Here is a 57,671-nt window from a genome sequence, read left to right on the forward strand (position 1 = left end):
GCTTCCGGCGTCACACTTGCCTTCACCGCTGCGGAACTAGCACTTGCAGGTATTAAAAGCGCAATTCCTGTTGACGAAACCATCGAGTCTCTCAAGCGGGTTGGCGACGGACTTCCGGCAGCGCTACGTGAAACTGCCCAAGGAGGTTTAGCAATAACACCGACTGGCCAGGCCTTTGAACGGCAGGTATTTGGTACGCGGTCACCACTTACCGGCAATCCGTGCAGTACTTGTGGCTCATGTGGATCATGCGGCAGTTAATACGGATGGCCTTATATTACCTTCAAAAAGCTCAATACAAAGACAATCCCGAAAATGGTAATACACGACACTATCGTCGAGAAAATAACGACTTGAGCGGCAAGTTCATGATCACAGCCGAGTTGTTCAGCCATAACTGCTGAAATAACGGCTGTAGGAGAACCGTAAAGAGCAATGAGCGCCACAATCTCATTGGTTCGAAATCCAAGATAAATGGCTAGCGTAATAAAGATCAATGGCATACCGATGAGTTTGCCCGCAACAGTGATTGACAGATTTTTAAAATTTGCTGAAACTTTTGAAAAGTCCAGCATTGCGCCTAGTACAATAATTGGAAATACACCCCCCATTTTTCCGATATCCGTCAATGACTTATCTAAAAAATGCGGAATAGGAGGATGCACCAAAGACATAATAATCCCTAAACCAGATGCAATGACCATGTGATTCCTCAATACATCCGATACTAATTTCTTTTTATTGATAGTGCATCCACCATAGATTGAAAATATAACAACAGCAGCAGCATTAAAAATGGGAACAATAACCATAACAAGCATCGATGCCAACGCTGCACTATTTTCCCCTGCAATATAGGAAGAAAGAGGAATACCGAGCATCACAAAATTACTTCTAAATATTCCCTGTATAATAACGCCTTGTTTCTTTTTATCTTTTTCGAAAAGAGGGACGATAACAACGAGTAGGAAAATAGCAGCTAAAATACTTCCTGCGGCATACAGAACGAACCGCAAATCGAAAACTTCGTTTAAATTTATCTTCCTGATATTATTAAACGTTACGATTGGTAAGAGTAAGTCAAAGCATAACTTATTTAACGGAGTAATCGTTGCCTTGCTGAAATAACCTTGTCGTTTAAGGAAATAACCGAAACCGACTAAGAGGACGACCGGTATGACTGCATTAAATGCTATAAAGAAACTCCCCATGTATGCTCCTCTTACGATACCGATTTTGAATTATCAAAGTGCCTGTTTACCTAAATTAGGCACTTTGATGGGCTGCCTCCTTATACCCTGAACTTTCCGATTTCTCCGGTAACGCTTGCCACATTTTTTTGATTATTCATTGCGATAGTATTTACTTCTTTCATGGCGTTGTTAACTTCTGCGATCCCCGTCGCCATTTCTGCCATACTTTGTGTAATAATCTCTGAAAGATTGGCAAGCTTTTGGATACCGGTGGAAATATCGGCGGCTTCGGTTAGAATCTCCTCTGAATCTGCTTTTACCTTTGAGGTTATGGTATTCATTCCATTCATCACATTCAAGACTTCTTCACCGTCATGCATTTGTTCCTTCATTGTACGGATCATGCCATCTTCCTGTCGATAGATAAAGTCCATCATAGCACTGATTTTTTCGAACTGCTCTGCTACCAGAGGTCCGGCACCGTTAAGGCTCTCGATTTTATGTTTAAGCTCCTCCAAAACTTTCGTAATACTCGTACCTTGGGCGCCCGATTCCTCTGCCAACTTCCGTATCTCATCGGCGACGACCGCAAAGCCCTTCCCCGCTTCTCCCGCATGAGCTGCCTCAATCGCCGCATTCATCGCAAGGAGGTTTGTTTGACTTGCCGTATTTTGAATAACTGTAATGGCATCAAGAAGGCCTTCAGATTGCTCCGTCACTACTTTTGTTACCTCAACAACCATAGCAACGGTTTCTTTACCTGTATGGGTTGTTTTTTCAAGGGTTTTAATCGATTGTAGGTTTTTTTCAGCCCTTTCCTGTACAGCCTGGATATTTTTGACGATTTCTCCAATTGACAGTGATGAACCGGAAATACTTTGGGCTTGAGCCCCGATGTGAGAATCAAGGCTTGAAATAGTTTCAGTAATAGCATCTATCTTCGCTGCTGTTTCATTAACTTCCGTATGCTGCACCATTACTCTATCTTTTACACTTTCAATATTTCCTGTTATCTGATTAAGTGCCTCGGTAGAATCTATCATACGTGTAGACAATGTCTGGCTGACAGCTTTCATGCTATTTGCCGTTTCCGCGATAACCAAAAAAGAAGTACGGATTTTTTCTATTGCATTATTCATCGATAGTGCAATAGATCCGAGTTCGTCGGAATGTACTACAGCCTGGACGGTAAAATCTCCTTCTGCAACTTTATTAAAAATAGTATGGAGTTTAATAAATCGGCCGAATAAGTAGCGGAGCATAAACTGATTAACCGCGATCATAAGTATTAAAAGAACTGCTGTCCATAAAACAGAATACCCTAAAATCGGAAGAATAGGCGGTATAAAATCTTTTATAGGAACTGCCATGATAGTAGAATAAGGTAAATCTGCGAGCTGTTTTTTGACAACGACGACCCTACCGAGCGAAGCATCTTCATAGTATTGAAGCCCGTCATATCCTATTAAATCGGAAAGAGTTCCTACAACGGTATTGATTTTCTTATTAGTGAAATCAGCATTTGAACATAACGATATTGTATCGGTATTGTCAATGATACCAATCCATGATTGCGGACTAGGTAATGAGTTATTTATTTTAGCTGCGGCTTGTTGTAAATTAACTGCCATGCCGGCGAAACCGATCGCTTCTCCGGCTGTATTAAAAATTTTAACATTAAACCAAAAATTGGTTTTATGGAGTGTCCTATTATAATCAACATTATAAAATAACGTCTGTGGCCTTTTCATCATAGAAAAAAACCAATCATCAACAGCTTCGGTGAGTACATCTTTTTTTATCTGTTTATTATTATCGACAACATAATAACTGCCGGTTAATTTTGAAGCAGCAAAGCAGGTGGAAAATTGTTCATCTTCGCTAAGCTTAATAAGTTTTTCGGTAACTTTAACACGGTTTTCATTATCTTTTTCATAATTCTCAAACCAATCTATCAAATAAGGCTCTTCCGCTAAATCTTGTGAAATCGCTAACCCAACAGCAAGATTCGTCTGTAATTCGGAAGACGAAGCATCCAACATAAACGGTACGGTCTTATAAAAATTACTTTCAATATATGTCCTCGCTTGTATAACGCTAAAAGCCAAGGCACCACAGACAGCAATAATAAGAGTTGTTACCAGAAATAAGTTAACTGATGTCCGTATTTTCATAGGGTCTCTCCAGCATAGTAAAGAAAATTTAGATGTCTGATAAGTGTACCGTATTTTCATTTTTATAGCTAGATAGCGCATTGCACACAAGGTAAACGCATCAATGTATGTACCCTTTACTCGATTTGTTGTTTTACTCCATATTTTTTGATACAATGCCTCACCATCTATGAGTACCATCTATACCCCCGAGCAGGCGGTGCAAGAATGCCTGAATACTTCCATTATACAGCTTTCGTTTTCCCGCCCGCGCAAGGGAATCGACGAGGCAAAGGCACGGCTTCGGCATATCACGATAAAAGGGAAGGCCGCGTATCAGCTGGAAACCGTCAAAAACAAGCAAGCATTTCAGAAAACGATTGAACCGGAGGCATTATCCGGCACAATAGCGGAATATTTTACCCGTTTTAAAGCTGCGGAATGCCGCGGTCAAAAAGAACAGCTCTTTTTTTTACAGAACAACAAGGGAACCATCGCCCTGACCAAGCGGATATCCTGCTCCGCTCCGCTCACGGAAAACAACTGCGGTGGACACAACAAGATAAAGAACTATCTTATTCCCGAAGGGACACCGCTCGCGTTCTTGATCGAACAGGGGGTGATGAATGCGGAGGGCGCCGTCTTAAAGCAAAAATACCATAAGTTTCGGCAGATTAATAAATTCCTCGAATTTATCGCCGGGATCGAACCGTTTATACGGGATACGGTTGCCCGTTCCGGCAAGCCTTTTTCCATTACCGATTTCGGCTGCGGTAAGGCCTATTTGAGTTTTGCGCTCTACTATTATCTGCATGAACGGCAGCAGATTCCGGTGCGGATTCACGGGCTGGATTTAAAAACCGAGGTTATCGAACACTGCTCCGCGCTGGCAAAACGGTGCGGCTACACGAATTTGGACTTTGCCGAAGGGAACATCGGCGACCATCCGCTGCCGGACGGTACCGGAATGATGGTATGCCTCCACGCTTGCAATACGGCAACCGATTTGGCGCTTGCTCAAGCTGTCCGCGCGCAGGTACCGATTATCTTTGCCGTTCCGTGCTGCCAGCATGAACTCTATGGCCAGCTTAAAAACCGAAAAGAAACGTTCCGCACGGAAGATCACTTGATGCAGCCCTTTATGGAGCACGGCATTATCACCGAGCGGTTTGCATCGCTTTTAACCGACACTGTGCGGGCGCTCCTTTTACAAGCCTGCGGCTATACCGTGCAGATTATGGAATTTATCGAAACGGAACATACCCCTAAAAATATTCTGATCCATGCAGTAAAAAAAACACAAAGCGCCGGCCAAGCGGAACGGTTGAAAGAAACCGCGATCCGGCAATACCACTGCCTTAAAGAAAGCTTTCGCATCGAACCGACTCTGGAACAGCTATTGAAGGATATGATTCCGGCAAAACAACAGGAGAACTTATGATACAACCCAACAATACCGGCAAAAACGAACAAGACTCAGCCGTTCATCCCCATACTGCGGCGATAACGGCGCAGCCGGAAACAGCAGCCGCTGCAGAAGCATTCGCTGCACTCTTTACCACGATTAAACGGCTGCGGGCACCGGGCGGCTGTCCGTGGGACATCGAGCAAACCCCAATGACGCTGCGGGCAACGCTCCTTGAAGAAACGTATGAAACAATTGAGGCACTGGAAGAAGCCTCCGCGGACAGCGCGAAAGCCGTCCATGCGGCGGAAGAACTCGGCGATGTGCTTTTAAACATCATTATGATTGCGTATATGTTTGAGCAGGAGGGAGCCTTTTCCGTCGCGAAGATGATCGGCGAGCTCAACGAAAAACTGATCAGGCGGCACCCCCACGTATTCGGACAAACGGCAGGCTTTCCTGACCCCGACGATGCAAAAAAGCCGGTTACAGCGGAAAAAGTGCTCGCACAGTGGGATACTATCAAAGATACCGTAGAAGGCCGTGCAAGCGCCTCCGCACTGGATTCCATCCCGAAAACCTTTCCACCGCTCACCCGCGCATACAAACTGCAAAAGCGGGCAGCAAAGAAAGGTTTTGACTGGGATACGGCAGATGGGCCGCAGAAAAAAATAGAAGAAGAACTTGCGGAATTTACGGAAGCGCTTGCACACGGTACGAGCGAAGAAACGGAAGCGGAATTCGGAGACTTACTGTTCAGCTTGGTGAACACCGCGCGGCATTTACATATCGACCCCGCAATTGCGCTCGGCCGTACCAATGCAAAGTTTGAACGCCGCTTCCGCTTTGTCGAAAAACGCATGGCAGAATCCGGTATCCCGTGCTCCCACGAAACCTTAACCCAGATGGACGGCTTTTGGGAAGAAGCCAAGCGCATGGAAGCGCAAACTTTCGCCGCCCCATGCAGTAACGATAATGCCGCATTATAATTGCGCCGTAGTATTAGGCGCTACGGCGACGGGCAAAACGGCGCTTGCCGTCAAACTTGCGCACGCAAAGCACGGCGAAATCATCTCCGCGGATTCCCGGCAAGTATACCGCGGGCTCGACTTAGGCACGGGAAAGGATTTGCAGGAATACGGCAACATTCCCTACCACCTCATCGATGTCTGCGATTTAAGCCGCGAGTTTACGGTCTTTCATTTTCAGCAGGAGGTGTACCGCATCTTTCCGCAGCTCGTTGAAAAAGGTACCTTGCCGATTATCGCAGGGGGGACGGGGCTGTATCTCGACGCCATCCTTCGCGGCTATGAGCTCATCCCCGTGCCCGAAGATCTCGCATTGCGTGAAGCGCTGGCTACAAAAACACTGCCGGAGCTGCAAGATATGCTCATAGCGCTCAAGCCGGATATTCACAATAAAACCGACTTGGAACAGCCCAACCGCCTTGTCCGCGCTATCGAAATTGCCCGTTACCGGCAGGAGCATCCCGAATCCGCCGCCGCGCATCTGCATGCGGTGCCGCCTATCAAGCCGAAAATCTACGGTATTTCGTTTGAGCGCAGTGCCTTACGCGAACGTATCCGCCGTCGCCTCATTGCCCGCATCGACGCCGGTATGATAGAAGAAACCGAACAAATCCATGCACAGGGCTATTCATGGGAGCGGCTCGAAAGCCTCGGTTTGGAATACCGCTTTACGGCGCAGTATCTACAGGGAAAAATCGAAAGCAAAGAGGTCTATATCGAGCAACTCTATCGGGCAATCGGACAATTTGCAAAACGGCAGGAAACATGGTTCCGGCGCATGGAACGAAACGGCATCGAAATAGAATGGATTGACGGCAACAAGGCGGCTCAGCTGACAGCAGAAGGTATTTCAAAGATTGAGCCGGTAAATTGAACCACACATTTTGCTAAATGCCCAACAGTAACCCGGTGATTGACATTTCGCGGTCAAGTTGGTACAGTTATCCACTATAAATCTAAAAAGTAAGAATATTAAAAATTAAATAGAGAAAATCTATAATTAAGGAAACAAAACTATGGCAGGCTTCAAAAAAAATACTTTAGCAATCGGAAGTATTATTATTCTGGTATTTTCAGTAATCGCGTTTGTTTTTGTTCCGGCCGCAGGTGGGCAATCGAACGACGGTTCAAAAACAATGATCGGTAAATGGAAAAATAAACAGCTTGACTACACGGCTGACGGACTTTTTTTCAGGGAATACCAACAGCTTCATCGATCTGCCGAACTACGCGGATATCTAAGAAATGACAATAATAACAAAGCTCAGCAGGAATTTATAGAACGGCAGATTATGCGAACCGCATTTAATTCTTCCATGATTCAGCTTGCTGCGCGAGAAGAAGCCCTGAATGCAGGTTTTTATCTGCCGAATAAAAATATCAATAAAGCGCTTATTTCCTTTTATACTGACTCAACAGGCGCTTATTCTGAAAAATTATACAATCGGACATCGGAACAGCAGCGTCTTGCCAATAGGCGGCAAGTAATCGATTATCTTACCGCACAACGATATATCGAAGATAACTTCGGCACCTATGATAATATATTCGGGCTAAAAACGAGCTCTGCGGAAACAGCTTTTGTGCAGAAGATGGCAGAAAAAGAGCGCATTTTTAAATATGTCGTATTTGAAGAAAGTCAATTTCCTCAAGATAAAATTCGTGCGTATGGCGAAGAACACGCGGAGATGTTTGCAGAGCATAACTTACTAATGTTGACCTTTGCCTCTCAAGAGGATGCAAATAAAACCGCTCAAGCACTCCAAAAAGGAGAGATCACGTTTGAAGATGCGGTGGTAACAAATTCTACCAAAATGGGTACCGATGCTAACGGAAAACTGTTATCCCCATACCGAACAACGGTAAACCGGACATTCCCCGAATCAAAGGATCTTGATACCGTACTTAAACTCGGAGTCGATGAAATGAGTCCTGTGGTTAAAACTTCATCAGGATATGCGATCGTAAAATGCATCGCTCCGGCTAAAGCTGCCGATTTTACGCTACCTGAAACGCAAGATCGTGTACTTTCCTATATGAAATCGAATGAACGAGGTATTATCGAAGATTACCTTGAGCAAAAGGCAAAAACCTTTATCGAAGCAGCAAAAATCGGCGGATTTGCGCATGAAGCTTCCATAAACGACTTGGTTGTGCAGACAAGCAACCCGATAACACTGAACTACGGTAATGCCGCTATCTTACCGCAAATTTCTTATCAGTCGGATAGTTTCTTTACGGCCGGTGTACGGAATGAAACCTTCTTTAAAAAAGCCTTTGCACTTAAGCAGGGGGAAATTTCGGATCCGATTTTGCTGGGGGCAAACGTACTGGTATTGCAGCTCGATGAAGAAAAAAACAGCTCGGAAGAGACACAAAATAATATTGCGAACTCATATCGACAGTTCGCATCGGTTTGGTATTACGAATACCCACTCGCCATGCTTGCCTATCAACAACTTTCATGGGGACAGCAGACTTTTATTGATTTTGTCTTAAACAGCAAAAACTTTACCGACAATTTTAATGCGGTATTCAACCAAAAAGATTGATTAGCGACAACAAAGATGAAAAGCCTCTGCTGATACAAACAAGCAGGGGCTTTTCCGTTTTATATCGAAATAAATATCTCTATTCAAAATACAATCCTCAAGCAGCCATTATAGCGCAGATTGCATCGTTGCAGATACCCAATTCTACATTAATACTCTGCCTTTCGCCGGTACTGGGCTACGGACTTAAAGAATTGACGGAAAAGCTACCGGCTTCTTCCTATATTCTCGCGCTGGAATGCGATCAAATGCTGATGCGGTTCTCGCTCGATCATTGTGATTTCTCTCCGTTTGCACAGCAGCGATTTTCTTATATCCGGACGGATTCGGTTGCAGAGGTGCTGAAAAAGATAGAATCCTTGCCGTTGTTTCCCTTTAAAAAGTGTCTTGTGCTTTCCTGTTCAGGCGGGGTACAGCTCAACCAAGTCTTTTATGATGAAGTGCGTTTGTATGCCGATGAGGTTATTTCACGGTTTTGGAAAAACCGGATAACGCTGATGCATCTCGGCAGGAATTACGCACATAATACGTTCCGCAACCTCCTCTCGCTTGCGAGATCGCTTGCAAAATCACCGGCGAGACAAATGACGGGATCGCTGACGAGATCACTCGTAAGATCGCCGGAGAGTTCCCCAGCGGAATTATCTGCGTGGGAGGCACCATCGAGTAAGAGGAATTTCCAGTTGCTCACCGGCGATGAGCGTATCCGCAAGCCTCTTTTGGTTGCAGGCGCCGGTCCTTCGCTGGATACTGCACGGGATTTTATTATCAAGAATAGAAATTCCTTTTTTTTGCTTGCAGTGGATGCCGCAGCCGCAGCTCTTTTACCTGATATTCAACCTGACGCAATCGTATTGGTGGAATCGCAGTACTGGATTGATTCGGCGTTCATCGGCTTGCGCAAATACGGCATACCGGTCTTTGCCGATCTGACAGCTTCCCCCCGTGCGCTGCAAGCATGCGGCGGAAGTGTACACTTTTTTTGCACCGAGTACGCACGACTGAAATATTTGGAACGTCTTTATCAAACGCTGCAGCCGATTATTCTTCCGCCGATGGGATCGGTAGGGCTGACTACACTACAGCTTGCTTTAGCGCTGACCGACCCTCACCTGCCCGTACTGCATACCGGCTTGGATTTTGCATGGCAAAACGGTCTTACCCATGCCGCCGGAAGCAGCCCTATAAAAAAACTCTTTGCGGAAATAAACCGTACCGAATCGCCGTATAAGCTCAGTCTCTCTACCGGTATGCAGCGTATTTCCGGGAAGCAGAGACTTTCCTATTGGACAACTCCGGTACTATCCGGCTATGCGGAACTGTACCGCCATGCCTTCGCCGGAAATGAGCGGGTTATCGACATTGGAACGGAAGGCTGCTTTTTGAACGGCCGGCAGGCTGATATAACTGAAGCGGAGCGGATACTTACCGATGCCTGTGCCTCGGATGCGGACAGTACAGCTATCGGAACCGGTTGCTCACAGACAAATGCAGCCGATACTTTTTTTGATTCCGTTTGTGAATCAGACACTGCAAACGAACGATATGAAGCGCTCTCCGGCTATCTTGCCGGTGAAGCCGAAGCGTTGACTATGCTGAATGACCATTTACAGGGCAAGCGCTCGATATCGGAACACATGATGGAACAACTCTTTTCAGAGCGCGACTATCTGTACAGCCACTTCCCCGATGCAGCACGGGGCTATTCGCTTGACCTCGGTTTTCTAAAGCGGGCAGGTATCGAGCTGCGGTATCTGCTGAAGATTCTCAGCTAACAGCGGCGAAACTTCTTCTTTCAGAAATTTGAGAAATTTTTAGAATTTTTTGTTGCATTTCCTTGAAAGGTGGTGTAAGCTTATATTATGATATGTAATATATTACATATCATAATATAAGCTAAGTAAAGGAGAAATCAGTATGTTAATTGCAACATGGATCATTACGTTTTTAATTGTTGTCGGTATCGGTATTTATGCCGGAACAACCATTAAGTCGTCCGCACAGTGGTCGGGAGGTGATAAGTCCCTGAGCGCCGTTTCACTCGGTGCTATTTTTGCCGCATGGCAAATCGGCGGCATGGCAATTGTCGGAGCAGCTCAAAACGGATATAACCTCGGCATCGCCGGGTCGTGGTATTCAATAGCCGGATCGTTTTACTTTATTGCATTAGCTGTTTTTGCAAAAATAATCCGAAATAATATGCCCGGTGAATCGGTTCCTGTATACTTACAATCCAGATTCGACACTAAAACGGCAAAACTGTACTCATACGCATGGATTGTCTACGGTTTTCTCTATATTCCCATTCAGTTAAAAACGGTTTCGTCCATCATTCAAATTGTATTACCCAATATAAACTTCATGGCGGCAATGATAATCGGTGTAACGGTTGCCGTCGTTTACACCGGCTTTTCGGGTATGAAAGGAGCATCAGCGGTAGGAAGAATCGTCTGTATCGGTATTTATATCTTACTCATTATTTTTGTTGTAACGACACTGCCTAAATTTGAAGGCTTTAGCGGATTGCTGGCAAAATTACCGCAAGGATATGACAGTATGAAAAATATGCCGCTGCACAGAATCATCGCGTGGATATTCGGAGGGTGTATCAGTACGGCTGTTATGCAATCGGTACTTCAGCCGTTATTGGCGGCAAAAACCCCGCAAGCTGCCCGCACCGGTTCCATCCTCGGATATCTTATTGCAGCACCGATTTGTTTCTTTACGGCAACCTGCGGAATGCTTGCAAAAGCTTCGGGAGCTGATTTAGGTGATGGAACAAGCGCATTTGCCTATGCTATTAAAACCTTTACCTCACCGTTCTTCGGCGGTATTATCTTTGCATTCGTTACAATGATTATCGCTGCAACGATGGCAACAATGATGCTGGCCACCGGTACGATTATCACCAACGTATATAAAACGGATATCAATCCAAATGCCGATGATAAAAAGGTTCTCAGCATTTCCAAAAAGATTACATTTATTTTTGCATATCTTACGCTGATACCTGCACTTTTTATTCCAAGCCGTTCGCTTACGAATCTCTTTTTAACGCTCCAGCATGTCGCCGCTGCCCCTATCAGTTTTTCCATCTTAGTCGGTTTAACATGGAAAAAGGTTACCAAGCAAGGTGCTTTCTGGAGTATCCTCTGCGGTATGCTCGTTGGGATAGCTTGGATGGTACTGCGCTTGAGCGATAAGCTTGAAGCAATTTATCCGGTTGTCATTGTTACATACGGCGTTGGAATAATCGTTTCGTTACTGACATATAAAGAAGGCGGTAAATAATCGTATGCAGGAAAAGAAAATGTATATGTGGCCGTCTGCATGGAATCGGCCGTCTATCAACGGAACATACGGGGCAATCAGCAGTAATAATGCGTATGCCACTCAAGCAGGACTGAATGTTTTGAGAAACGGCGGAAATGCTTTTGACGCTGCCGTTGCGGTTTCGTTGGTATTATCCGTTGTCGAACCGCATCATTCGGGAATCGGCGGGGGCTGCTTTACACTGGCGTACTCAAAACAGGAAAATGCAGTCTATGCATTGGACGGGAGAGGAATAGCTCCGCGGAATGCGACAAAAGATTTATTTTTAAAAGACGGAAAGGTGTGCGACGAATGGAAGGATATAGGCGGAAGATCGGTTGCCGTTCCGGGATTATTGAAAAGCTTAGATGTCTTGCTAAAAAAATTCGGTACAATGACAATGCAAGCGGTTACACAAGATGCAATCAAGTTGTCGCTCAACGGTTTTAGGACAAGCTTTACCGGTTCGATAACCGGTACGGATGACTCGGTTATCAGAAAACGGAATACCTATCCCGCCTTTAAAAAGAATTTTATGAACGGAGATAAGGGATATGAATTCGGCGCTATGCAAAAAAATGAAAAACTGGGACGGCTTTTAGAAAAAATCGCAACAGTCGGAGTTGATTATTTTTATAGCGGAGAAGCAGCAAAGACAATCATCAACACAATAAATGAGCATGACGGTTGTTTTTCCTATGAAGATATGTCCGAGTATCAACCTAAATTCCGTGAACCCGTAAGTATCAATTATCGAAATGCCGCCGTATATTCCTTTCCTCCCCCCGGAGGAGGCTGTACCGTACTCGAAATGCTGAATATCCTTGAAAATGCGGATATAAAAAAAGCAGGACATAATTCGGCACAGTACATACATCTATTGGCGGAAGCGATGAAGATTGCTTTTGCAGACAGAAGTATCGGATTAGGTGATCCCGATTTTATCAAAATCGACACGCATAAAATTCTCAGCAAAGATTATGCAAAATTACAATATGAGCATATCACTAAAACGGCACAAGAGTATAAACCGGGTATCGATACTGCATTCGACGAGCATAAAGGGAACACCTCTCATTTTTCCATTATGGATCGATATGGGAATACGGTATCGCAAACGCAGACCATCAGAGACTGGTTCGGAAGCGGTATTGTTGTAGATGCCTACGGTTTTGTATTGAATAATGCAATGTCGGATTTTTCCGCAACGGAGGGGGCACTTACCAGTCAAGGATTATCGTACGGCAGCTCTAATGCGATAGCCGGCGGAAAAACACCGATTTCCAGTATGTCGCCGACCATTGTTTTTAAAGAAGGAGCACCGTTCATGGCCATCGGTTCTGCCGGAGGTCCGAGAATTATTACCGGCGTGCTGCAAGGGATAGTCAATGCAATCGATTTTGATATGGAACCTGAACAGCTGGTAGATATGCCGTATATCAACTGTCTCAGTAAACAACAAGGCATAGAAACCGAATTCGGTATTTCACCCGATACTGTTGCTCAGCTTCAAGTAGCACTGCATACCATACATCAGGTTCCCGTACATCAGGCAATGAGTACAATGGTAAATTGCGTGATGAAAAAACAGGATAGGTTTTATGCAGGGCGGACAAAGCGAGTCGATGGCTGCGCAGGAGTTCTTTTTTCCTCCGGCGCAAGCTTTGACGGCATAGGATTTGCGGAAATATAGTAGAGCATCTCTAAAAGCTAACCGAGTTTTTAGAGATGCCCGGTATTCGGCTTTAACATACGGGGATGTCTCAAAAGTTGGTTACTTTTTTGCGAGCCCCATTCAGCAGCAGGGCTTAGTTTAAACGCTTTTCCCGTGCTCATGTCAATCGAGGGAAAGCGGCTGCTGTCCGCTTGCGCTGAACATACGCCAGAACCACACAGCACACCCCAACCGCAAACGCCGCTGCCGAAAATAGCACACGCTGCATTCCGCTTTCCGGCGCAATAACCGGAAAGCGTGCAAAAAAATCCGCTGACGCAAAAATTATCCGGTATGCGGCGTTCAATCCGTATCCCAGCAGCGGACTCGTGAAAGGGAAAATAACTGCAAGCGGAATGCAGATAAGCCCCGCGATGAGGAAAACCGAAACGAGCGGACTAACCACACATGAAGCAATTACCCCCGCCGCCGCGATATTCCCGATTGCAGAGATAACAATCGGGGCGGTGAAAAGCTGTGCGCCGACAGATGCGGAAATACTGCTTGCAAAAGCCGGCGGCATTTTTCCAGCCATGAGACGAGCGCACGCATCGCCGAAGATGATGATACCTGCACAGGCCCCATACGAAAGCATAAACCCAAGCGTTATTGCTTCAGCGCCGGCGATTGCGATATGCACAGTCAGCATGGCGCACAGCACGGACAAGGGCGGCGGCTTTAACCCGAGCGTTCTCCCTGCGGCGGCAATACATACCATTCCCAATGCGCGGTTTAACGAAGGAGCAGAGCCTGCAAACCAGACAAACAGGAAAACCGCCGCAAGCGAAAACCATACTGCCCTGCTCTTATGCCCGAATATTCTGCCGCCTTGCATCGCCGCCGTCCCAATTAGCGAAAGATGCATCCCCGACAAGGCAAGGATATGAGCAAGTCCGGCGTTGCGGAAGGCCGCGATGCATTCCGCCGGTAAGAACGCTTTATCGGCAGCAAGCAGCGCAAGCAAAAGTCCGCCCGCCTCGCCCCAACCGTATAGCATCCGCATAAAGGCAAAGCGGAAAAACGCACGAAGGCGGTTGAGCGGAGAATTCCAGCCGAGAAATACCGGCTGCACCTGCCGCGCATAAAACACCGTTCCCGTCTTACCGAACTTTCCTTGAACTGCAAGCTTCATTCCACAGACATAAAACCGACATTCTTGCTGATTTTGCAAAGCCTCTGCAAATGCAGCCGTACTGGACAGTAGCGGCGCTGCCGCTTCGGATTGTTCCGCTTCGCCGATGCGGGTAATACCTCCTGAATATGTTCCGCGGACAAGCGCTGCCGGAACAAAAAGCTGCACGGAACCCGATGCGGAAAACTGCTCATTGCGGCCGGCGCCGCACGCAATCAGTTTAACCGGTATGCGATAATAATCGGATCCAGCCGGAACAGGCTCACCGGTTAATTCCGCAATAAGTGTCCGCACCGTAGGCAGCGAAGCCAGCGTTTGCGGAGGTCGCTGTTCTCTTTGCAGAGTACGCGCAGCATACGAGCCGATCGCAGCTCCCGCAATCACACAAAGCGCAAACCGTACCATGGCTCGCACTCGTTTCTGACGACAGTGCTGCGGTTGGAATTTTCGGTGCGTCAACTGAGCGGCTATCGGTACTGCCGCTAAGAACAGCAAGAAAGCACACAGTAGTAAAAATGCCGTTATAAAAACAAAAGATATAATTTTACTGTCAGTTTGAGCAAATACATACAACCCGTAAAAAAACGCCGCCACCGCAACGGCTATGATCGTAACAGGCGGAACAACATGTCTATCCATACTTACCTCTTACGATTTCTTATACGACACAAGGCGCAAAATGGCTACAAATCAGCGGCAGCGGCAAAGGAAATCTGAGAAAAACATAACTGCCCAAAAGTTACGTTTTCAAGGATTCCTTTAATTTGGTATTTTTATATGATAAAGCGTATGATTTTCAGGATTTCCCTTAAATCGTATTTGCTGTTTCTGTACGGTATCGGTAACAGAAAGGATGGTACGTTTAATGGAACGGTTATTAAAAAGAATCTGAGAGATAACGATCTCATTCGAAAGCGCAGTGTTTTTTATATCGGCGGCAGTATTAACAGTCAGTCCAACATAATTAAGCCGGTTATTCAAGGTTACCACCAATACCGAACCGCTATGCAAACCCATTTTAATTTCCAACCGTTCGCTTATCGGCTTATTTTGACTATACTTTGTCAATTGTCGCAGTGCTTTCACAGCAGCATTAAAGGCCTTACAAGGATCGATAAAAGCCCCCATAACAACATTGCCGTTTTTCATAATCGGTACGCCGCTGTACTTTTCAATCGTACTCAAAAGAAGCTTTACATATCCTTTTATCAATAAAAATGCTTTTTTATTACCTAATGATGCGTAAAGCCTTGTCGAATTTGTAATATCTGCAAAGAGAATTGTCATATTTGTCAGTGGAAGTGATTGGTCACCAATCAGAATTTCAGAACTCATCAATTCGCGGTACAAATTATTTTGAATAATCTCCACACCTCGTACTGCATCAGGTGTGTCCCACGTCCGATACTTTCCGCTCCGAATATTTTTGCCTATATCAGCAATATAATTCATTTTAAACGTAGGATCGAGCATCTTGAGCCGCGGGTGAATCGAAAAGCAAACCTCAATATTGGTGTCAAGCGTATTATTAAAGACCTTATTACAAACCGTACAAAAATTTTGTGACGAAGCTTGATGAAGAGACGGAGCTTCATAGGCAATATGTCCGCAAGTAGGGCAATGATAAATCCATTCTAATATAAATACTCCGTCATAAACTCCTTGAATAAAAATATCCAATATTTTTTCACGCGATATACCGAAAGCTTTACCGATTTCATAGAGAGGAATATGAAAAAGTAACCGATCCGACACATTTGTTAAAAAGGCTGCAATTTTATCAGCCTCTTTCTGATTTACTTTAGAGCGTAATTTCACACTCATAACTCTCTCCTTCTATAATCAACAACTCCGACGCAGAGCATCGGGGTACAGTGCCCAACGTTTCACACAGTATAGGATATCCGGCACGGATGCAGGTGATTCCAAACAGGAACGAGTTTTTTGCAAGGCAAAAAACTCGCAGTCAAAAATGTACAAGGATGTACATTTTTGACGAGATGGTTGCAGTCAGCTTTAATACCCTTTGTTACGACGTAGAGCGTTGCCGAGAACGGCGGGTATTAAACCGCACGAAAAAACCTTCATGATGAAAGAAAAGCAAGGGGAGCGCAAAAATCATGGCAGGTGGTACAAAATATTTTTTAACGCACTATGCTAAACAGTCGGCTTTTAAAATGGTTATAAAAATTTTGATGAATATTTGACAAACCATTTTTTTTCATGTTATAGTAAATAAAGATTGGTGGTATTACCACATACCGCTATTCTAAATATGAGATTATATGAAAAAGAAAAAACGAACAACGGCTAAAAGCAATAAAGAACGTTTTATCGAGCAGATGGAGACACTGCTGTTGATGCACCTTATCCTGCCGGGAGAGCTGTTACCGCCCGAACGGGAATTGGCACAGCAGATGGGTGTCTCTCGGCCGGTCATCCACGAGGGGCTTTTGGAACTTGGTGCGAGAGGGCTTATTTCCATTCGGCCGCGGCATGGCTGGATTGTCAATAACTTCACAGAAGAAGGTGCGCTGCCCCTGCTTTCAAGCCTTTATCGTTTTTCGGCACCTCAGTCTGCCGCCCGTATCGATGCCGATTTGGAAGAAGTCCGCCGGATGATTTTGACAAAATCATTGATGCAGTATTTTGCTGCCGATACGGTGCAGAAACAAACAAATTCACCGCTCATTGAGAAATTACATAAGATACACAGAGAAGAACATAAAAATATCGAGGCCCATTTACGACCTGCTGAAATACGGCGGCTGACCGAATTGGATTTTCTCTTTTACCGTGCAATTATCGAGGCGGGTGGCAATACGATATTTCTCCTTCTCTTTAACTCGGCACGAGAATTGTACCATCAAAAACTGGAGCAGTTTTTTACGGAAAATACCGAGAGCATTCGGACAGCAGCCGCCTTAAAATCACGGTTGATTGCCTATATCACGGAGAATAAACGGAATGAAGCGTTCGCCTTACTGGAAAAAATGATCTCAACGAATGCATACATTCATACGGAAGCTGACGGACGGGAAAGTCCGCCGATTATGAGGGAACAGCATTATGAAGAACTATCTTCAAAAGCTTGAGCGGAAGATAAAGGAACGGTACCCGCAGCTGAAACTTTCGGCAGAATGGGACGGCCGGTCGGTAATATTGACCGGAGATGCTCCTACCGTTGAAGAACGGTACACCGTCGGCGCCTTTTTTGCAAGAAAATGTAAAAAGCTCCCGGGATATAAGGGTTTGGTTAATGATATAACCGTTGCTGGAAAGGCTGAGCCGCCGATGCGGATGCCGGAAGTGCGGGATAATCTTTTAGCAGGTAAAACATTCGATATCGTGATTATCGGCGCGGGTGTTGTCGGATGTGCAATCGCACGGGAACTATCCCGCTATGATTTAACAATCGCCGTGCTCGAAAAAGAGTGCGATTGCGCAATGCAGGCGTCCTCCCGCAACGACGGCATGATTCATCCCGGCTTTGCAGATAGTCCTTCAAAGATAAAAGGCAGACTGAACACTCGCGGTAACCGCCTGTACCGCAAGCTCGACAAAGAACTCGGCTTTCAAACCGAATGGCCGGGCAGCTTTATGCTATTTGATTCCCCGCTCCTAAAACCGCTTGTGCCCTTTATGCACCGACGGGCGGCAAAAAACGGCGTTGAAGGTCGCGTCGGTTATATGAATAAAAAAACGATACAAAACATGGAACCGAACCTGAGTACGGAATACTACGGCGGTTTTTGGATGCCCTACTCCGGCATTGCCTCTCCTTTTAAGGTAACGATTGCCTTTGCGGAAAACGCTGCGGCAAACGGCGTATCTTTTTTCTTTGAAACCGCCGTAACCGGTTTTGACAAAACGAACGACTTGATTTCGGCAGTGTACACAAACCGCGGTACGCTGAACGCCCGCCTGATTATCAACGCAGCGGGCGTATGGTCTGATAAAATTGCGGAATTTGCCGGAGACCGTTTTTTTTCCATTCATCCTCGAAAGGGCATGGATATCATCCTCGATAAAAAGAAAAAGGGAGCGCAGCATACCATTATCGGAAAACCTAATCTTCTAAACTCTTCAAAACAGCACTCAAAAGGCGGCGGCATTATCCCCTGTATAGAAGGGAATATCCTTGTCGGGCCGACTGCGCATGAGGTATATGACCGTGAAGACTACGGTACCGACTCCGAAGATGAACGAGCCTTGCTTGAGCAAATGTCTATGAATAAAACGCTTTCGAGGGGTGATATCATCGCGTATTATAGCGGTATCCGCGCCGCGACGTGGGAGGAAGACTTTATCGTTGAAATGTCCGAAAAGGTACCCAACTTGATTCATGCAGCGGGCATTCAATCGCCGGGTTTTGCTTCCGCTCCGGCAATTGCGGAAGATATTGCAGCGCTTGCGCTCCGGCGCTTTCCCGCCGGCCTCAAAGAAAAACCGAACTTTATATCTCGCCGCGCCGCACCCCGCGAAACAGCCTCGATGCACGATGCCGAGCGGCATACGCTTATCAAACGAGATCCGCTCTATGGTAAAATCGTCTGCCGCTGCGAGCAAATCTCCGAGGGAGAAATACGGGATGCGATACGCAGCTGCCGTGCACTCGGTATACAGCATATCAGCCTTGATGCGGTAAAACGCCGGTGCCGCGCAGGAATGGGGCGGTGCCACGGCGGTTTTTGTACGCCGCGGGTAATGGAAATCATCAGCAGGGAAGCCGGCATTCCGCTTGAACGCATTACTAAAAAAGGCGGCTCCTCGTACATACTGAACAACCCACTGTCGGCAGATGAGGGGAAGGCGGCATTATGAAACGCTTTTATGATATCATTGTGATTGGAGCGGGACCCGCCGGTATGGCTGCTGCTCTTGCCGCCGCCGAAAAAGCTCCGCAGTGCAGCATCGCACTGATAGAGCGGGAAGAGCATATCGGCGGTATTTTAAAGCAGTGCATTCACGACGGCTTCGGACTTATTCGGTTTAAAGAGCGGCTGACCGGTCCCGAATATGCATGGCGGTACCGCGATATGCTCGCTCAGCATTCCAACATCGACATATTCGTATCCACCTTTGTTATCCGTATCGTGCAGCAGAACGGCGGCGGCTTTGAATTGACCTTTACCAATCCGAAAAACGGCATTTTTACCCTTTCCTGCACGGCGCTCATTTCCGCGACAGGCTGCAGAGAACGTACCGACCGGCAGGTGTTTATCCACGGCGACCGGCCTTCGGGGGTATTCACTGCGGGGCAGGCACAAGCCTTTATCAACCTAAAGGGATACCTCCCCGGCAAGCGGTTTGTCATTTTGGGCAGCGGAGACATCGGACTCATTATGGCGCGGCGGCTCACCCTCGAAACCGCAAGCGTCGGCGGCAGCGTAGAGGGCGTCTACGAGGTAAAGAGTGAACCGTCGGGACTTACCCGCAATATTGTGCAATGCCTTGAAGACTACGGTATTCCGCTCCACCTTTCTACGACGGTGAGCGCCTTGCACGGGGCAGGACGCTTGGAGGGCGTAACCGTTACGCAGGTTGACGGACGGATGCAGCCGGTCGCCGATACGGAGCGGTATATCCCCTGCGACACCCTCATTTTGAGCGTCGGGCTTATCCCCGAAAACGACATCCTCGACAGTCTCGCGCCGAAAATGGATACGCGGACAAAGGGACCGCAGGTTAATCAATATATGGAAACAACCGTACCGGGACTTTTCTCCTGCGGAAACGCACTCCATGTCAACGACCTCGTAGACTATGTTTCCGAGTCGGGCAGTATTGCCGGGGAACAGGCTGCCTTACTTTGCAGCGGAACAGCATTTGAAGGCAATACCGCCTCAGAAAGAGCTGCGGCAACGGAAATACAGCCGGCGGCGCAGGCTGAGCTATGTAAAAATCCTGCTGAAATTCCCATCTATGCTGATAAAACGCTGCTATACCAAACACCCGCCCGCATCGCACCGGACGGGAAGCAGGCGGTTCTGTACTTCCGGTCTGCGGCACAGCGGGAGCAAGCGGTATTGACAATTAGAGCGGAAACAAAAACAGGCTCAAAGACTCTTTTCAAAAAAACATTCCGGTTGTTAAAACCGCCGGAGATGGAACGGATTATCGTGGATACCGCATCAATACCGGCGTATACGAAGCAGCTATCCGTTTCGCTGACAGACGCAGAACCGGCGCATCAGGCAAAGGAGGCTGAATGATCAAAGAGCTGACTTGTATTGCATGCCCGCGCGGCTGTGCATTAACCGTGACAATCGACGATGCAACGAATATAATAGTAGTAAGCGGAAATAGCTGTCCTAAAGGAATCAGCTACGGCAAACAGGAAGTGCTGTGCCCTATGAGAACGCTCACCACCACCGTTGCCTGCAAGCCGGCTCGGCATAATGGAGAAACGACAGGATTCGGTGAGCCTGAGTTTATTCGCCTGCCGGTAAAAACCGGATGTGAAATTCCGCTTGAGGAGATGAAATCTATGATAGAAAAAATACGCACTATTATCGCCTCCGCGCCGGTGCGATACGGAGACTGTCTTGCCCAGCTTACTGCTGAAAACGGAACTAAAATACCGATTCTCGCCTGTGCAAGTACGGAGGCTGAATGATTATGACCGATCAATCGACGATTATCTCAATTGACTGCGGTACCCAGAGCCTGCGTGTTATCATCTTTGCGGAAGACGGTTCGGTACTTGCAAAGAAGCAGATTATGTATAAACCGTGCGTCAGTCCGCGGCCGGGATGGGCGGAACAAGATCCCGCAGTGTGGTGGGGTGCGCTGTGCACAGGTGTAGCGGCACTCAAAAACAGTCATCCCGATTTAATGGCTCGCGCAAAGGGAATCGGCGTAACAGCTCAGCGGGACACCGTCATCCTCATCGGTAAAGACGGAAACGTGCTGCGCCCTGCGATTACGTGGCTCGATACCCGAAAGGCACACGGCCGGTATCATCCGAATTTCATTATGAAGGCTGCGCTGAAAGCCGTTGATTACTACGAAAAAATCATGCACTCCCAAAGCGACGGTCAGTGCAACTGGATACAGGAAAACGAGCCGGAAATTTGGAAAAAAACTTGGCGGGTACTGATGGTATCGGGCTATCTGCAATACCGGCTTACGGGAATTGCTGCCGATTCCCCTTCATCGCTGGTCGGACACATTCCCTTTGATCATAAAAAGCAAAAGTGGGCATCGCCCGGACACATCACGGCAAAGATATTTCCGATAGATGATGATAAAAAATGCAGTGTTGTCCAAAGCGGGAAAGAGATCGGACGGGTTTCCGCTCAAGGCGCTCTGGAAACGGGGCTTCCTGTCGGTATACCGGTCATCGCCTGCGGCAGTGATAAGGCATGCGAAACGCTCGGTATGGGATGTCTCGATGCGAAAACCGCGTCCCTCAGCTTCGGAACAACGGCAACGGTGGAAATATGCACCGACCGCTACACGGAACCGATCCGATTCCTACCCGCATACAGCGCTGCCTATCCCGGGCGTTGGGTACCGGAAATCGAAATATTCCGCGGCTACTGGATGATCAGCTGGTTTAAGGACGAGCTCGGCTATGAAGAACGGGCAAAGGCGACGGCAACCGGTATTATTCCGGAGCAAATTATGGATCGTCTCCTCGACTCCTCCCCGCCCGGCTGCTACGGCCTGATGCTGCAACCCTATTGGGGCGCCAGCCTTAAAGATCACTATGCGAAAGGCTCGATGATCGGGTTCGGCGACGTACACGGACGGCACGCAATATACCGCGCAATCGTCGAAGGGCTCGCCTACTCGCTGCGGGAGGGGTTGGAACAACTGCAACGGCAAAGCGGTGTTCCCGTACAAAAGGTTGCCGTTTCGGGCGGAGCCTCGCAGAGCGACCGTATCTGCGGCATCACAGCGGATATTTTAAACAAGCCGCTTGTCCGCGGTGCGACAACGGAAACTTCCGCACTGGGTGCCGCGATCTTAACGGCGTACGGGACGGGGTGTTATTCAAGTATCGAAGAAAGCGTCAAAAACATGGTTCATATCGCGCAGGAATTTACCCCTTCACCGGATAACCGCGAATTATATGATGAACTCTATCAAATATACACGCAGATATATCCTATCCTCAAGCACGTGTATAAACGGATACGGGAAGTAACCGGTTATCCGTCATAAAAAGTAGTTTTAATAGGAGATGGCTATGGCTGAACGTAAGGTATACAAGAATTTTAAACCGGAATGGGAGCAAGTTCCCCCGCCACCGGCTTCATTCCGTTCGATTTTAAAATGGGGAGACCCCAACGAATTTAAGGAGCCGAATGAGAGGCTCTTCACCTTTATGAAAGGTGAGCTCGGCTTAACCGATGCGGATTTTCAGCGGAAGGGTGCCGACGGACATGAAGTTGTGCCCGAAACATTAGCGACGCCGCCGCTTGAACCGGAGCATGTCGCGTTCTTTGAATCCGTGTGCGGTAAGGACAATGTAAGCACCAAGGGATACAACCGGCTTTCCGTAGCCTACGGCAAAACCATGTACGACCTCTACCGGCTGCGGGAAAACATCACCGAAAATGCCCCGCGGGCAGTGCTCTATCCTTCAAGTCATGAAGAAATCGTGCAGATTGTCGAATACTGCCAAAAGCAGCACATTCCCCTCTATGTATACGGCGGCGGCTCTTCCGTTACCCGCGGCGTAGAAGCGTTTAAGGGCGGCATCAGCCTTGATATGCGGCGGAACTTTAACAAGGTGATTAACTTTAACGAAACCGATCAAACCATCACGGTTGAAGCGGGGATGTCCGGCCCCCAGCTCGAAAAAATCTTGAGTGAAGCGAAAACCCGGTTCGGCGCACGGCACGTTTACACCTGCGGACACTTTCCGCAGTCGTTTGAATACTCCTCCGTCGGCGGCTGGACGGTAACGAGGGGCGCCGGTCAAAACTCAACCTATTACGGCAATATTCACAATATCGTGATGGGGCAGACTTATGTTACCCCCACCGGTGTCATTAAAAGCTACGGACTTCCCGCCCACGCAGTCGGCCCTGATATCGATGAGCTGATGATGGGGTCGGAAGGAGCGTTCGGCGTACTGACGCATGTAACACTGAAAATTTCCCGCCTGACTGCGGAGAACCGCCGGTATTTCAGCTTTATGTTTAAGGACTGGCAGAGCGGACGCGACGCCGCGCGGGAAATTATGCAGGCCGAAGCAGGCTATCCTTCCGTGTTCCGCCTATCCGACCCCGAAGAAACCGATGCGATGATGAAGCTCTACGGCGTGGAAGGCACCCCGCTCGAAAGCTTGATGAACCTCCGCGGATACAAAGCGCATGACCGCTGTATGTTTTTAGGCTGGACGGAAGGTGAACGAGGCTTTTCTTCAAATCTCTTCCGCATCGTAAAAAAAATCAGCAAAGCCCACGGCGGACTGTACCTCACCGGCTATCCCGCACATAAATGGGAAGAAGGCCGCTTTACCGACCCCTATTTGCGGGAATCGCTGCAGGACTACGGCATCATCATCGACACGATGGAATGCTCCGTTACATGGGAGATGATGGGGCGTGTGCATGAAAAGGTACGCGCCTTTGCAAAATCCCGCCCGCACACGGTCTGTATGACGCACCTTTCCCATGCGTATGAGCAGGGAGCCAATCTCTATTTTATCTTCATCGGGAAATTCCGCGATAAAGAAGAATATGCAGAATATCAGTTCGGTATCTTTGATAATATCATGGAACAGGGAGCTGCGATGAGCCACCACCACGGTGTCGGCAAGATGACGGCAGCATGGGTGGAGCAGTCGATCGGCACGGATAGGCTGAATATTTTCCGCGCGTTAAAAAAGCATTTTGACCCCGACAACATTATGAACCCGGGCGGTACCCTCGGTATCGACATGACCGAAGAGCAAAAGCGCAAGCCGAAGTTCTGCAGCAGAACATGGGATAATCCCGCGTATTAAGGGGTATTGCTCAAAATAACGGAGCCGCTAAAAAGAGCCGGGGCTGTCCAAAAACTTCAGTTTTGGACAGTTTCCTTAGATTTAGATGCGATGTTTAAAATTAAGTTATTACTGTATAAAGACTTAATTTTAAACTCGCGGGGATGTCGAAAAAGTAACCAACTTTTGAGACATCCCCGGTTTTCGTTTTTAATGTAATTCTTCAAACCCGTAGGTTTCTTCTTTTGTATTAAAGAAATAGTTATAGGATTTGGAAGCCTCTACTGTAATTTCCTGTTTGCTTGCACCGTAGGTTGTTGTAACGGAGCGGTAAAAGAAACCGGGACGAGTTTTTGAAAAAGACGATTCGACGACATGGGTTCCGGGAGTAACATAGAATCCGGTTGAAAGCTTTTCTCTAAAGTAGAACGGGCGCTCCCCGTCGACGCTGCGGATGGTTATCTGTTGAGCGGCACTCGCCAGATAACCGGTTACCGAACTCGTTTTACCGATATATACTTTTACCGCATCGGGATGTTCATTCAGCCAATTTGTAACGCGCTGTTTATCCTTCTTCGTTTTAAAGATTGCAAATGCAAAATAAGCAAGCAGCCCTATCGGAATAAGGATAAAATAATAGATATGTGAAAAACTTGTATTACTCATGATGGTGTCCATGGGTTTTCTCCTTTACGGTTGTCAATTTAGCCGGTTCATCAGTATTGTCCGTGCTGAGTTTGGTTACGGAATCTCTATTAATTCCCAAATCATCCAATAACTTTATAAACTGCGTAATACCGATTAATTCGCAGTCAATCAGTTCTTCATTTTCTCCCGGGCGAGTAAGATAGAGCGAACATTCCGTATCGCCGCCCGAACTAACGGTTTTTGCCCGTATCGCTGTAGCGGAAATCGAATAGGTATCGATTTTTTTTCCTTTTTTTATCGTCAATGTATTGCCGTCGGTTTCTATAACAATCATGTTGCCGATAATGACAAGCCAAATATAGCCGGCGAAAACTGCTAAAGCTATCAATAGCAATAATACGGAACTTTTAAGCCAAATTGATGCAATAAAAGTCACAAAGAGAGCGGCTCCCGCACCAAAAATGAGATTCACGAGAACTCTGTGCGGACGTGTCTTATAGACATTGCTCATTTTTTCCTCCTAATAAACTTCGGAATCGAAAGCATTATTATAATTGAGCAAGATAGTTTGTCAACCCAATCTAAATTTAGAGGATGCGAATTTACAAGATCGCACAAATAGATTACTGAGACGCCCTATTACACCACATATTGAAATTCCTTTCCATTCTATGGCATACTGCTTTCCGCAAGGAGAATACGATGGAACTCATACATCAAGAAAATAGAATTTATGCGGAAAACGATACCGGAAAAGTTATTGCCGAGGTTACCTTTCCGCAGGAGAATGACTCGACGGTTTGCCTCGACCATACCTTTGTTGATGATTCGCTGAGAGGACAGGGCGTTGCCGGTAAGCTCGTTAAAGAAGTCGTAGACTATGCCCAAAAAAACGGAAAAAAGATACGGCCTCAATGCTCGTATGCAGCTGATTGGTTCAATAAACATTCGGAATACGCAGATTTAGTCGCGCATTAATTAAACCACCAAGCACGCAGAGACCGCAAAGGATTCTAAAAAGAACACTCTTATCGAATTCCTTTTCTTTGCGATCTTGGCGGCCTTTGCGGTTACATTTACCAATTAGTTTATCTTTATCCCTCGCAAAGAGGAGGCACTTGAGTACTTATGAATGTTTTAGCTGAAAAATGTAAAGAAGTTATTTTTTCAGTTTTACCCATTGCCGTGTTAATTTGTATTTTGAACTTCCTTTTTGTGCGAGTTGATTATACTTTTTTTATTCAGTTCTTAATCGGCGTTGTTTTTATCTGCATCGGACTTACGATATTCCTATTCGGAATAGACATCGGTATTACGCCCATCGGCGACGTGATGGGGCAGTTCATCACCGCAAAAAATAAAATCTCAGTGGTTATTATCGGGGCGCTCATACTCGGCTTTTTTATTTCGATTGCCGAACCCGATCTGCAAATCCTCGGCGCTCAAGTGATGCAAGTCACCAAGGGGGCAATCCCGCAAACCACGCTGATTGTTATCGTTTCAATCGGTGTCGCGGTATTTCTTGCCGTCGGATTATTAACCATTGTCTATCACATCCCGCAGCATAAAGCTTTTACTTTCTCGTATGGATTGATATTGCTCTGTTCGATTTTTTCGGTACGGGAGGGCATCTCGATAGCCTTTGATTCTTCGGGTGCAACGACCGGCGCGATTACGGTGCCGTTTGTTCTGGCAATAGCAGCAGGTGTTTCCCGTATGAAGAAAAACTCCATTGCATCGGAAACGGATTCTTTCGGACTTGTCGGAATGGTTTCGGCGGGAGCAATCTTGAGCGTGCTTGCAATAACCTTGATACGGCAGTTACCGGCTTTTGATAATGATTTCAGCATTTCGGAACCGGCCGCCGGTGCATCAATCCTTACCGCCATCTCCGAAGCGTTTAAGCATGCTGCCTCTGAATCGATGCTGTCACTGTTACCGATTGCGATTATCTTTTTACTCACCGATGTATGTTCGTTACGGTTGAAAAAAAACACCTTGAGCGGAATTATTAAAGGGATGATTATCACCTTTGTCGGCTTAATGTTATTTTTAGCGGGAGTAAAAACGGGTTTTTTGGATCTCGGCTTCCTGATTGGGCATAAAATCGGAGAGATTGCAAATCTACCGCTCATTTTAATCATCGGGGCTTTTATCGGCTGCGTAGTCATCCTTGCGGAGCCGGCCGTTTATGTATTAACCAAGCAAATTGAAACCGTCAGCGCCGGCTATATTCCGAGAAAGCTGGTACTCATCTTTCTTGCACTCGGCGTGAGTATTGCGACATTTCTGTCGATGCTGCGGATTGTCATTCCCGCATTTCAACTCTGGCATATTCTATTGCCGGGATACATGGTCGCGCTTGCGCTTTCGTGGATTGTGCCGGAGCTGTTTGTCGGTATGGCTTTTGATGCAGGAGGGGTCGCGTCGGGTCCGATGACGGCAACATTCGTGCTCTCCTTTGCGCAAGGGTTGGCGGCTGCAACACCGGGTGCAAACGTACTTATCGACGGGTTCGGCATTATCGCAGCAGTCGCTTTGGCGCCGGTTATCTCGCTGCAAGTACTCGGATTACTTTTTTATTTAAAACAAAGGAAGGGGACATGACCGCTTTTTCATTATTGATCATTTTAGTGCCACATGGACAAGCGCGGAAAATTATTCACGAAGGTAGGGAACTCGGCCTTATCGGAGCGACGACGCTGCTTGCTCAAGGTACGGTAAAAAGTAAGCTGCTCGATTTTCTCGGCATCAATCAAATCCAAAAGGAATTGATTTTGACAATGGGAGAACATGATAAACTTGCCTCGATTATGGAGGAACTGAACCGGCGGCATAAAGTAACCAGAAAAAATTTCGGCATTGCGTTCATCATTCCGATTACCTATTCAAATAAACATTTCAGCGGAGCAATGCCGCCGGAAACGCAAAAGGAGATACAAGCTATGAAGTCGGCGATTTTTACAATTGTAGATAGAGGACGAGCTAATGATGTTGTGGACGCTACCATAGAAGCGGGAGCACGCGGAGGCACCATCCTTCACGCCCGCGGTTCGGGGGCGAATCAAACAAAGCTGATTTTCGATATTGAAATAGAACCCGAAAAAGAAATTGTCTTAACAATTGTAGACCCCGAACAGGTTGAACCCGTCGTTGCCGCCATCCGCAGCCACAGTGATATCGAAAAGGACGGCCACGGAATCTTATTTGTGCTGCCCATCACCGACGCCTACGGAATAAAATAGTAGAAAAATTACTGGAATATAGTATACTCTAAGAAGGCGCTGTAGGTCATAAGGAGTTTTTGTGGTGATAGAAACAACTCTTAAACAAAAAGCGATGGATTATTTTGCAATGCTTGATAATGAGCAGGCTCAAATGGTTATTTCATACATGGAAGCAATTGATTTTTCCACTGAAAAACAACAACGCAGTCTCGCCGACCTAAAGGGTAAAATTCAATTTGCTGATGGATATGATTATAAAGCAATGCGGAGTTCTTAATGATTCTAGTAGATACTTCTGTGCTGATCAATTTTTTTCGTGGCAGGGAAACAGTCGGTACTGTATATTTTGAAAAATTACTTGAAGAACAAAAACATTTTTGTATCAATGAATTTATTTATCAAGAAATTTTGCAAGGTTCAAAAGACGAAAAAGAATTTTCCGTTTTGAAATCTTATTTACGTGACGTACCGTTGTATTCTCTAAGACTCGGTATTTGCTCCTTTGAAAATGCAGCTCTGCTGAATTTTCGTTGTCGTAGAGGAGGGGTTACAATTCGTAGTACGGTCGATTTACTGATTGCAGAAACGGCAATTGAAAATAATATTCCACTTCTACACGATGATGCCGATTTTGTAAATATGGCTCGAATTATTACAGAATTAAAACTTGCTGTGTAAATCAAAACCGCTTAGTACCGTTATGTATTTTTTATAAACTCTTTATCTCTTTATGATTACACTACACCGATTGCTTCAACATTATCAATAACACCGCCGCCGAGTACCCTACTCCCGCAATAAAATACAGCGGCTTGCCCGCGCGCAACCGCTCGTTCGGGTTCGGTAAAAACGATGCGGACTCGGCTGGCACCAGTCGGTTCGATGCGGGCTTTTTTCAGCTGCTGCCGGTACCGTGTTTTAACCTCCGCGTAAAAAGGCTCCTGCGGCATTTCGGCAATCCAGTTTACTTCCCGCACCGAACAGGCGGCGGCGAGAAGGGCATCCCCCGCACCGACGGTAACGGTATTATGCTCTGCCGATTTTTCAACCACGTAAATCGGATAACCGAACGGCAAAGCAAGCCCCCGCCGCTGCCCAATGGTATAACGGTGCAAGCCGCGGTGCGTACCGACCTTGGCGCCATTGATGTCGATAAAATCTCCTTCGGGAAACGCATCGGGCGCCAATGCTTCGATTACTGCCGTGTAGTCACCGTCCGGCACAAAGCAAATATCTTGGCTATCGCTCTTATGCGCATTGACCAATCCGCCCCTTTCCGCAATGAGGCGAACCTCCGGCTTCGTCAATTCTGCAAGCGGGAAAAACGTCCTGCTTAACTGCTCTTGACTCAACAAGGCCAAAAAATAGCTTTGATCCTTCTGTGCATCAGCCCCCCGCTCCAGCACATACCGGCCGGACGGCTCCTGAAACACCTTGGCATAATGGCCGGTCGCAATAGCATCACAACCTTCCCGTAAAGCCTGTTCCAAAAGCAGCCCGAATTTAATCTGTCTATTGCAAATGTAACAGGGATTCGGTGTTTCTCCGCTGCGGTAGCTTTTTATAAAATAATCGATAATCTGCTTTTGAAATTCGGTACGGAAGTCGTAGACACGGTGCGGAATACCGAGAAGCCGCGCTGCCTGCGCCGCTTCTTCGATAATCCGCTCGGATTGTTCCTTTGCGATGGAAGTCTGTTCATCCAGCAAGCGGAGCGTAACACCACACACGTCATGCCCTTCTTCTATCAGAAGCTTTGCGGTAACGCTGGAATCTACCCCTCCGCTTAAACCTACTGCAATCTTCATTTTTTTATTGCACTCCGCAATGACAGCGCTTTACCGTCTGCGAGCACAACCGCTTCCAATTGTTTATACGTATGGGCAGGAAACTGAATCGGTACGCTTAAAGTACTGCCGATGTAAATCACTTCGACGGCTTTTGTTTCCTTCTGTTCCGTATCGCGGTTCGCCGCAGTGATACGGACGGTAAGCGGCAGCGCATAGTCATCGCTTTGTTCCGTGGCTGCGAACGAAATATTCACATAGAGATGTTCCTGCTGCGTTAAATATTCCAATTTAACCGGAACTCCCTCAATTTTTCCTGACTGCCGATCGGTTTTAAATAAAAATGATGCAAAGGTGAGGGCAAAAACGGCAACAATAGCAAACAGCATAGATCGGGTTGAACGAGTTGCGGTAAGGCTTTTAAGAAGACTCATTTTTTTGATGTAGTCGGGCTCGTACATTTGCTGCACCGCTTCCGGCGCACGCTTTAAACGCTCACTTCGGTCATAGCGGAGATACGAACTTCCCTCATCCCATGAATCCGGTTGGTTATTCATTTTTTGACGCTCCGGTAATTTCGGTTGTCTTCCACCAAACGATGTCCGCCTGCTTGTCCCCTGCAAGGAGCGCCGATAAGATACCATCGGAAGAAAGATGGAAAGCGTTATACACTAATTCATCCGGGGAGACGGTCAATGTTCGCGTATGTATTTTATTTGAATGTAAATTGATTAGTTCGAGGATATATCCGTCGGAACGCGGTGTCGTCAACAAGCACCAATTATTTGCGGTTACACCGAGCAACCCATACACTTTTTTAATGTGCCGGGTACCGGTATTCGTGTCTTCCGTATCCTCATACGGCGCAATATCCACCGTCCGCTCGTACTGCCTCTCTTCAATATTGAACGTATAGAGGCAGCTTTTATCATAACTGATTCCGGCGCTCACATTGATATCCGTATCAATATCTTCACGGTAATAATCGACTTTAATATGCAGCTTCTTTGCCGTAAAATCGGGAACAGCCTTATCAAGACTCGAAAATACTTTTACATCGTTGGTGTAAGGCGACGGCAACCCGCTAAATGCAATAGGAATTTTGTACAGCAAACCGCCCGTATTGTCATACCAGTACACCCTGATACCGGTTTCCGTTCGACATACTACAATAAGACCATTGTTTGAATCCGCATACAGTCCTTCGATAGGTGGAAACGGCGTACCGCCGACTCCTTCTTGTCCGACGGTATCAACAAATTCACCGGTCTCATTAAAATGAATGACCGTATCGCGTAACGCAAGATTCTCCGTTTGATCGTATTCAATACGTTCTTCGTTGACCGTATCGACGGCAAACAAGTGCTTGTTCGGCGTTACGGCAAGATAGGTCGGATGATTCAGCGGATACGGCACGGCACGGCGAGTCATAATTTTATCCGCTTGATCGGCGTCGATAAATGTCGGGCGGGGATTATTTTCGGGATTATAATACAGCGCAAGCAAATCACCGAATGAGGTCAATTTCATTATTTTACCTGCGCCTGAATTGCTTAAGTAAAAAATACCGTCATCCATGACTAACTGACTGTCGGGACGGACATACGGACTTGCCAGCTGAAATAAATCGAGCTGATCTTCAAAATTTCCGTATTTAATTGAAAAAAGTTGTTTGCGCTCCAAGTTCCCCGTTTTTTCTTTCCCGCACGAAACGGCACAAAGAGAAACAACGGCACACAAGAAAATACAAAGCCCTTTAACAAAATGACTGCGGTAACACATTACAATAATCCGGTTCCTTACGGTATCTTCTAAAAACTCATGAGAGATTTGTTTTGCACCCTTAGGAATAGAAGATACCGCATCAGCAAAACTGCTTATTTGATAACTTCCGCAATACTTGACACAAGCCCTGCCATATTCTGAATATCAGCAGGAATAATAATTTTCGTCGATTTTCCGTCGGCTACTTTTTCAAAGGCTTCCAAGCTGCGCAGTTTAATCAGTGCAGGGTCGGCACCGACATTCTTAATAAGATTCAAACCTTCGGCAGTTGCTTTCTGGATAGCCAAAATTGCCTCAGCCTCACCCTGCGCCCTGCAGATAGCGGATTCTTTTTCCGCTTCGGCCTGTAAAATCATCGACGCCTTTTTCCCTTCCGCCACCAGAATGGAGGACTGCTTTTGTCCTTCTGCAATCAGGATGGCCTCACGCCGTTCGCGTTCTGCACGCATCTGTTTTTCCATCGCTTCCTGAATGGATTCAGGGGGAATGATATTCTTTACTTCTACACGGTTTACCTTAATACCCCACGGATCGGTCGCTTCATCCAGAATGCTGCGCATACGAGTATTGATAACATCGCGGCTTGTCAGCGTACCATCAAGTTCCAATTCACCGATAATATTCCGCAGCGTGGTCGCTGACAGATTTTCAATCGCATTCATCGGGTTTTCAACGCCGTAGGTATAGAGCTTCGGGTCGGTAATCTGAAAATAGATAACCGTGTCAATCATCATGGTAACGTTGTCTTTCGTAATAACCGGCTGCGGTTTAAAATCGAGCACCCGCTCCTTGAGCGACACCTTATTGGCGATTCGATCGACAAACGGCATCTTAACGTGCAGACCGACCTCCCATGACTGGAAATAGCCACCAAGCCGTTCGATAATGAACGACTGAGACTGCGGTACAATTCTGATATTCAAAATAAGCAGAATGAGTACGAATACGATTAATGCAAAAGCAATCCACATAGTAAAACCTCTCTATTATATTTAGGCTCTTGTTAGGCGCCTCTAAACATTTCAGTTTTCAGAGGCATCCATTTCTTTTACGATCAGGGTAACACCCTCTATCTTTTCGATGATACATTCATCTCCGGCAGGTATAACCGCGCCGTCAACCGAAGAAGCCGTCCACACAACGCCGTTGATTTTAACTTGCCCTTTTTCCCATTCGGTAATGGTTTGTAGCACGACGGCTTTTTTACCGATAAGGCTGTCCGCATTGGTTTTTTCCCGTTTGGTATGCAAAAATTTCAGCGCAATGGGGCGGGTAAAAAAGAGCAGCAGCAATGCAACAAGCGCAAACAGAACGCACTGCACATAAAACGGCGGCTGCAACATGGAAATGAAAATCATCAGCACGGCGCTGAGCGCGAACCACACGGTCGTTAAACCGAGCGTCATCCCCTCGATAATTGCACAAATAACGGCAATACCGAACCAAAACCACGGCGTATAAAACGCTAAAAACATCGATAGTTGGAAGAGCATACGGCCATCTCCTTAGGTTCGTGCCAGCGCCGCTCCGATAAAGTCACGGAATAGCGGATGCGGCTTATTCGGACGGGAGGCAAACTCGGGATGAAACTGCACCGCTACAAACCACGGATGATTTTTCAGCTCGACGATTTCCACTAAATTGCGCTCAGGATTGATTCCCGAAAGCAGCATGTCGGTGTTTTCAAACCGGCTGCGGTACAAATTGTTAAATTCATAGCGGTGCCGGTGGCGCTCGCGAATTTCGTGCATTTTATAAGCCTGCTCCGCCTTGCTGTTCTCCGCAACCATACAGCGGAAAGAACCGAGCCTGAGCGTACCGCCGAGCTGCACATCTTTTTGATCGGGCATCAAGTCGATAACGGGTTCACAATTCTTGATAAACTCGGAGGAATGCGCGCGTTCCAACCCAAGTACATGGCGGGCAAATTCGATAACGGCAATCTGCATTCCAAGGCAAATACCGAAATAGGGAACGCCCTTGGTGCGCGCATATTCCGCAGTAAGCACCATCCCCTCAATGCCGCGTTCACCGAAACCGCCCGGGACGATAATCGCCTGCGCATCCTTTAACAGCTCTTCAGCCTTTGCAGCATCCGTAATCTTCGCTGCGTCAATCCACAGCTGCTTTACACGTGCGCGGTGATAGACCCCGGCAGCGGTCAGCGCTTCGCTTACACTTAAATACGCATCGGGCAGCTCGGTGTATTTACCGACAAGCGCAACCGTTACTTCTCTTTCGGGATGATAGTAGGATTCAACCATTTCCTTCCATGACTGCAAATCGGGCTCTCGATTGGGAATATTGAAAAGCTCGCAGATTTTTTTACCGAGGTTCCCTTCTTCCAGCATCAGCGGAACTTCGTAGATAGACTTTGCAGTAAGATTTTCGATAATGGCGTCTTGACTGACATTGCAAAAAAGGCTGAGCTTTTCGCGAATGGATTTGCTGAGTTTTTTTTCGCTGCGGCACATAATGATATCGGGCTGAATACCAAAGCCGAGCAGTTCTTTAACACTATGCTGCATAGGCTTGGTTTTAAGCTCGCCGCATTCTTTTAGGTACGGTAAAAGGCCGAGGTGGATAAAAAGGCAATGTTCCCTGCCGACCGTGTTCCGGATTTGCCGAATTGCTTCTATAAAAGGGAGCGATTCGATATCGCCGACCGTACCGCCTATTTCCGTAATGACGATATCACTGCCGGTTTGCTCCGCCGTTTGCATAATGCGGTGCTTAATTTCGTCGGTAACATGCGGGATAACCTGCACGGTCGCTCCGCAATAGTCCCCAGCCCGTTCATGATCTAATATGGAAAGATACACTTTTCCGGCCGTGTGGCTGTTAAATTTATGCAAAGCAACATCAGTGAACCGTTCGTAATGACCGAGGTCGAGGTCGGTTTCTCCGCCGTCCTCCGTTACAAAAACTTCTCCATGCTGATAGGGGTTCATCGTCCCCGGATCGATATTCAGATAAGGGTCAAACTTTTGATTGATAACCGAAAAACCTCTGCTTTTCAGCAAAAGTCCGATAGATGCAGCGGTAATGCCTTTCCCAAGGGAAGAAACAACCCCGCCGGTAATAAAAATAAAACGAGCTTTCATCATGTACGCTACTATAGCATATTATGAGGGCTTCCGCAATCAATATGCCCATGCCGAACACAGTATCGTGAAATTCCCCCCTCTGCTATGACTGCGGGGCGTTTTATGATACACTCATTCCCATGACACAGCATACACAAGATACGCTCTACCTGCTTGATTCCTACGGCTTAATTTACCGCTCTTACTTCGCTTTTGTCAGCCATCCGTTGACTAATAAGGCGGGTGAAAACGTTTCCGCGCTTTACGGCTTTTTTAGAAGTCTGGCGATGATTTTAAAAACATACCGGCCGCAGTATTTTCTTGCAGCCTTCGATTCCCGCACGCCGACGTTTCGGCACGAATGGTACCCCGAATACAAAGCAACCCGCGACAAGACACCGGAAGATTTGCACGCTCAGATTCCGCATATCGAAAAAATACTGACAACGCTCGGTATCACCTGCCTCCGCAAAGACGGTTTTGAGGCTGATGATATTATTGCAACCCTTGCCTGCCGCGCTGCACAAGAAGGCCGTCGCTGTGTCATCATCTCCGGAGATAAAGACTTGGCGCAGCTGGTAGGAGATTTTGTTTCGGTGCTTAAACCCGATAAGAGTGAAGCCTTGGCGCACTGCGGCATCGAAGAGGTTAAGGAGCATTGGGGGGTTGCGCCTGCACAGATGCTCGATTATCTTTCGCTCATCGGCGATACTTCGGACAATATTCCCGGCGTAAAGGGCATCGGCCCCAAAACGGCTGTAAAGCTTTTGCAGGATTACGGTACGCTCGACGCTGTGTATGAACATATCGATTCCATTGCGGGAGCCGTACAAAAGAAATTGGCTGCCGGAAAGGAGAGCGCCTATTTTTCAAAAAAACTGATAACGCTTGCCGCCGATATTCCCATCGAAGGCTCGATTGAGGATTACCGCTGCGATGCGCTGCACTACACGGAGGCGGCTGCGCTGCTGAAAGAATATGAGCTGCCGCGCCTCGGCGAACTGTACACAAAGGCTGCCGAAGAAGCAGGCACAGCCGGGGCAGCTGCCGCGCCGAATACCGCAGCAGCCGGCGGTTCAGCGGATAACGGTTCGGCAGAGAACGGTTCCGGTAAAAGCGAAGCTGCCGCCCACGGCAAAGCAGCCTCGTCCGCCGGAAGCGGCACGAAAGCGGCAGGCGCAGGTACAAAACTGGCGGCTGGTACAAAACCGATAGGCGGCGCTGACGGCGCACCGGAAGCCGGTACCGGTGCAGCACCGGCGGAACTCCGTAAAAATACCGGCGAGTACCGCACTGTGACGGACGCGGAAGAACTCGAAGCCGTTATCGCAGCAGCCGAAGCGCAGGGCTTTGCCGCCTTCGACTGCGAAACCACCGGCCTCAACCCGCTGTACGACGCCCTTGTCGGATTTTCGCTCAGCTTAAAAGCCGGAACCGGTATCTACGTACCGCTCAAAGCGCCGGCGCCCGAACTGGGAGAACAGCCCTTTACCGTGATGCCCCTTGCCACCGCAAAGGAACTACTTGCACGACTCTGGAGCAATGAAGCGCTCACCCTTGTGCTGCACAACGGCAAATTCGACTATCAGGTGCTGCGGACGGCAAAGATATTTACCCGCGCCGGCTGCCGTCTCTTCGATACGATGATAGCGGCATGGCTGCTCGAACCGGACAACCTTAGTTTCGGGTTGGAGAACCTTGCCGAAGCGCAGCTCGGCTTGCAGGGCATTAACTATAAAGACGTCGTCCCCAAGGGCTGTACCTTTGCGGCGGTGCCCCTTCCGCAAGCGACCGAATATGCAGCGGAGGATGCCGACTTCACCCTGCAATTATATCACATATATAAGCCCGCCTTGGAACAGGCAAACTTGACCGCTCTTTTTGAAACGCTTGAAATGCCGCTGATACCACTCCTTGCGGATATGGAAGCGCAGGGTATCTCCCTTAAAAAAGAAGAGCTAGCTGCGTTTTCTGAAGAATTGGCGGATACGCTTGCACGGGACGAAGCGGAAATTTACAAGCTAGTCGGCCATCCTTTTAACATCGCCTCCCCTAAGCAGCTGCAGGAAGTATTATTCACCGAACGGAAGCTGCCGACCGGTAAAAAAACAAAAACCGGCTACTCTACGGATATTTCCGTGCTGGAAGAGCTCGCCGCCATCGATGAACTTCCGGCAAAAATTCTCGATTACCGCGCCTCCGCAAAACTGAAATCGGGTTACGCCGATGCGTTACCCCTGCTTGCCGATACACACGGGCGGATACACACCAGTTTTATTCAAACGGGAACTGCGACAGGAAGACTTTCGAGCCGCGATCCGAACTTGCAGAATATTCCGATCAGAGGAGAAGAAGGCCGCAAAATCCGCAAGGCGTTCTACGCAGCAGACGGCTGTAAACTGATTTCCGCCGACTATGCACAGATCGAGCTCGTTATCCTCGCTCATTTTTCGCAAGATGAAAATTTAGTAAAGGCATTCCGGCACGGAACCGATGTCCACGCGGCGACGGCTGCGCTCATCTTTAATGTACCGGTCGAGAACGTTGTCCCCGATATGCGCCGCATTGCAAAGGTGATCAACTTCGGGGTGATGTACGGTATGAGCGCATTTAGGCTCGCCAACCAACTGCGCATATCCCGCATCGAGGCGGCCGAGTTTATTACCCGCTACTTTACTACCTATTCGGGAGTGTCCGCCTTTATGGAAACGCTCAAAGAGTCGGCCGCAGAAAAAGGCTTTGTGGAAACACTGATGGGCAGACGGCGGTATATCCGAGCCATCAACAGCAAGAACCAAACACAGCGCGCCGCAGCGGAACGGATCGCCATCAACACGCCCATTCAAGGCTCCGCCGCCGATATCGTCAAAACGGCAATGCTGCGTGTAGACCGCGCATTGAAGCAGCAGCAGTTAAAGGCACGCCTCCTGTTACAGGTACACGATGAGCTAATCCTCGAAGCACCCGATGCGGAAGTCGATTCCGTCAAAGCACTGTTAAAACAAGAGATGGAACACGTCGTCGAACTCGCCGTCCCGCTCCGTGTCAGCATCGAAGCAGGCAGCTGCTGGGGAGATTTCCATTAAGGTGTCAGGGTTCTACTCTAAGAACCCGCCTTGGTTCCAGAGCTTGATTCTTATAGAGCTTCTACTTCTGCTTGAGAGAGACCCGAAATTTTACAAATATCATTGAGTGGATACCCCATAGTTAGCATTGTCTTTGCGGTTTCAAGCGCTTTTTGGCGGGAACCGCGAGCTTCTCCTTGTTGTATCCCAAGCATTAAACTTTCTTCTCTTTGTACTGCAATATCGGTATCGTAATCATATTCGGCTATTAACATGTTTATGACCTCCCGTGATTTTCTTTGTAGGTATTCCTTCAGTATATCATTTTTGATGCATTCTTTAATGGCATTTTCAAACCCATGCTCTTTATCAACTGCAATATGCCGACGTACTGCATCCACAAACAAGCTGTATTGTCCCAACGGTTCGCAACGCTTTACTATTCGACTATCTTTATCATAATTGATATTTATCAGTTTTACAACAAGCTCAAGAGTTGGCGTTTCAGGTTGCCTAATAAAGGAATCCGAAAGCCTTAGTATTTTTTGTGCAGGAATGGTTTCTCTTCCATTGTAAAAGACGTAAAATGCCGGAACCGGGATTTTTTTAAGAGTCCGTGAATAGCGATCGCGGGGATTTTGAATATGCTCATACAACCGCGTAACATATTCAAGACATCTTAATGGCATATTCGGATTTACGGTTGACTGATGTTCCGCAAGGACAATAATTTTATTATCAACGAGATACGATACGTCATTAGCGAATGACATATACATTGTTTGTTTCAGCCGCATGTTTTTCAATATATCTGTAGACTGATAATTCGTATTATACAGGGCATTATACAGCGCTAAAAAATTATCTTTTGCAGTTCTATCATTACTGAAAAGATCGACAAAGACCGAATCTTTATAACGACGATTGTATTTTCTCATAGTAATTTACCTCCGTGCATATACCTCTCTTATAAAGCACAGATGCAAAAATGGCTAAAGAATGGAAAGAAATGCGTAATCGTTTCGAGCAGTAAAACTCATAGGGATATTATGAGATTTTCTTGCCATCTTCTACCTCCGTGCACCGCCACCGACGGCGGTAGTTCCTATAGGATATATACAGCATGGATGCAAAAATGGCTAAAGAAATGAAGAAAAAATTACCTTTTTTATTAAGTTAGGGGAAGACTTTTCTTTTTTTTCGATAACAGGGCATCTGCAAAAAACTCGGTCAGTTTTTTCAGATGCCCGTCGAGTTTTTAATAAGTCTATAAATATGAATGACTTATTAAAAACATCGCAAAAAAAATTTCAAGGAAACCCTCTAAAAAACTGAAGTTTTTAGAGGCTACCTAAAAAGTCTTCCCCTGCGCCCCCATCTATTCAGAACCGCCACGGATGGCGGTGATTTTATGCAGAAACGAGATTTGCGTTTGACGCAAATCTCGTACTAAGGGGAGTACATGGAAGTACTCCCCTTAGTGAGCGACTTAGGGCTCTGCCCTAAGAACCCGCATTGATTCCAAAGCATAGTTCTGAAAATAAAAGCTAAACAGTAGTAACTTTCACACTAACTCGTTTCAGTACCGCCACGGATGACATCGCGCACAAATGTACATCCTTGTACATTTGTGCGCTTCGAGTTTTTCTAATGAAAAACTCGATACTGTGAAGAACCACTGACATCCTGTCAGCAGCAGCGACGTTTTTGCCAAGCAAAAACTCGCGTTCAAAAATTGACATGGAGGTCAATTTTTGAACATAGCCACACGGAAGCCAAGATTGTCGTTGCTGTTGTCAGGGTTGTTGTTGTTCCGTTTACCGACGACGCAGTTCTTCGCGTTGTCGTTCCAGCTGCCGCCGCGTATGACGCGGTTATTACCGGAAGCAGCACCTTATTAATGTCCCTACCGTTTAACACTCCGACTGCTTTTAATTTGCAAAGCAATCGAAATGGTATTATTGTGTTTGTTGAGCTACTTCGCAAAAATCCTGCATGGACTTTATCAGATTTCGTAAAAATCCAAAAATTTTCGAGCCGCTAAAGCGGCTACTCGAGGCTGCTTTAACTTATTTTCAAAACCACACTGCACCATACGGTACATTTTTACATTGTGTGGATGCTCTGCATAAGACGCGGGCGTCCTAAAACTTCCACCGTTTTGTTTGCCGGCGGTTTCACCGCGTAGGGCAGCTCCGCATGCCCAACGCCGTTCAACCGCCAGCTCACAAAACGGTCTAAGCTCTAGGGGCGCAAGGCCAGGCGGAAGCCAAGATTGAAGATGCTGCTGACAGGGTTGTAGCAGTTCCGACCACCGACGACGCAGAGCTCCGCGCTATTGAACCAACCACCGCCACGCATCACGCGCTCAGTACCGGAAGCAGCACCCTGCGGGTCAGTACCATCTCCAGCTTCGATATTGCCATACCAGTCAAAACACCATTCCCATACATTCCCGCTCATATCGTGTAAGCCAAGTGCATTTGACCGCTTTTCTCCTACAGGATGGGTTTTATTGTCTGAATTAGCACCATACCATGCAACCGCTTTTGTCTCATCCACATTATGCCAGGCAGCTTTCGCTCCGCTCGCACTGTTCAGTTTGGTAAGCCATACTTCTCCGTATTTCTCAGCATTGGTGCTGTCCCTTCCCTGCCACCGAGCTGCATATTCCCATTCCGCTTCCGTCAGAAGTCTAAAACCTTTTTTACTCATATCGGCATAGGCGGCATCACAGGCTGTTGTATCATTCGCGTTTTTTAATACGACAGTATGATCGTCCTTTTTGCGGTAGATGCATTCCCCCTCCCCTTTGATTTTCTGGGTATACGCATTGCACCATACAATACAGTCTCGCCAACTTATACTCGTTACCGGCTCTTCTTCGCTCCCGCTTCCGTCTTTACCTTTTACTCCTGCATTGGCAAACTGATATCCGGTTCCGATTGCCCATTCGTATACCTCTTTCCACAGTTTATACGGCACTTCCGTTTTGCCAAGCTTATAGGGGCTCAATTTTACCTTACGCCCTGCACGGAATACTCCTTTCCAATAATCTTCCGTTCCCGGCAAAGACGCCGGATCCGGATCCATACCGGTAATTCCTGCTGCAGGCGGGGTTATTTTTATAAAGCCGTCGCCTGTATCTTCAAAACTACCGACATCGCCGGAAGGCGGTGTAGGCGGGACGCTGTTGCTTTCAAAGCTCACCTTAACCTCAACGCCTTTTGTAACGGTAAACGAATAGAAAGCGTTCGTGCCGTTTACGGCTTCTCCATCACACGTCCAGCCCTTTACCCTGTAGCCCGAATCAGCCGTTGCCGTAAAGGTTACTGTTTTACCCTGTTCAATGGTTATAGGGCTCGTCTCCGTTTCCGCTATGCCGTCCGCTTTCGCTTTGAGCGTACCGTGTTCCCCGGCGCTAAACGTTACTTCAAATGTTACCGGTTTAACCGTTATCTTATTCGGACATCCGGTAAACAAGGCCATTGCAGCAAGCATCAATCCTACTGCCAACCGGCTCAACAGCCGATTCGTTCTTCCTTTTTTATCCATAATTGTTCCTCCTAGCACTTATATATTTTCAACCGCTAAACGGTTTAGTTCTTAATGCAACCGCAAAGCGTACAGAAAATGGTAAGGTTTTAAATGCCTTATACGGTACATCGCTCTCAATACCGCCACAGACGGCGGTGGTTCCACGTAGTAGCGGTGTTTTTTGCTCTGCAAAAAACTCGCGTTGAGCAGGATACACGGCTGTATACTGCTCAACAGTACTCTCCGCATACGTGGTACTCTTTGCGGTTTAATATGGAAAAGATTAACAGCACGGTTGTCGTCTGCAAAAATTGATGAGAAAATATAATGATGTCGTTGTCTGAATGGAAAAAACGCCCGTTTATCAGGGCACAGTCTAGTTGCTGAGTTGCTGAGTTGCTGAGTTGCTGAGTTGCTGAGTTGCTGAGTTGCTGAGTTGCTGAGTTGCTGAGTTGCTGAGTTGCTGAGTTGCTGAGTTGCTGAGTTGCTGAGTTGCTGAGTTGCTGAGTTGCTGAGTTGCTGAGTTGCTGAGTTGCTGAGTTGCTGAGTTGCTGAGTTGCTGAGTTGCTGAGTTGCTGAGTTGCTGAGTAAGTGTTGCCGCTTATTTTATGCGTGTCAAGTATCTTTTGCATCTTTTTTTGCGCGTTGTGAGAAGATAATTGATACTGTAGTGATCCAGTTCTGAAACTCAGCATAGAAATAGTATAGGAGTAAATATTGAGAAATGCAAGGGCTTTTGAAAATATGCAACGCCGTAGATGCCCCGTATATTTTCAAAAGTGCTGGAATTACGGGCTACATACGGCATTACTACGCACAAATTAATTGGTAATGGGCATCGATAATAAGCGTTAGGGATTGGAGGGGCAGCGCAGCTGTTCCGAAAGGAATGAAGCGCCAGCGAAACCCCGCAAAGCCCGACGGTCGGTCAACCATTGACATCCGTGTCGATGTTTGACCGACCGGAACGCCCAAAATATAGTTACCCATTAAATATTACAACGTACACATTAGTTCAGCGCTTCACCCCGTGATTGTTCAAGCTGTTTCAAAACTACCGGATCAAGTTTAATGGAAAGATTTTTTTCGTTTGACGGGAGCACGGTTCCTTTCGGTGCGTTCTTCGCCCTCCGCAAATCCTTCACTGCGGTGTAGTACAGATCGGCTTGTCCGTTCCGGCGCGCCTTTGAATAAAACACGGCGAGGTTCCCCGCGGCAATCAGCACAGGCAGCGGAACGGTCTTTCCGTTTTTGTTTTTGATAAAGACATAGCCGCCGGAATAGTCCCGCACATGGAGCCACATATCCTTGCCCCGCACGTGGTGCCGCAGCAGCTCATCGTTTTCGGCGGCTGTCCTGCCGACATACAGAATCCATCCGTCATGGTAAAACGTAAGTCCCGGTCGCTCTTTTTCTTGAGCCGCCTGTTTCCGCTGCACGGGTATCTTCCGCTTGTGCAGCACCTTTTCGATAAGGTAAGGATTTTCTTCAACCCGCAGCTTTGCAAGCTCTTCGTTAAGCGCGGCGAGCGTCCGCTTGGAGGCTTCGATATCATCGGTGAGCGCCTCAAGCCCCGAAACCGCTTTTTTATACCGCTCATAGTATCCGGCGGCATTTTCCTGCGCAGTTTTTCTCGGGTCGAGGGCGATGCGGATAATCCGGTTGTCCGCCGCATAATCTTCCAGCTCGACGGAAGAGGCACCCTGCGGAATCCGGTAGAGATTTGCCAAGAGTAAATCACCTTGATGTTTCAGCGTATCAGCCTGCAAGAACGAATGCTTTTTCGCTTCGAGTTTTTCCAGCGCGCGGGAAATCTTTTCTATTTTAAGACCATAAAAGCGCTCCGCTTCCGCACGTAAGGCTTCGAGCGAAAGCACAGGCGCCTGCCGCGCGTACCATTCGTCAATCGCTTCATTAAAGGTCTTGGATGCATCATAGCTGCGGACGGTGTAGGTTTTTACCGGTTTGTCAGCGGCTATAGGCGACACGGTGATAGATGTACTTTCTGTGGTCTTTGCTTCAACGTCCGTCACAGCAGCTTCGGTTTCTCCCGGCAGGGGCTGCCACGGCTCTCCGCTCACTTCATGGCGGGAAGGGCGGCGGTAAAAGGCATCGACGATAATGCCGTTATCGACAAGCAGCATATTCGCCGCCCCGCTCCACAGCCGGATATAGAGGTAGAGCATACCTGAAGCGGTCTCCAACGAAAGCCTGACAATACGGTCGTTGTTCAGCTGAACTGCCTCGGTAATCTTGGCACCGCGGAGACGGGAACGGAGCAGCTCCATAAAACGGAGCGGCTTGTCGAACTTGGGGATTTTCCGCGTAGTTTCATGCAGGCGGCACGCCCCCGGTTCAAGACAGATGACCAAACTCATCGGGCGGGTCTTATAGAGGTGCAGCACCATCACGGAATAGGATGACTGCACCACCTTTTGTATGTATGAGCCTTCCAAATTGAGCTCTTCCAGAATCTTATCGATTTCAGCGCAATTAAGCGACATCTCAACCTCCGTTTATTGCATTTCGATGATGTTGTCGGCGAGGTACTCGGCTTCATCGCGGTCATGGGTAACGTAGATTGCCGTGTACCGCATTTCGGCTTGGTGTTTTTTGAGCTCTTCGCGGAGTTTAAGCCGCAGCGGAGCATCGAGGGCGGAAAGCGGTTCGTCAAACAAAACCACAAGCGGGTTTACCGCAAGCGTCCGTGCAAGGGCAACGCGCTGCCGCTCCCCGCCGGAGAGCCCTTCAATCCGTCTTTTTTCCATACCGGTCAAGCCGAAACGTTCAAGCCATTCCGCAGCTGCCCGCCTGCTTTCCCTTTTGGATACCCCTTGCGAAACGAGGCCATACCCGATATTGTCTTCGACACTTAAATGAGGAAACAGTGCATAGTCCTGAAAGACCATACCGATGTTGCGTTTTTTGATGGGTTCATCGGTAATATCGTGTCCGTTTAAAAAGACGTTTCCCGAATCGGCGGGCAATAAACCTGCGATCATTTTAAGCACGGTTGACTTACCGCAGCCCGACGAACCGAGCAGCGCAAGTGTCCCAGCCTTTTCTACCGAACAGGAAAGACTGATAGTCTTTGACGGCAACCGCTTCGTCAGACGGACAAGCCGGAGAAACGCCTCACTTTCATCATTCTCTCTATTTATCGGAAAACCCATCGAATCACCTTTCATATACGTTCCCTACCATACCTCGCTTACCCCGCATTTGTGTCTTTGCCGATGCGCATAGCAGCAGTAAAGACACATCAAACAACTTTCGTGACAAAACAAATGTCAGCGTTAAAGTGAGTGTTATACCGAATATTCTATCGTCCAATCCTCAATTAATAAGCCTTCTACTCTTGAAAACTCTCCGACATTATGTGTTATCAATGTTCCACCGTTTGCTAGCACTGTTGCTGCAATCAGCATATCATTCGGACCGATTATGACACCATTTGACGATAAAATTTTTCTTAATTTTCCGTATTCCACTGACGATTTTTTATCAAAAACAGCTGTCGGATATAAATCCAAAAACGGTTTATAAACTGAAATTGTCTTTTCATAATCGTTGGAATTCCTTGCCCCATATTCAAGCTCGGCAAGAACAACAGAGGGAATTACTATATCTCTGTCATGTGCCTCCAGCATTTCTCCAATGGTACGAAATTTTCCCTTTATGAAATAGATTATAATATTTGAATCTAAAAAATACTTCACAGGGTCTCCAGTTTTGTATCAGCAGAAAAATCCGGTTCGGCAGATATATTCATTTCGATATCTTTGCCGCTGCCAAAATAGTGCCAGATATTTTTTTTATTTGATTCATCTCTAAGGTCGAAAGGGAGCCCATTAACAGCAACCGTTTTTTTCATAAAAATCCTGATGGCTGTCGGTAAATCCAGTCCGTAATAATCATAGATATGGGTAACTTTATCTTTTAGCGCTTCATCAACTCTAACTTGAACAAGTGTTGTATTTGTCATTATTGACTCCTTTTTAGTATTCGGTATTCATACACTCGTATTAATATTGTATATTTAAATAAGTAGTTTTTCAAGGTTAAAGCAAGGTAATTTTAAAATAATAGCATTTCTAACTATTTGTAATGCTTCTTTATATATCACCGCCATCCGTGGCGGACATGACAAAACAATCTAATGCGTTTGTCCGCGCTCCCTCACCGTGTCCTGAATATAAAAGAGCGAGCCCGTCAGCACGGCAAGAATCACCGCAATACCGGCGCTTTCAGTGAACCGATACGAACCGGCAAAGCGGAACAGCATCAGCGCGAGGTTTTCAAAGTTCGGAATGTGAAGCAGAAGTGGCAGCGATGCGTCCCCCGCACTGATTGCAAACACGCAGCACAGTGCAGATATAATACCGGTTTTGCATAACGGTAGAAATACCCGAAAAAATGCATCCGTGCGGGAAGAAGACAAAAGCCGGGCGGCGTCGAGTACCGAACGGGGAATTTTTGCGAGGCCGGTCTCTATTTGCATCCACGCAAAGGGCCACGCAAGCGAACTTTGCACAACAACCAGCAACAACAGCGACGGCATGGTATCAAGCTTCAACCACCCCGATCCCAATACAATAGAAGAAACTGCAAAAGGAATAAGCGGCAGGCTTTTATACCACTTCCCATTCGCTTGAAACGCTGCATACGCAAAAAAAAGCGCAGCCGTTACGGAAAGCACAGCGGTTCCGATCCCTGTCTGCACAGTGTGCTGCACCGCGCCCCAAAAGTGAGGCCGCTGCAAAAGCTGCCGCCACGCATCAACGGTTATCGTGAGCGGCGCCTTAGGACTCGAAAAGGAATACCACACCAGAGAACCGAGCGGAAACAGTAAACAAAAACAGATAACACAGATAAGCACGGCAAAAAAGATATGTTCCGCTGCGCCGCTGATGCGCAACCGGCTGCGGGCGTATTGGGTGTTTTCAGTATGATCGGGTATTCTGCTCCTTAAATAAGCGTACAGCCCTACCGCAGCCGCTGCGATACCGGTTTCCGTCAGCGCAATATGCGCCGCGGTACTCGCGTGTATATCTCTGCGGATGGTTTGATACAGCTCAACCTCCAGCGTTGTTACGCCGAGACCGCCCAGCAACAGAATAATCACAAAGCTGAAAAAACAATATAAAAAGATAATGACGAACGAAGCGCATAGCGGCGCCTTTAATGCCGGAAAGATAACCGTTCTAAAAATACGCAGCGGTGAGGCTCCGAGCAAAAGAGCAGCCTGTTCGGTTTCCTCAGGGAGTTGTTCCCATGCGGCGGATACGGTACGCATCGTGATGGGAAAATTATAAAAGGTGTGTACAAGCAGAATGCCGCCGGTAGAATAAAGGAAGGTGCCGATTGAAAGCTCCCCTGCCGAAACCGCCGCAAGCAGTTTGTTCAGTAAACCGTTTTTTCCAAAGAACAGGATAAACGCGAGCGCGATAACCACCGGCGGCACACTCAAGGGTATCGCCGAAAGAGAGAGCAACAACTTTCGTCCGGAGAACCTCCGGCGGGCGCAAAAAAACGCCGCACAGAGGCCGATACCGCTTGCCCCTGCCGCAGAGAGAAACGCTTGCATCACGGTAAAGCGGGCAGCCTTCCATAAAGGCCGAAAGGCCGCTGCAGAAGCGCCCCCGCCGAAAGCCGGAAAAACGGCAGCTCCGAGCGGTACGAAAAAAGCAATCAGCACCGCACAGAATAACAACCCGCCGCCTACTACAAACGTGTTTTGCAGTAGTGTCCGCTTCGCAGCGTATCGATTAATTGAAACCATACAATTCTGCGATAAAAATGCAAAAATACGGTTATTTTTCCAATACTGAAATAATAGCGTCTACCGCCGTTTCCGCCTCGGTACCGGAAATCGTCAGCGATTTTTTCGGCATCGGGACGGTTTTAAATGATTCGGGAAGCTGCACCGCGGTATTTGCCGGATACATCCACTGCGTTTCGGGCAATACTTCCTGCGCTTTTTCAGTCAGCATAAAATCGATAAAAGCGTGAGCCGCTGCTCTATGAGGCGCATTTTTAACGACGCCCATTCCCTCAAGCGCAATCATATTCCCCTCGGCAAACGTCAATGCCTGATACCGATCGGTTTTATCATACCGGATGTGATAAGCCATACTGGTGGTATAGCTGACGGCAAGCGGAGCCTCCCCCGCCGTAAACAGCCCGTATCCGGCACTCCACGAATGGCTCATCGTCAGGATGGAAGGCATCAGTCTTTTCCAGTACGAAAGATAATCGTTCCCGTAAACAGCCTTTGTCCATGCGGCAAAACCTAAGCCGGGAGCGCTTGTGCGGGGATCCATGATAACCAAGGATTTTGCATATTCGGGTTTTGTTAAATCTTCCAGCGACTGAGGAGCAGGCACCTTTGATTGAGTGTCATACATAATCGCAAAATAGCCCCAATCATACGGGGTGAGTAGTTGATCATCAGTCATTATAACGTGTTTCGGAACAACTTTATCCAAATTCGGAGAGGTATACGGTTCCAGAACGCCTGCACTGCGCGTCTTATCGACAAGAAACGCATTGATACCGAGCAGCACATCGGCACGCGGATTCTTTTTTTCAGCCATCGCTTTCGATAGGACGGAACCGGAATCCTCGCAGATCACATAATTTACGGTGTAGCCCGTTTGCTCTTTGAAGCGTTTGGCTATTTCGGCGCCCGGTCCCCATTCAGAAGCAAAGGAGTCATAGGTATAGACAACAACGATTTTTTCCGCAGTATCTTGTTTTCCGCCTGCAAAAGCGGTTGAAGGCAGTATGATTGAACATACGATAAACAAAAAGAAATAAAGACGTAACTTCATTATTCCCTCCGCCGGCATTATCCGGATCAGGTGTAAGGCCTCCGTACGGACGCCTTTTTCGGGTATGCTCTCAGCACGAAACGAATAGATTCGGTTGTAAACCTCTAAAAAGCCGATGAGGCTCTTAGAGGCTCCTATCCAGTGTTCCGGCACCCCAAGTCCGCGTATCCTAGTATATTCGCAAAAAAAGTGCAAGCGATTTATCAGCTTTTGAAAATATAGAATCGCATAACTGTTATTCATGCATATTACATCTAAAGTAATGATCTTCAATCTTTATCACATTGACAATTCTTGGATATCTGAATGCTTCTTGAAATTCACTGTACATCTCTTTATCCATATATGTATCTGCAGATGAATGATACAACATATCTAAATTATTATGCTTATCATAAATGATAACGCTGTATGTATCTAAAAATCCCGGATCCCATATAATTCCGACATAATTATTAAATACCCGGATATTTTTATTTTCTACATTGTTTGTGATATAACTATCAAGTTCATTTTTGTATCTTTTGAATTCTATTTTTAAGGCAATTTTTTCAGATAGCTGGTTTTTCTCAATCAAAAAACTGAATAAAAGAGAACACATAATCGGTATTAAAAAAACTAATTGTTTTATTGCTTTTGTTTTTATCGTTTTTGTGATCACAAATAAAATATTTAAAATGATACTTAATATACATAGACCTAAAAGTATAAGAACCCCGAGAAAACTAAAACGCCTCACGAAATAAAAAGAGGATAATGATAAAAAGATTAGGCTTATATTTGATACGATCACAATTATTCTAAAATATAACGTACTCTTTTCATTTTTCAAAACTAAAAACGGAATATAAATATACATGAGCAATAAAAAAAATAGCATACCCCACATAGGTATCTCCTCTCACAGCTTTTTACCTTAATTGTTTTCATCTTTTAAAGCTTTACCGTCCTTTTTATATACTGATCTTTCCCATCACGACAAACTTCTTGGCCCCCGTTGCAGACGGGACGTTATTCGGATTGCCGCAGAGCGCTTCGTTTGCAAGTACGGCGAAGGCACACGCTTCTTTTGAATCGCTGTTTTTACCGATATCCTCATTGGTTAGCACGGAACATTCAGGCAATAGCTGCCGCAGATGATCTAAGATGACGGGATTTCTGCAGCCGCCTCCGCCGACTATCAGCTTTTGCGGCATCGGCAATCCGAATGTGTTAAGCGAATACGCAATTGAATATGCAGTATAATAGGTTGCCGTTCTCACAATTGTTTCAGGCGGCAGCTGCAATGATGTACCTTTATCATACAACGCTTGTATAAACGCTTCGGAATAATGTTCTCTGCCGGTGGTCTTAGGCGGTCTTAATTGCAAATAAGGATCCGTTTTAAGAAAATCGAACAAGGTTGAATCGACGGTACCGGCTGCGGCACATTTGCCGTCTTCGTCATAATTTTGCGTACCGCCGGTGATAAGCCGCATTAAGCCGTCTATCAGCATATTGCCCGGGCCGGTATCAAAAGCGATAATGCCGCCCATATCGGCATCGGCAGGCAAAAGCGTGATATTGCCGATACCGCCGATATTCTGCAAGCCGATTACCGTACCTGGTTCCCGGTATAGCAGATACTCGGTAAACGGAACAAGCGGCGCCCCTGCCCCGCCCGCAGCAACATCCCGAACGCGGAAATCGGCAACGGTAACGCATCCGGTTCTCTCTGCAATAACAGCGGCTTCACCGATTTGCAGCGTACTTTTAATATTCTTGCCGAAGTAGCACCGTTCATTCGGTGCATGAAAAACCGTATGTCCATGCGAACCGATAAAATCAACCATACTAATATCGACCTTCGCCTTTTTGCATACGGCAAAGCATGCGTCCGCAAATAGTTCCCCAAGATAAACATTCATCGCGCTTAACTCTTCGCTGCCGCCGAAAGAACCGGAAGCAAGTGCCAACAGCCGCTGTCGTACTTCTTGCAAATAAGGCACGGTCAGAAATGCCCGCTCCGTAATATGCGTATCGAGCCCGCTGCCGGTAATAGTCAGCAACACCACATCGATACCGTCAACAGACGTCCCGCTCATAAGCCCAATCGCCGTTTTTTCTTTTTTTTCGTTTATAAAATCCAAATACTTCATATATTGTTCCCGAGGACAACCGCGTTTAAATATTCTAAGCGGTTGTATTCCTTTTGTGCAAAATTTTATCCAAAATTTTGCACACTTTATCTAAGAAGAAGGGGGAAACGCATCAGACCAGCATATAAAAATCGCAGAATAAGTGAGGTTGCGAGACCATTTGAACCGCGAAGAGGTTCAACTCTGGTTGAACAACCTCACTTATTCTGCGGGGCTATCAACAAAATGTCTGATGCGTTTACCCTCAGTTAGTCGCGGTCTTTTTGGAAGAATTTTAAAAACGGCTTTTTCTGTTTTTTTTCGGTATCCGTTTTTTGTATTAAATGTTTGACATTTTCCATGACCTTGCTCACAATCGGCTGATCGGAGAGATCAATCAAAAAGAATGACAGCGTACCGGTAGCCGAGAACACCGGCATACACACGATATGTGTATCTTGCTGCATAGCTGTACGAGTGAGCGCTGCATTTTGAATCGCTTCTTTAAGGCTGATACCGGGAGCTATTTCGGAAAGCGCATCCCCTTGTTTACAACCCGTTTTCTCCTGTGCTTTAGCGGAGAAATTCAGAATGGTTCCGGTAAGACTCACAACCAGAAGAGGGCGATCGATAATCAATAAGAGTTCATCAACCAGACCGTTTAATCCTGCAATCTTTAAGCTCTTTTGTGCGGTAATTTGATAGGCATCATCGAGCGCTTCCTGTAGTGTGGCACCTAAATTTCCCAATTTTTTTGCACGGGAATTCGATAATACGCCGTTCAGCTGAATAGCTTTTGCAACCATTAAAAAGTCGTTTTCTTTTCTCTTTGCATAGACAGACATTGCAATTAATAAGCAAAGTTCCACCCCTGCTCCGATAAATCCGAAAAACAGCACGAGCTCCGAATCACTTTTAAGAGAACTCTGCATTCCGACTTTATATCCCCAAATTGCAGTCGCTAAAATAAGTACAAATGAAAAAAGTACCGCCCCGATCAATTTCTTTTTTCCGATAATAATCATACATACATTCCTATTCGTTAGACATTCCGAAACATCGCTAAAGAGCTGTCCAAGTTTCTAAAAGCTGCTCTTTAGATGTTTCTAAATTCCGCAATTTTTTCGACGCTGCCAAGCACAAAGAGTTTATCGCCTGCCTGCAATACAAGATTATCATCCGGTTCATACATCACTTCGCGGTTCAAAGGATTGCCGACCGTATCGATATCAAGCTCAAGCCGGACAACCGTAATGAGCGTTATATTGAATTTTTCTTTGAGCGCAACTTGCGAGAGTGTTTTACCGATAAAAAACTTCGGCACTTTTACTTCGCAAATTCCATACCCCTCGATAACGGAAAGCGAATTGAGTGCATCGGGATTAATCAATTCATGTGCAATACGGGTGGCCGACTCTTCTTCAATCTTTAACACTCGATTTGCCCCTACCCGCTTTAATACTATCGCATGGAGCGGAGAAACCGCCCGCGCTACAATATAGGGAATTTCCCGTTCCTTCAGCAGCGTCGTCGTCAAGATACTCGCTTCTTTATTGTCGCCGATCGTAACGATAGCAACATCAATATCGTCGAGCGGAGCTTTCTTAAACGCATTTTCATCGGTAGTATCGATCACCATAGCCGCCGGGACAAATTTTTTTACCCGATCGACAGCTTGCGCATCGTGGTCAAACGCAACAACCGAGCCGCCGCCTTCCGCCAGCATTTCGCAAACTCGAATGCCGAATTCTCCTAATCCGATAACCGCAAAATTTTGTTGTACATCCATAGTCGTTCTCCTTTTAGAGATGCCCTCTACATCAACGGTGCGATAGCTTTTAACACAATGCCGGAAGCTTTAACCGTCCATTTCTCCTGCCGGATCGTGTCAGTCGTTACTGCCCGGCACTGTTTTAATACGGATTGATAATCCGCTTCAATATCATTGATACAGTCGACACCATATAAATAAGTAGCGCATTCAAAATGATGATAGAGGCTGCGATAATCCAAATTGATGGTGCCGACAACAGCTTCCCGATTATCACACACAAAAACTTTTGCATGCACAAAGCCCGGCGTATATTCATAAATTCGTACTCCCGACGCGAGCAAAGGAGCGTAATGGGTTTTTGCCAATGCGTACGGAGCTTTTTTATCAGGAATACCCGGCAAGATCAATGTAATATCCACGCCGCGCTCTGCCGCAAACTTCAACATCGTTTCCATTTCCCCGTCGAGAATAAGGTAGGGGGACATGATATGCACATACCGCTGCGCTCTGTTGAGGATATCCATATACACACACTCGCCGACTTTATTTTGATCGACGGGGCTGTCTCCGAAAGGAATAACAAACCCTGCTGCAGAAACCGGCAAGATATTGGCGGGAACATTCACATACTCATTAAAATCCCATTCTTTTTCGTGTATGCTCCACAACTGCAAAAACATCAGCGTAAAACTTTTAACCGCGGCGCCGTGCAGCATGACGGCGGCATCTTTCCAGTATCCGTATTTATGAATAACATTGATATATTCATCCGCTAAATTAACGCCGCCGTTAAACGCAACTTTACCGTCAATCACCAGGATTTTGCGATGGTCTCGGTAATTATAGCGTGTTGAGAGAAACGGTGTAAGCCGCCCGAATATCTTACATTTAATTCCTAATTTTTCCAAACGCTCAGGATAGTCATGCGGCAATGTAGAAAACTCGCAAGTACCATCATACATAATTCGGACATCGACGCCCTCTTTCGCTTTTTGCGCTAATATTTCCAATACGCTTCCCCACATCACCCCTTCTTCTATAATAAAATACTCCAAAAAGATAAAATGCTTTGCCAGTTTCAGTTGAATAAGCATTTCTTTCCACTTCGCTTTTCCGGAAGGGAAATATGTTACTTCAGTTTGATTAAAAACCGGATGACATCCGGTATATCGGAGATACTGAGCAAGCGATGCAGCACCCTTATCTTGTACTGCAAGAGAAGCGGCAACCTGCGGATCTTGCGGAATAGTATCTTGCGTCAGCGTAAAAAGATTATTCAGATGTTTCCGCGCCAAGCGGTTTCCCGGATCACTTTGGGTATACCAAAACAACAAAGCGCCGAATGCAGGGAGCATCATGATGATAACAAGCCACGTAATTTTTGCAGTAGGATCAATATCGGAATTCAGTAAATACAGCACCATCGCAACGATGAATAAAGACTGGACAATAGAATAATAAGGGAATATTTCTTTAAACCGATACGGGATACTGAATAAAATAAATGCCTGCAAGCCTAATAAAACGAGGAATACCCCTAAACGGCTAAACAGTGCACGTACAAGTCCCTTCCGACCTTTTTTGAGTAAATATAAACCTTTGCGTTTTCTCCGTTTTTTTTCTTTCGTATTATCCTCGCTTATGGGAACTGTATCCGATTAAGCACAAAATGTAAACGTGAGGATAATCAACATGCCCCGCTGCAGAGCACTTGCATATTAAACTCCCCGCGAGCATCTCTAAAAAGCTAACCAAGTTTTTAGAGATACCTATACATGCTTGAGCAAATATGTTATAACAGGCTTACAAATTAAATCTAAGGAGTATTTTATGAAAAAACACTATGTTATAGCGTTTTTATTTTGTTGTATCACCGCGATGCTCTGTGCAGGCGGTAAAAAGGAGCCGGCCACGGCGGCTCAGGCAAAATCAGCCGGCAATTCATCCGCTCAAGCAGCTTATACTGTAAAAGTAGTTGTGCCCGCTAATGCTCCGGCAATTTGTATTGCAAAAATGGCGGTTGACAACGCCGCTGTTGCCGACGGCACGGTTACGGAATATGAAGTGTTGCAAGCACCCGATATGCTGCAAGCACGGCTGCTTTCCGGGGAAGCGGATATCGCTATCGTCCCTTCAAACCTCTCCGCTATTTTATACGCAAAAGGTACCGGTGTCCGACTTGCAGGAGCTGTTGTTTGGGGAATTCTCTACGGACTTACCTCAGAATCGATCAATTCTATCGAAGATTTAAAAGGAAAAACAATTATCACTTTCGGAAGAGGTCTTACTCCGGATGTCACGGTACGGGAGCTTTTAAACGCCTACGGACTTATACCCGATAAGGACGTAACCTTTAACTATGTACAGTCGGGGCAAGAAGCGGCAGCTGCTTTTATCAGCGGAAAAGGCTCTTTTGTTATTTTACCTGAGCCGATGGTTAGCATGGTATTAACCAAAAAACCCGGAACAAAGGTGTTCCTCGACGTACAGAACGCATGGAAAGAAAAACTCGGTAGCGACAGCTCCTACCCGCAGGCAGTCGTGGTCGTACAAAAAAAACTCATCGAAAATCATCCCGATTACGTTGCTCGCTTCTTAGCTCAACTGGAACAATCAATAAACTGGGCAAAAGAAAACCCCAAGCAAGCGGGAGAAGCCACCGCAAAGCTGCAAAAAGGTATTCAAGCACCGCTTATTGCAAAAGGAATAAGCCGAATGAATATGCAGTTTGTGAACGCCGAACAAACCCGCCCCGCACTTGAGCGATATTTCTCCATTCTCTATAAGGCTGATCCGAAATTTATCGGCGGGGCCATGCCTCAGGATGATTTCTATTACACCACAGCAAAATAGCGATACGGGCAGCGGCAACGGTAAGGACCGAACTCGAGCAGTATACCGGCTCTGCGGACTCGTCGCGGGGCTGGGACTATGGCAGTTAACAGCCGTGCTGATAGCACAACCGCTCATTGTGCCGAGACTTGAAGCTATTGCCGCCGCTACGGTCGATATTCTTACCGGAGAAGATTTCTTTTTAACCGTTGCTGCAACGCTTTTACGCATTGCGGCAACGATCGCTATAGATACCGTCATTGCTTTTTTACTGGGAATTGCAGCCGGCGTGTCCGCACGAATTGAAGCAGCGCTCAGCCCTTTTGAAACCGCTATGCGTGCCGTCCCGACGATGGGTGTCCTGCTTCTCTCGCTGATATGGTTTAATTCCGAGATCACCCCTATCTTTGTCGCAAGCCTTATTGCGCTGCCGCTGCTATACCGCGGCGTAGTAAACGGCGTCAAGAACATCGATATCCGTCTTATCCAAATGTCTACCGGTTTCCAAGTCTCCTTCGTGCGCAAACTTAAACAGCTGTACATTCCTTCCATTAGGCCGTTTACACTCACCGCATATTCCGCAACGCTGGGGTTGTTGGTAAAGGTTATGGTTACCGCCGAAGTACTCAGCCAGCCACGGAGAGGCATCGGTACGGAGTTCCAGATCGCGCGTGCTCAGTTGGATACCGCAACGATTTTCGGCTGGGGAATCATTGTGATCGTCTTTGCCGCTCTTATGGAGCAGGCAGCAAAACGTATTCTTTCATATAATAAAGCCCGCAAAGCGATGCAGACAGTGGATACTGATACCGCTCTACCCGACACACCTGTCAACACCGGAGAAAACTTCGATACTGACGTATATGCAGATATCGGCAAACAAGCTGCCGAAATACATATTGACCGTATCTCTTTTAATTTTGAATCGGTACCGGTGTTTCAATCTTTTTCACTTGAGGTTAAACCTGCGCGGATAAATTATATCCTCGGCCGCTCCGGTAGAGGCAAAACAACGCTGCTTTTTTTAATTGCAGGTTTTCTGCATCCTCAACACGGAACGATACGCATATTGCCGCCCAATGCGAAAATCGGTTTTGCCTATCAAGACCTGCGGCTTATCCCACACCTCACCGCAGAACAGAATATCCGCTATATACTGCCGCCGGATTACGGAACGGAAAAGGCAAAGCGTATTGCACGGCAATATTTACAGATGTTCGGCTTACAAGGGTTTGAGCATTTTCTACCGGCGGAACTTTCCGGCGGTATGCAGCGGCGAGTCAGTTTAGCCCGTGCACTCGCCTACCCTTCGGAAATTTTGCTCCTCGACGAGGCCTTTGACTCCCTCGATCCCGAAACAAAAAAAGCGGCGGCGAGAGTGTTTTCCCGTATTGTCCGGCAGCAGCGGCGGACAGTCCTATGTGTAACGCACGACCCGGTATTCACGCAGCTTATCGAAGGCATTACGCTGGATGTTCCCAACGGTCATTGACAAACGCTACCACTTCACTTCTCTTAGGCTGAAGCAAAAGGCCGTATCAGGTTCAAGTGTTACCCGATCGAAATAGCGCCGTACGGATATTCGACGGTATCGCTGCCTTCCTTTTTTCCGGCAGCAGTGAGAATGGTAAGCGGCCCTACCCTGCCGATAAACATGAGGAAGACCAATATCAGTTTACCGGCAACACTGAACTGCGCCGTTATGCCGGTAGAGAGCCCAACCGTTGCAAAGGCGGAAACCGTTTCAAACGCCATGGGTAAAAACGGCAGCGATTCGGTTACCGTCAATACAAATATGGCAGCGGACACAATCGTCAAACCGAAACCGAGAATAAGAAAAGCTTTTTTTACCTGCTCATCGGGTATCGACATTTTTTTGATAACGACCGTCCGGTCGTTTTTTAGAAACGAACGGAAAAACGCGAAGACCACCGCAACAGTGTTCAGCTTAATACCGCCGGCCGTACTGCCCGATGCGCCGCCTGCGAACATTACAAAAATCATCATAAGCAGCGTCGCATTCGTCAGGGAAGCAAAGGACACCGTTGAGAAACCCGCCGTCCGCAGGGTAACCGCCTGAAAGAAAGCGCCGAGGTATTGTTCGCGAAGTGAAAAATCCTTCATCGCATGAGTATGCTCCAGCAGATAAAACGCCGCAAATGAGATAAAAAGGATGCCCGCAGTCATTATAAGCACGATCTGCGTATTCAACGGAAGGAAAAACGTTGTCTTTTTCTTTTTGAACGCATTACACGTTTCGGTTTTTATTTTACGCGCCGTATCGTACATAACCGCAAAACCGATACCGCCGAGGATAATCGTAAAGCTAATCGTTAAACTGATGATAGGATCGCCGATAAAGGATTCGAGATTATTGGAAAAGAGCGCAAAACCTGCGTTACAAAAAGCGGAGACCGCATGAAAAGCCGCAAAACCGAGCGTTTCGGCAGACATCCCCATAGTACGAGAAAATCCGAGGTATAAAAATCCGGCGCTGACAGCTTCAACTAAAAAGGTAGACCCAACAATGACGCGGAGCGCTTTAAAC

General features: G+C 46.9%; 51 protein-coding genes (2 of these 51 cut by a window edge). 22 read left to right on the top strand and 29 right to left on the bottom strand.

Annotation, left to right across the window (positions count from 1 at the left end; translation table 11 throughout):
- Positions 1 to 261, top strand: partial view of an L-serine ammonia-lyase, iron-sulfur-dependent, subunit alpha gene (gene sdaAA, locus E4N69_RS06710; RefSeq protein WP_253823335.1) — the 3' portion only. Its footprint begins 678 nt before the window's first position; 261 of the gene's 939 nt are visible here — the last part of the coding sequence; its start codon lies beyond the left edge, outside the window; its stop codon occupies positions 259 to 261.
- Between the two features lie 11 nt (positions 262 to 272).
- On the opposite strand, the gene E4N69_RS06715 is transcribed toward sdaAA, so the two are convergent.
- Together E4N69_RS06715 and E4N69_RS06720 are read right to left on the bottom strand one after the other, a co-directional pair.
- Positions 273 to 1,211, bottom strand: coding sequence for an AEC family transporter (locus E4N69_RS06715; RefSeq protein ID WP_253823336.1), 939 nt, complete (start codon positions 1,209 to 1,211; stop codon positions 273 to 275).
- Positions 1,212 to 1,291: 80 nt separating this feature from the next.
- Positions 1,292 to 3,367 carry a methyl-accepting chemotaxis protein gene (locus E4N69_RS06720; protein WP_162663597.1) on the bottom strand — a complete coding sequence of 692 codons (2,076 nt, stop codon included), beginning with the start codon at positions 3,365 to 3,367 and terminating at the stop codon, positions 1,292 to 1,294.
- Between the two features lie 169 nt (positions 3,368 to 3,536).
- Between E4N69_RS06720 and E4N69_RS06725 the strand changes: the two genes are divergently transcribed.
- The 7 genes from E4N69_RS06725 to ggt all read left to right on the top strand — a co-directional run bounded on the left by E4N69_RS06725 (position 3,537) and on the right by ggt (position 13,336).
- Entirely contained in the window at positions 3,537 to 4,787 is a 1,251-nt protein-coding gene (locus E4N69_RS06725) for a class I SAM-dependent methyltransferase (protein ID WP_253823337.1), read from the top strand.
- Positions 4,784 to 5,740, top strand: coding sequence for a nucleoside triphosphate pyrophosphohydrolase (gene mazG, locus E4N69_RS06730; RefSeq protein ID WP_253823338.1), 957 nt, complete (start codon positions 4,784 to 4,786; stop codon positions 5,738 to 5,740). Before E4N69_RS06725 ends, mazG begins: the two co-directional genes overlap by 4 nt.
- Positions 5,727 to 6,653, top strand: coding sequence for a tRNA (adenosine(37)-N6)-dimethylallyltransferase MiaA (gene miaA / locus E4N69_RS06735; RefSeq protein ID WP_253823339.1), 927 nt, complete (start codon positions 5,727 to 5,729; stop codon positions 6,651 to 6,653). The genes mazG and miaA overlap by 14 nt, the downstream gene beginning before the upstream one ends.
- Before the next feature lie 142 nt (positions 6,654 to 6,795).
- Positions 6,796 to 8,331, top strand: a complete 1,536-nt coding sequence (locus E4N69_RS06740) for a peptidyl-prolyl cis-trans isomerase (RefSeq protein ID WP_253823340.1) — start codon at positions 6,796 to 6,798, stop codon at positions 8,329 to 8,331.
- Positions 8,328 to 10,106: a 6-hydroxymethylpterin diphosphokinase MptE-like protein gene (locus tag E4N69_RS06745; RefSeq protein WP_253823341.1), complete on the top strand. Its 1,779-nt coding sequence runs from the start codon at positions 8,328 to 8,330 to the stop codon at positions 10,104 to 10,106. Before E4N69_RS06740 ends, E4N69_RS06745 begins: the two co-directional genes overlap by 4 nt.
- A 142-nt stretch (positions 10,107 to 10,248) precedes the next feature.
- Positions 10,249 to 11,622: a sodium:solute symporter family protein gene (locus E4N69_RS06750; protein WP_253713840.1), complete on the top strand. Its 1,374-nt coding sequence runs from the start codon at positions 10,249 to 10,251 to the stop codon at positions 11,620 to 11,622.
- A gap of 4 nt (positions 11,623 to 11,626) precedes the next feature.
- Positions 11,627 to 13,336: a gamma-glutamyltransferase gene (gene ggt / locus E4N69_RS06755; RefSeq protein WP_253823342.1), complete on the top strand. Its 1,710-nt coding sequence runs from the start codon at positions 11,627 to 11,629 to the stop codon at positions 13,334 to 13,336.
- A gap of 139 nt (positions 13,337 to 13,475) precedes the next feature.
- Here ggt and E4N69_RS06760 read toward each other — a convergent pair whose 3' ends face one another.
- Both E4N69_RS06760 and E4N69_RS06765 read right to left on the bottom strand, forming a co-directional pair.
- The gene (locus E4N69_RS06760) at positions 13,476 to 15,128 is read right to left on the bottom strand and encodes a ComEC/Rec2 family competence protein (protein ID WP_253823343.1); all 1,653 of its coding nucleotides are present in this window, start codon (positions 15,126 to 15,128) and stop codon (positions 13,476 to 13,478) included.
- 120 nt (positions 15,129 to 15,248) lie between these two features.
- Positions 15,249 to 16,313 carry an adenylate/guanylate cyclase domain-containing protein gene (locus tag E4N69_RS06765; protein ID WP_162663605.1) on the bottom strand — a complete coding sequence of 355 codons (1,065 nt, stop codon included), beginning with the start codon at positions 16,311 to 16,313 and terminating at the stop codon, positions 15,249 to 15,251.
- A gap of 461 nt (positions 16,314 to 16,774) precedes the next feature.
- Between E4N69_RS06765 and E4N69_RS06770 the strand changes: the two genes are divergently transcribed.
- Genes E4N69_RS06770 through E4N69_RS06795 form a run of 6 tightly spaced genes read left to right on the top strand, consistent with a single transcriptional unit; the run spans position 16,775 to position 24,453 of the window.
- Entirely contained in the window at positions 16,775 to 17,584 is an 810-nt protein-coding gene (locus E4N69_RS06770) for a FadR/GntR family transcriptional regulator (protein WP_253713843.1), read from the top strand.
- Positions 17,559 to 19,313 (top strand): NAD(P)/FAD-dependent oxidoreductase, encoded by a 1,755-nt coding sequence (locus E4N69_RS06775; protein WP_253823344.1) that lies wholly within the window; start codon positions 17,559 to 17,561, stop codon positions 19,311 to 19,313. The genes E4N69_RS06770 and E4N69_RS06775 overlap by 26 nt, the downstream gene beginning before the upstream one ends.
- Positions 19,310 to 20,704, top strand: coding sequence for an NAD(P)/FAD-dependent oxidoreductase (locus E4N69_RS06780; protein WP_253823345.1), 1,395 nt, complete (start codon positions 19,310 to 19,312; stop codon positions 20,702 to 20,704). The genes E4N69_RS06775 and E4N69_RS06780 overlap by 4 nt, the downstream gene beginning before the upstream one ends.
- Complete coding sequence (locus E4N69_RS06785; RefSeq protein WP_253823346.1) at positions 20,701 to 21,108, top strand: DUF1667 domain-containing protein; 408 nt, start codon at positions 20,701 to 20,703, stop codon at positions 21,106 to 21,108. The genes E4N69_RS06780 and E4N69_RS06785 overlap by 4 nt, the downstream gene beginning before the upstream one ends.
- Entirely contained in the window at positions 21,105 to 22,661 is a 1,557-nt protein-coding gene (locus E4N69_RS06790) for an FGGY-family carbohydrate kinase (protein WP_253823347.1), read from the top strand. Before E4N69_RS06785 ends, E4N69_RS06790 begins: the two co-directional genes overlap by 4 nt.
- Positions 22,662 to 22,686: 25 nt before the next feature.
- Positions 22,687 to 24,453 (top strand): FAD-binding oxidoreductase, encoded by a 1,767-nt coding sequence (locus tag E4N69_RS06795; protein WP_253823348.1) that lies wholly within the window; start codon positions 22,687 to 22,689, stop codon positions 24,451 to 24,453.
- 189 nt (positions 24,454 to 24,642) lie between these two features.
- Here the strand turns inward: E4N69_RS06795 and E4N69_RS06800 are convergent, their stop codons facing one another.
- Positions 24,643 to 25,110, bottom strand: a complete 468-nt coding sequence (locus tag E4N69_RS06800; protein ID WP_162663611.1) for a hypothetical protein — start codon at positions 25,108 to 25,110, stop codon at positions 24,643 to 24,645.
- Positions 25,091 to 25,591 (bottom strand): hypothetical protein, encoded by a 501-nt coding sequence (locus tag E4N69_RS06805; RefSeq protein ID WP_253823349.1) that lies wholly within the window; start codon positions 25,589 to 25,591, stop codon positions 25,091 to 25,093. Before E4N69_RS06805 ends, E4N69_RS06800 begins: the two co-directional genes overlap by 20 nt.
- Positions 25,592 to 25,731: 140 nt before the next feature.
- On the opposite strand from E4N69_RS06805, the gene E4N69_RS06810 reads away from it, so the two are divergent.
- The 5 genes from E4N69_RS06810 (at position 25,732) to E4N69_RS06830 (ending at position 28,985) form a co-directional block, all read left to right on the top strand.
- A complete protein-coding gene (locus E4N69_RS06810) occupies positions 25,732 to 26,058 on the top strand; it encodes a GNAT family N-acetyltransferase (RefSeq protein ID WP_371922345.1) in 327 nt (108 codons plus the stop codon).
- Positions 26,059 to 26,208: 150 nt separating this feature from the next.
- Positions 26,209 to 27,687: a DUF1538 domain-containing protein gene (locus E4N69_RS06815; RefSeq protein WP_253823350.1), complete on the top strand. Its 1,479-nt coding sequence runs from the start codon at positions 26,209 to 26,211 to the stop codon at positions 27,685 to 27,687.
- A complete protein-coding gene (locus E4N69_RS06820) occupies positions 27,684 to 28,325 on the top strand; it encodes a P-II family nitrogen regulator (protein ID WP_044016065.1) in 642 nt (213 codons plus the stop codon). The genes E4N69_RS06815 and E4N69_RS06820 overlap by 4 nt, the downstream gene beginning before the upstream one ends.
- Before the next feature lie 64 nt (positions 28,326 to 28,389).
- Entirely contained in the window at positions 28,390 to 28,584 is a 195-nt protein-coding gene (locus E4N69_RS06825; protein WP_162663616.1) for a hypothetical protein, read from the top strand.
- A complete protein-coding gene (locus E4N69_RS06830; protein WP_162663617.1) occupies positions 28,584 to 28,985 on the top strand; it encodes a type II toxin-antitoxin system VapC family toxin in 402 nt (133 codons plus the stop codon). Before E4N69_RS06825 ends, E4N69_RS06830 begins: the two co-directional genes overlap by 1 nt.
- 56 nt (positions 28,986 to 29,041) lie before the next feature.
- On the opposite strand, the gene mnmA is transcribed toward E4N69_RS06830, so the two are convergent.
- The 6 genes from mnmA to E4N69_RS06860 form a co-directional block, all read right to left on the bottom strand.
- Entirely contained in the window at positions 29,042 to 30,115 is a 1,074-nt protein-coding gene (gene mnmA, locus E4N69_RS06835) for a tRNA 2-thiouridine(34) synthase MnmA (protein ID WP_253823351.1), read from the bottom strand.
- Complete coding sequence (locus E4N69_RS06840; protein WP_253713856.1) at positions 30,112 to 30,651, bottom strand: hypothetical protein; 540 nt, start codon at positions 30,649 to 30,651, stop codon at positions 30,112 to 30,114. Before E4N69_RS06840 ends, mnmA begins: the two co-directional genes overlap by 4 nt.
- Positions 30,644 to 31,876: an LIC_12708 family protein gene (locus tag E4N69_RS06845; RefSeq protein ID WP_253823352.1), complete on the bottom strand. Its 1,233-nt coding sequence runs from the start codon at positions 31,874 to 31,876 to the stop codon at positions 30,644 to 30,646. The genes E4N69_RS06840 and E4N69_RS06845 overlap by 8 nt, the downstream gene beginning before the upstream one ends.
- 95 nt (positions 31,877 to 31,971) lie before the next feature.
- On the bottom strand, positions 31,972 to 32,850 hold the full coding sequence (locus E4N69_RS06850) for an SPFH domain-containing protein (protein WP_162663621.1): 879 nt from the start codon (positions 32,848 to 32,850) through the stop codon (positions 31,972 to 31,974).
- A gap of 51 nt (positions 32,851 to 32,901) precedes the next feature.
- Complete coding sequence (locus E4N69_RS06855) at positions 32,902 to 33,372, bottom strand: NfeD family protein (RefSeq protein WP_162663622.1); 471 nt, start codon at positions 33,370 to 33,372, stop codon at positions 32,902 to 32,904.
- A 12-nt stretch (positions 33,373 to 33,384) separates the two neighbouring features.
- On the bottom strand, positions 33,385 to 34,983 hold the full coding sequence (locus E4N69_RS06860) for a CTP synthase (RefSeq protein ID WP_253824890.1): 1,599 nt from the start codon (positions 34,981 to 34,983) through the stop codon (positions 33,385 to 33,387).
- A 122-nt stretch (positions 34,984 to 35,105) separates the two neighbouring features.
- On the opposite strand from E4N69_RS06860, the gene polA reads away from it, so the two are divergent.
- Positions 35,106 to 38,051: a DNA polymerase I gene (gene polA / locus E4N69_RS06865; protein ID WP_253823353.1), complete on the top strand. Its 2,946-nt coding sequence runs from the start codon at positions 35,106 to 35,108 to the stop codon at positions 38,049 to 38,051.
- A 50-nt stretch (positions 38,052 to 38,101) separates the two neighbouring features.
- Here the strand turns inward: polA and E4N69_RS06870 are convergent, their stop codons facing one another.
- The 16 genes from E4N69_RS06870 to E4N69_RS06945 form a co-directional block, all read right to left on the bottom strand.
- A complete protein-coding gene (locus tag E4N69_RS06870; protein WP_253713861.1) occupies positions 38,102 to 38,968 on the bottom strand; it encodes an Rpn family recombination-promoting nuclease/putative transposase in 867 nt (288 codons plus the stop codon).
- A gap of 809 nt (positions 38,969 to 39,777) precedes the next feature.
- The gene (locus E4N69_RS06875) at positions 39,778 to 39,897 is read right to left on the bottom strand and encodes a hypothetical protein (protein ID WP_253824891.1); all 120 of its coding nucleotides are present in this window, start codon (positions 39,895 to 39,897) and stop codon (positions 39,778 to 39,780) included.
- 377 nt (positions 39,898 to 40,274) lie between these two features.
- Positions 40,275 to 41,585 carry an SUMF1/EgtB/PvdO family nonheme iron enzyme gene (locus E4N69_RS06880; RefSeq protein ID WP_253823354.1) on the bottom strand — a complete coding sequence of 437 codons (1,311 nt, stop codon included), beginning with the start codon at positions 41,583 to 41,585 and terminating at the stop codon, positions 40,275 to 40,277.
- Between the two features lie 212 nt (positions 41,586 to 41,797).
- Positions 41,798 to 42,199 (bottom strand): hypothetical protein, encoded by a 402-nt coding sequence (locus E4N69_RS06885; protein ID WP_253823355.1) that lies wholly within the window; start codon positions 42,197 to 42,199, stop codon positions 41,798 to 41,800.
- A gap of 178 nt (positions 42,200 to 42,377) precedes the next feature.
- On the bottom strand, positions 42,378 to 42,557 hold the full coding sequence (locus E4N69_RS06890) for a hypothetical protein (RefSeq protein WP_206181731.1): 180 nt from the start codon (positions 42,555 to 42,557) through the stop codon (positions 42,378 to 42,380).
- Between the two features lie 20 nt (positions 42,558 to 42,577).
- Complete coding sequence (locus E4N69_RS06895) at positions 42,578 to 44,071, bottom strand: NFACT RNA binding domain-containing protein (protein WP_253823356.1); 1,494 nt, start codon at positions 44,069 to 44,071, stop codon at positions 42,578 to 42,580.
- A 12-nt stretch (positions 44,072 to 44,083) separates the two neighbouring features.
- The gene (locus E4N69_RS06900; RefSeq protein ID WP_253823357.1) at positions 44,084 to 44,755 is read right to left on the bottom strand and encodes an ABC transporter ATP-binding protein; all 672 of its coding nucleotides are present in this window, start codon (positions 44,753 to 44,755) and stop codon (positions 44,084 to 44,086) included.
- Positions 44,756 to 44,875: 120 nt separating this feature from the next.
- The gene (locus E4N69_RS06905; RefSeq protein WP_253823358.1) at positions 44,876 to 45,286 is read right to left on the bottom strand and encodes a PIN domain-containing protein; all 411 of its coding nucleotides are present in this window, start codon (positions 45,284 to 45,286) and stop codon (positions 44,876 to 44,878) included.
- Positions 45,283 to 45,552: a type II toxin-antitoxin system RelB/DinJ family antitoxin gene (locus E4N69_RS06910; RefSeq protein ID WP_162663630.1), complete on the bottom strand. Its 270-nt coding sequence runs from the start codon at positions 45,550 to 45,552 to the stop codon at positions 45,283 to 45,285. Before E4N69_RS06910 ends, E4N69_RS06905 begins: the two co-directional genes overlap by 4 nt.
- Positions 45,553 to 45,723: 171 nt before the next feature.
- Positions 45,724 to 47,349, bottom strand: a complete 1,626-nt coding sequence (locus E4N69_RS06915; protein WP_253823359.1) for an ABC transporter permease — start codon at positions 47,347 to 47,349, stop codon at positions 45,724 to 45,726.
- Positions 47,350 to 47,380: 31 nt separating this feature from the next.
- Entirely contained in the window at positions 47,381 to 48,400 is a 1,020-nt protein-coding gene (locus E4N69_RS06920; RefSeq protein WP_253713867.1) for a thiamine ABC transporter substrate-binding protein, read from the bottom strand.
- Positions 48,401 to 48,635: 235 nt separating this feature from the next.
- Positions 48,636 to 49,289 (bottom strand): hypothetical protein, encoded by a 654-nt coding sequence (locus E4N69_RS06925; protein WP_253823360.1) that lies wholly within the window; start codon positions 49,287 to 49,289, stop codon positions 48,636 to 48,638.
- 64 nt (positions 49,290 to 49,353) lie between these two features.
- Entirely contained in the window at positions 49,354 to 50,538 is a 1,185-nt protein-coding gene (locus E4N69_RS06930; RefSeq protein WP_253823361.1) for an anhydro-N-acetylmuramic acid kinase, read from the bottom strand.
- A gap of 248 nt (positions 50,539 to 50,786) precedes the next feature.
- Entirely contained in the window at positions 50,787 to 51,542 is a 756-nt protein-coding gene (locus E4N69_RS06935) for a hypothetical protein (RefSeq protein WP_253823362.1), read from the bottom strand.
- Positions 51,543 to 51,613: 71 nt separating this feature from the next.
- Complete coding sequence (locus E4N69_RS06940) at positions 51,614 to 52,306, bottom strand: potassium channel family protein (protein ID WP_162663634.1); 693 nt, start codon at positions 52,304 to 52,306, stop codon at positions 51,614 to 51,616.
- 26 nt (positions 52,307 to 52,332) lie between these two features.
- A complete protein-coding gene (locus E4N69_RS06945) occupies positions 52,333 to 53,805 on the bottom strand; it encodes a phospholipase D-like domain-containing protein (protein ID WP_253823363.1) in 1,473 nt (490 codons plus the stop codon).
- Positions 53,806 to 54,121: 316 nt separating this feature from the next.
- On the opposite strand from E4N69_RS06945, the gene E4N69_RS06950 reads away from it, so the two are divergent.
- Positions 54,122 to 55,144, top strand: a complete 1,023-nt coding sequence (locus E4N69_RS06950; RefSeq protein WP_253823364.1) for an ABC transporter substrate-binding protein — start codon at positions 54,122 to 54,124, stop codon at positions 55,142 to 55,144.
- A complete protein-coding gene (locus E4N69_RS06955) occupies positions 55,116 to 56,615 on the top strand; it encodes an ATP-binding cassette domain-containing protein (protein WP_253823365.1) in 1,500 nt (499 codons plus the stop codon). Before E4N69_RS06950 ends, E4N69_RS06955 begins: the two co-directional genes overlap by 29 nt.
- Before the next feature lie 59 nt (positions 56,616 to 56,674).
- Here the strand turns inward: E4N69_RS06955 and E4N69_RS06960 are convergent, their stop codons facing one another.
- Positions 56,675 to 57,671, bottom strand: the 3' portion of a protein-coding gene (locus E4N69_RS06960) for a TrkH family potassium uptake protein (RefSeq protein ID WP_253823366.1). It continues 740 nt past the right edge of the window; only the last 997 of its 1,737 coding nucleotides appear in the window; its start codon lies off the right edge, out of view — the gene reads right to left on this strand; the stop codon is at positions 56,675 to 56,677.

The organism is Treponema sp. OMZ 906 (genome assembly GCF_024181185.1).
Lineage (GTDB): Bacteria > Spirochaetota > Spirochaetia > Treponematales > Treponemataceae > Treponema.

Coding starts and splice junctions, on each gene's coding strand:
- E4N69_RS06715 (WP_253823336.1), bottom strand. CDS start 1,211: ATGGGGAGTTTCTTTATAGCATTTAATGCAGTCATACCGGTCGTCCTC.
- E4N69_RS06720 (WP_162663597.1), bottom strand. CDS start 3,367: ATGAAAATACGGACATCAGTTAACTTATTTCTGGTAACAACTCTTATT.
- E4N69_RS06725 (WP_253823337.1), top strand. CDS start 3,537: ATGAGTACCATCTATACCCCCGAGCAGGCGGTGCAAGAATGCCTGAAT.
- mazG (WP_253823338.1), top strand. CDS start 4,784: ATGATACAACCCAACAATACCGGCAAAAACGAACAAGACTCAGCCGTT.
- miaA (WP_253823339.1), top strand. CDS start 5,727: ATGCCGCATTATAATTGCGCCGTAGTATTAGGCGCTACGGCGACGGGC.
- E4N69_RS06740 (WP_253823340.1), top strand. CDS start 6,796: ATGGCAGGCTTCAAAAAAAATACTTTAGCAATCGGAAGTATTATTATT.
- E4N69_RS06750 (WP_253713840.1), top strand. CDS start 10,249: ATGTTAATTGCAACATGGATCATTACGTTTTTAATTGTTGTCGGTATC.
- ggt (WP_253823342.1), top strand. CDS start 11,627: ATGCAGGAAAAGAAAATGTATATGTGGCCGTCTGCATGGAATCGGCCG.
- E4N69_RS06760 (WP_253823343.1), bottom strand. CDS start 15,128: ATGGATAGACATGTTGTTCCGCCTGTTACGATCATAGCCGTTGCGGTG.
- E4N69_RS06765 (WP_162663605.1), bottom strand. CDS start 16,313: ATGAGTGTGAAATTACGCTCTAAAGTAAATCAGAAAGAGGCTGATAAA.
- E4N69_RS06770 (WP_253713843.1), top strand. CDS start 16,775: ATGAAAAAGAAAAAACGAACAACGGCTAAAAGCAATAAAGAACGTTTT.
- E4N69_RS06775 (WP_253823344.1), top strand. CDS start 17,559: ATGAAGAACTATCTTCAAAAGCTTGAGCGGAAGATAAAGGAACGGTAC.
- E4N69_RS06780 (WP_253823345.1), top strand. CDS start 19,310: ATGAAACGCTTTTATGATATCATTGTGATTGGAGCGGGACCCGCCGGT.
- E4N69_RS06785 (WP_253823346.1), top strand. CDS start 20,701: ATGATCAAAGAGCTGACTTGTATTGCATGCCCGCGCGGCTGTGCATTA.
- E4N69_RS06790 (WP_253823347.1), top strand. CDS start 21,105: ATGATTATGACCGATCAATCGACGATTATCTCAATTGACTGCGGTACC.
- E4N69_RS06795 (WP_253823348.1), top strand. CDS start 22,687: ATGGCTGAACGTAAGGTATACAAGAATTTTAAACCGGAATGGGAGCAA.
- E4N69_RS06800 (WP_162663611.1), bottom strand. CDS start 25,110: ATGGACACCATCATGAGTAATACAAGTTTTTCACATATCTATTATTTT.
- E4N69_RS06805 (WP_253823349.1), bottom strand. CDS start 25,591: ATGAGCAATGTCTATAAGACACGTCCGCACAGAGTTCTCGTGAATCTC.
- E4N69_RS06815 (WP_253823350.1), top strand. CDS start 26,209: ATGAATGTTTTAGCTGAAAAATGTAAAGAAGTTATTTTTTCAGTTTTA.
- E4N69_RS06820 (WP_044016065.1), top strand. CDS start 27,684: ATGACCGCTTTTTCATTATTGATCATTTTAGTGCCACATGGACAAGCG.
- E4N69_RS06830 (WP_162663617.1), top strand. CDS start 28,584: ATGATTCTAGTAGATACTTCTGTGCTGATCAATTTTTTTCGTGGCAGG.
- mnmA (WP_253823351.1), bottom strand. CDS start 30,115: ATGAAGATTGCAGTAGGTTTAAGCGGAGGGGTAGATTCCAGCGTTACC.
- E4N69_RS06840 (WP_253713856.1), bottom strand. CDS start 30,651: ATGAATAACCAACCGGATTCATGGGATGAGGGAAGTTCGTATCTCCGC.
- E4N69_RS06845 (WP_253823352.1), bottom strand. CDS start 31,876: ATGTGTTACCGCAGTCATTTTGTTAAAGGGCTTTGTATTTTCTTGTGT.
- E4N69_RS06850 (WP_162663621.1), bottom strand. CDS start 32,850: ATGTGGATTGCTTTTGCATTAATCGTATTCGTACTCATTCTGCTTATT.
- E4N69_RS06855 (WP_162663622.1), bottom strand. CDS start 33,372: ATGCTCTTCCAACTATCGATGTTTTTAGCGTTTTATACGCCGTGGTTT.
- E4N69_RS06860 (WP_253824890.1), bottom strand. CDS start 34,983: ATGAAAGCTCGTTTTATTTTTATTACCGGCGGGGTTGTTTCTTCCCTT.
- polA (WP_253823353.1), top strand. CDS start 35,106: ATGACACAGCATACACAAGATACGCTCTACCTGCTTGATTCCTACGGC.
- E4N69_RS06870 (WP_253713861.1), bottom strand. CDS start 38,968: ATGAGAAAATACAATCGTCGTTATAAAGATTCGGTCTTTGTCGATCTT.
- E4N69_RS06880 (WP_253823354.1), bottom strand. CDS start 41,585: ATGGATAAAAAAGGAAGAACGAATCGGCTGTTGAGCCGGTTGGCAGTA.
- E4N69_RS06885 (WP_253823355.1), bottom strand. CDS start 42,199: ATGCAAAAGATACTTGACACGCATAAAATAAGCGGCAACACTTACTCA.
- E4N69_RS06890 (WP_206181731.1), bottom strand. CDS start 42,557: ATGGGTAACTATATTTTGGGCGTTCCGGTCGGTCAAACATCGACACGG.
- E4N69_RS06895 (WP_253823356.1), bottom strand. CDS start 44,071: ATGTCGCTTAATTGCGCTGAAATCGATAAGATTCTGGAAGAGCTCAAT.
- E4N69_RS06900 (WP_253823357.1), bottom strand. CDS start 44,755: ATGAAAGGTGATTCGATGGGTTTTCCGATAAATAGAGAGAATGATGAA.
- E4N69_RS06910 (WP_162663630.1), bottom strand. CDS start 45,552: ATGACAAATACAACACTTGTTCAAGTTAGAGTTGATGAAGCGCTAAAA.
- E4N69_RS06915 (WP_253823359.1), bottom strand. CDS start 47,349: ATGGTTTCAATTAATCGATACGCTGCGAAGCGGACACTACTGCAAAAC.
- E4N69_RS06920 (WP_253713867.1), bottom strand. CDS start 48,400: ATGAAGTTACGTCTTTATTTCTTTTTGTTTATCGTATGTTCAATCATA.
- E4N69_RS06925 (WP_253823360.1), bottom strand. CDS start 49,289: ATGTGGGGTATGCTATTTTTTTTATTGCTCATGTATATTTATATTCCG.
- E4N69_RS06930 (WP_253823361.1), bottom strand. CDS start 50,538: ATGAAGTATTTGGATTTTATAAACGAAAAAAAAGAAAAAACGGCGATT.
- E4N69_RS06935 (WP_253823362.1), bottom strand. CDS start 51,542: ATGATTATTATCGGAAAAAAGAAATTGATCGGGGCGGTACTTTTTTCA.
- E4N69_RS06940 (WP_162663634.1), bottom strand. CDS start 52,306: ATGGATGTACAACAAAATTTTGCGGTTATCGGATTAGGAGAATTCGGC.
- E4N69_RS06950 (WP_253823364.1), top strand. CDS start 54,122: ATGAAAAAACACTATGTTATAGCGTTTTTATTTTGTTGTATCACCGCG.
- E4N69_RS06955 (WP_253823365.1), top strand. CDS start 55,116: ATGATTTCTATTACACCACAGCAAAATAGCGATACGGGCAGCGGCAAC.